Annotated in this window: 65 protein-coding genes (1 of these 65 running past the window's edge); 45 read left to right on the top strand and 20 right to left on the bottom strand. The window is 60.2% G+C overall.

Translation table 11 applies throughout. The annotated features are described in order from the left end of the window. From fusA to KUV46_00315, 3 genes are all read left to right on the top strand, one after another. Positions 1–1,977: the 3' portion of an elongation factor G gene (gene fusA / locus KUV46_00325; GenBank protein ID QYJ00858.1), read on the top strand. 168 nt of this gene lie to the left of the window's left edge; the window shows 1,977 of its 2,145 coding nt (coding positions 169–2,145); the start codon falls outside the window, past its left edge; its stop codon occupies positions 1,975–1,977. 90 nt (positions 1,978–2,067) lie between these two features. Further along, positions 2,068–3,258 carry an elongation factor Tu gene (gene tuf, locus KUV46_00320; GenBank protein ID QYJ00857.1) on the top strand — a complete coding sequence of 397 codons (1,191 nt, stop codon included), beginning with the start codon at positions 2,068–2,070 and terminating at the stop codon, positions 3,256–3,258. A 206-nt stretch (positions 3,259–3,464) separates the two neighbouring features. After that, on the top strand, positions 3,465–5,153 hold the full coding sequence (locus tag KUV46_00315) for an alpha/beta hydrolase (GenBank protein QYJ00856.1): 1,689 nt from the start codon (positions 3,465–3,467) through the stop codon (positions 5,151–5,153). Here the strand turns inward: KUV46_00315 and KUV46_00310 are convergent. Beyond that, entirely contained in the window at positions 5,140–5,526 is a 387-nt protein-coding gene (locus KUV46_00310) for a cytidine deaminase (protein QYJ00855.1), read from the bottom strand. The two genes, KUV46_00315 and KUV46_00310, sit on opposite strands and share 14 nt — an antisense overlap. 293 nt (positions 5,527–5,819) lie before the next feature. Here KUV46_00310 and rpsJ point away from each other — a divergent pair, with 293 nt between their 5' ends. The 28 genes from rpsJ (at position 5,820) to KUV46_00170 (ending at position 21,353) form a co-directional block, all read left to right on the top strand. Next, positions 5,820–6,140: a 30S ribosomal protein S10 gene (rpsJ, locus tag KUV46_00305; GenBank protein QYJ00854.1), complete on the top strand. Its 321-nt coding sequence runs from the start codon at positions 5,820–5,822 to the stop codon at positions 6,138–6,140. Position 6,141: 1 nt separating this feature from the next. Further along, entirely contained in the window at positions 6,142–6,939 is a 798-nt protein-coding gene (gene rplC / locus KUV46_00300; protein ID QYJ00853.1) for a 50S ribosomal protein L3, read from the top strand. Next, a complete protein-coding gene (gene rplD, locus KUV46_00295) occupies positions 6,939–7,583 on the top strand; it encodes a 50S ribosomal protein L4 (GenBank protein ID QYJ00852.1) in 645 nt (214 codons plus the stop codon). The genes rplC and rplD overlap by 1 nt, the downstream gene beginning before the upstream one ends. Positions 7,584–7,586: 3 nt before the next feature. Continuing rightward, a complete protein-coding gene (locus KUV46_00290) occupies positions 7,587–7,886 on the top strand; it encodes a 50S ribosomal protein L23 (protein ID QYJ00851.1) in 300 nt (99 codons plus the stop codon). Between the two features lie 9 nt (positions 7,887–7,895). Then, positions 7,896–8,726 carry a 50S ribosomal protein L2 gene (rplB, locus tag KUV46_00285; GenBank protein QYJ00850.1) on the top strand — a complete coding sequence of 277 codons (831 nt, stop codon included), beginning with the start codon at positions 7,896–7,898 and terminating at the stop codon, positions 8,724–8,726. A 14-nt stretch (positions 8,727–8,740) separates the two neighbouring features. Then, positions 8,741–9,019 (top strand): 30S ribosomal protein S19, encoded by a 279-nt coding sequence (rpsS, locus tag KUV46_00280; GenBank protein QYJ00849.1) that lies wholly within the window; start codon positions 8,741–8,743, stop codon positions 9,017–9,019. Positions 9,020–9,022: 3 nt separating this feature from the next. Next, complete coding sequence (gene rplV / locus KUV46_00275) at positions 9,023–9,412, top strand: 50S ribosomal protein L22 (protein ID QYJ00848.1); 390 nt, start codon at positions 9,023–9,025, stop codon at positions 9,410–9,412. Then, a complete protein-coding gene (gene rpsC / locus KUV46_00270; protein ID QYJ00847.1) occupies positions 9,412–10,146 on the top strand; it encodes a 30S ribosomal protein S3 in 735 nt (244 codons plus the stop codon). The genes rplV and rpsC overlap by 1 nt, the downstream gene beginning before the upstream one ends. A gap of 3 nt (positions 10,147–10,149) precedes the next feature. Further along, complete coding sequence (gene rplP / locus KUV46_00265) at positions 10,150–10,566, top strand: 50S ribosomal protein L16 (protein ID QYJ00846.1); 417 nt, start codon at positions 10,150–10,152, stop codon at positions 10,564–10,566. Between the two features lie 2 nt (positions 10,567–10,568). Continuing rightward, positions 10,569–10,772 (top strand): 50S ribosomal protein L29, encoded by a 204-nt coding sequence (rpmC, locus tag KUV46_00260; GenBank protein ID QYJ00845.1) that lies wholly within the window; start codon positions 10,569–10,571, stop codon positions 10,770–10,772. 10 nt (positions 10,773–10,782) lie between these two features. Beyond that, positions 10,783–11,028: a 30S ribosomal protein S17 gene (gene rpsQ, locus KUV46_00255; GenBank protein ID QYJ00844.1), complete on the top strand. Its 246-nt coding sequence runs from the start codon at positions 10,783–10,785 to the stop codon at positions 11,026–11,028. Beyond that, a complete protein-coding gene (gene rplN, locus KUV46_00250; GenBank protein QYJ00843.1) occupies positions 11,025–11,393 on the top strand; it encodes a 50S ribosomal protein L14 in 369 nt (122 codons plus the stop codon). The genes rpsQ and rplN overlap by 4 nt, the downstream gene beginning before the upstream one ends. A 2-nt stretch (positions 11,394–11,395) precedes the next feature. After that, entirely contained in the window at positions 11,396–11,713 is a 318-nt protein-coding gene (rplX, locus tag KUV46_00245; GenBank protein QYJ00842.1) for a 50S ribosomal protein L24, read from the top strand. Continuing rightward, the gene (gene rplE / locus KUV46_00240) at positions 11,706–12,260 is read left to right on the top strand and encodes a 50S ribosomal protein L5 (protein QYJ00841.1); all 555 of its coding nucleotides are present in this window, start codon (positions 11,706–11,708) and stop codon (positions 12,258–12,260) included. The genes rplX and rplE overlap by 8 nt, the downstream gene beginning before the upstream one ends. Before the next feature lie 19 nt (positions 12,261–12,279). Further along, the gene (rpsN, locus tag KUV46_00235) at positions 12,280–12,585 is read left to right on the top strand and encodes a 30S ribosomal protein S14 (GenBank protein QYJ00840.1); all 306 of its coding nucleotides are present in this window, start codon (positions 12,280–12,282) and stop codon (positions 12,583–12,585) included. Positions 12,586–12,601: 16 nt separating this feature from the next. Continuing rightward, positions 12,602–12,997, top strand: coding sequence for a 30S ribosomal protein S8 (gene rpsH, locus KUV46_00230; GenBank protein ID QYJ00839.1), 396 nt, complete (start codon positions 12,602–12,604; stop codon positions 12,995–12,997). Between the two features lie 17 nt (positions 12,998–13,014). Then, entirely contained in the window at positions 13,015–13,626 is a 612-nt protein-coding gene (gene rplF, locus KUV46_00225; protein QYJ00838.1) for a 50S ribosomal protein L6, read from the top strand. Positions 13,627–13,630: 4 nt separating this feature from the next. Next, entirely contained in the window at positions 13,631–13,993 is a 363-nt protein-coding gene (gene rplR / locus KUV46_00220; GenBank protein QYJ00837.1) for a 50S ribosomal protein L18, read from the top strand. Positions 13,994–14,002: 9 nt separating this feature from the next. Continuing rightward, entirely contained in the window at positions 14,003–14,590 is a 588-nt protein-coding gene (gene rpsE, locus KUV46_00215) for a 30S ribosomal protein S5 (protein QYJ00836.1), read from the top strand. A gap of 20 nt (positions 14,591–14,610) precedes the next feature. Beyond that, entirely contained in the window at positions 14,611–14,805 is a 195-nt protein-coding gene (gene rpmD / locus KUV46_00210) for a 50S ribosomal protein L30 (protein ID QYJ02321.1), read from the top strand. A 44-nt stretch (positions 14,806–14,849) separates the two neighbouring features. Further along, positions 14,850–15,329 (top strand): 50S ribosomal protein L15, encoded by a 480-nt coding sequence (gene rplO / locus KUV46_00205; GenBank protein QYJ00835.1) that lies wholly within the window; start codon positions 14,850–14,852, stop codon positions 15,327–15,329. Positions 15,330–15,415: 86 nt separating this feature from the next. After that, on the top strand, positions 15,416–16,789 hold the full coding sequence (gene secY, locus KUV46_00200) for a preprotein translocase subunit SecY (protein QYJ00834.1): 1,374 nt from the start codon (positions 15,416–15,418) through the stop codon (positions 16,787–16,789). After that, on the top strand, positions 16,786–17,355 hold the full coding sequence (locus KUV46_00195; GenBank protein QYJ00833.1) for an adenylate kinase: 570 nt from the start codon (positions 16,786–16,788) through the stop codon (positions 17,353–17,355). Before secY ends, KUV46_00195 begins: the two co-directional genes overlap by 4 nt. Positions 17,356–17,493: 138 nt before the next feature. After that, positions 17,494–17,862, top strand: coding sequence for a 30S ribosomal protein S13 (rpsM, locus tag KUV46_00190; protein ID QYJ00832.1), 369 nt, complete (start codon positions 17,494–17,496; stop codon positions 17,860–17,862). 12 nt (positions 17,863–17,874) lie between these two features. Then, positions 17,875–18,264 carry a 30S ribosomal protein S11 gene (gene rpsK, locus KUV46_00185; protein QYJ00831.1) on the top strand — a complete coding sequence of 130 codons (390 nt, stop codon included), beginning with the start codon at positions 17,875–17,877 and terminating at the stop codon, positions 18,262–18,264. Positions 18,265–18,326: 62 nt separating this feature from the next. After that, positions 18,327–19,346: a DNA-directed RNA polymerase subunit alpha gene (locus KUV46_00180; protein ID QYJ02320.1), complete on the top strand. Its 1,020-nt coding sequence runs from the start codon at positions 18,327–18,329 to the stop codon at positions 19,344–19,346. Between the two features lie 48 nt (positions 19,347–19,394). Beyond that, on the top strand, positions 19,395–19,811 hold the full coding sequence (rplQ, locus tag KUV46_00175) for a 50S ribosomal protein L17 (protein ID QYJ02319.1): 417 nt from the start codon (positions 19,395–19,397) through the stop codon (positions 19,809–19,811). Positions 19,812–19,931: 120 nt separating this feature from the next. After that, complete coding sequence (locus KUV46_00170; GenBank protein ID QYJ00830.1) at positions 19,932–21,353, top strand: hypothetical protein; 1,422 nt, start codon at positions 19,932–19,934, stop codon at positions 21,351–21,353. Here the strand turns inward: KUV46_00170 and KUV46_00165 are convergent. Beyond that, complete coding sequence (locus tag KUV46_00165; protein ID QYJ00829.1) at positions 21,350–22,558, bottom strand: acyl-CoA dehydrogenase family protein; 1,209 nt, start codon at positions 22,556–22,558, stop codon at positions 21,350–21,352. The genes KUV46_00170 and KUV46_00165 overlap by 4 nt on opposite strands. Positions 22,559–22,627: 69 nt before the next feature. Next, a complete protein-coding gene (locus KUV46_00160; protein ID QYJ00828.1) occupies positions 22,628–23,356 on the bottom strand; it encodes an alpha/beta hydrolase in 729 nt (242 codons plus the stop codon). Between KUV46_00160 and KUV46_00155 the strand changes: the two genes are divergently transcribed. The 5 genes from KUV46_00155 to KUV46_00135 all read left to right on the top strand — a co-directional run bounded on the left by KUV46_00155 (position 23,355) and on the right by KUV46_00135 (position 30,098). Continuing rightward, positions 23,355–23,528, top strand: a complete 174-nt coding sequence (locus KUV46_00155; GenBank protein QYJ00827.1) for a hypothetical protein — start codon at positions 23,355–23,357, stop codon at positions 23,526–23,528. The two genes, KUV46_00160 and KUV46_00155, sit on opposite strands and share 2 nt — an antisense overlap. A gap of 17 nt (positions 23,529–23,545) precedes the next feature. Further along, positions 23,546–26,722, top strand: a complete 3,177-nt coding sequence (locus tag KUV46_00150) for a TonB-dependent receptor (GenBank protein QYJ00826.1) — start codon at positions 23,546–23,548, stop codon at positions 26,720–26,722. 75 nt (positions 26,723–26,797) lie between these two features. After that, positions 26,798–28,630: a sulfotransferase gene (locus tag KUV46_00145; protein QYJ00825.1), complete on the top strand. Its 1,833-nt coding sequence runs from the start codon at positions 26,798–26,800 to the stop codon at positions 28,628–28,630. Between the two features lie 94 nt (positions 28,631–28,724). After that, on the top strand, positions 28,725–29,729 hold the full coding sequence (locus KUV46_00140; GenBank protein ID QYJ02318.1) for a nitronate monooxygenase family protein: 1,005 nt from the start codon (positions 28,725–28,727) through the stop codon (positions 29,727–29,729). A 24-nt stretch (positions 29,730–29,753) separates the two neighbouring features. Further along, positions 29,754–30,098: an MmcQ/YjbR family DNA-binding protein gene (locus KUV46_00135; GenBank protein ID QYJ00824.1), complete on the top strand. Its 345-nt coding sequence runs from the start codon at positions 29,754–29,756 to the stop codon at positions 30,096–30,098. Here KUV46_00135 and rnhA read toward each other — a convergent pair. The 13 genes from rnhA to KUV46_00070 form a co-directional block, all read right to left on the bottom strand. Then, entirely contained in the window at positions 30,087–30,539 is a 453-nt protein-coding gene (gene rnhA / locus KUV46_00130) for a ribonuclease HI (protein ID QYJ00823.1), read from the bottom strand. The genes KUV46_00135 and rnhA overlap by 12 nt on opposite strands. A gap of 49 nt (positions 30,540–30,588) precedes the next feature. Beyond that, a complete protein-coding gene (locus KUV46_00125; protein ID QYJ00822.1) occupies positions 30,589–31,173 on the bottom strand; it encodes a hypothetical protein in 585 nt (194 codons plus the stop codon). Then, positions 31,170–31,706, bottom strand: a complete 537-nt coding sequence (locus KUV46_00120; GenBank protein QYJ00821.1) for a hypothetical protein — start codon at positions 31,704–31,706, stop codon at positions 31,170–31,172. Before KUV46_00120 ends, KUV46_00125 begins: the two co-directional genes overlap by 4 nt. A 32-nt stretch (positions 31,707–31,738) precedes the next feature. After that, complete coding sequence (gene thrB, locus KUV46_00115) at positions 31,739–32,704, bottom strand: homoserine kinase (GenBank protein QYJ00820.1); 966 nt, start codon at positions 32,702–32,704, stop codon at positions 31,739–31,741. A gap of 9 nt (positions 32,705–32,713) precedes the next feature. Next, positions 32,714–34,198, bottom strand: a complete 1,485-nt coding sequence (locus tag KUV46_00110; protein QYJ00819.1) for an MFS transporter — start codon at positions 34,196–34,198, stop codon at positions 32,714–32,716. Positions 34,199–34,390: 192 nt separating this feature from the next. Then, positions 34,391–35,905 carry an MFS transporter gene (locus KUV46_00105; GenBank protein QYJ00818.1) on the bottom strand — a complete coding sequence of 505 codons (1,515 nt, stop codon included), beginning with the start codon at positions 35,903–35,905 and terminating at the stop codon, positions 34,391–34,393. A 132-nt stretch (positions 35,906–36,037) separates the two neighbouring features. Continuing rightward, entirely contained in the window at positions 36,038–36,985 is a 948-nt protein-coding gene (locus tag KUV46_00100; GenBank protein QYJ00817.1) for a cyclase family protein, read from the bottom strand. Between the two features lie 73 nt (positions 36,986–37,058). After that, positions 37,059–38,033, bottom strand: coding sequence for a glutathione S-transferase family protein (locus tag KUV46_00095; GenBank protein ID QYJ00816.1), 975 nt, complete (start codon positions 38,031–38,033; stop codon positions 37,059–37,061). An 88-nt stretch (positions 38,034–38,121) separates the two neighbouring features. Further along, entirely contained in the window at positions 38,122–38,592 is a 471-nt protein-coding gene (locus KUV46_00090; protein QYJ00815.1) for a hypothetical protein, read from the bottom strand. Between the two features lie 177 nt (positions 38,593–38,769). Continuing rightward, positions 38,770–39,981, bottom strand: coding sequence for an RtcB family protein (locus KUV46_00085; GenBank protein QYJ00814.1), 1,212 nt, complete (start codon positions 39,979–39,981; stop codon positions 38,770–38,772). Between the two features lie 372 nt (positions 39,982–40,353). Further along, complete coding sequence (locus tag KUV46_00080) at positions 40,354–42,372, bottom strand: DEAD/DEAH box helicase (protein ID QYJ00813.1); 2,019 nt, start codon at positions 42,370–42,372, stop codon at positions 40,354–40,356. A 155-nt stretch (positions 42,373–42,527) separates the two neighbouring features. Beyond that, positions 42,528–43,265: a DNA repair protein RadC gene (gene radC, locus KUV46_00075; GenBank protein ID QYJ00812.1), complete on the bottom strand. Its 738-nt coding sequence runs from the start codon at positions 43,263–43,265 to the stop codon at positions 42,528–42,530. Continuing rightward, the gene (locus KUV46_00070) at positions 43,262–43,711 is read right to left on the bottom strand and encodes a GIY-YIG nuclease family protein (GenBank protein ID QYJ00811.1); all 450 of its coding nucleotides are present in this window, start codon (positions 43,709–43,711) and stop codon (positions 43,262–43,264) included. The genes radC and KUV46_00070 overlap by 4 nt, the downstream gene beginning before the upstream one ends. Positions 43,712–43,825: 114 nt before the next feature. On the opposite strand from KUV46_00070, the gene KUV46_00065 reads away from it, so the two are divergent. Next, positions 43,826–44,479: a cupin domain-containing protein gene (locus KUV46_00065; GenBank protein QYJ00810.1), complete on the top strand. Its 654-nt coding sequence runs from the start codon at positions 43,826–43,828 to the stop codon at positions 44,477–44,479. A 4-nt stretch (positions 44,480–44,483) separates the two neighbouring features. On the opposite strand, the gene map is transcribed toward KUV46_00065, so the two are convergent. Together map and KUV46_00055 are read right to left on the bottom strand one after the other, a co-directional pair. Beyond that, the gene (gene map / locus KUV46_00060; protein ID QYJ02317.1) at positions 44,484–45,284 is read right to left on the bottom strand and encodes a type I methionyl aminopeptidase; all 801 of its coding nucleotides are present in this window, start codon (positions 45,282–45,284) and stop codon (positions 44,484–44,486) included. Between the two features lie 114 nt (positions 45,285–45,398). Beyond that, positions 45,399–45,611: a hypothetical protein gene (locus KUV46_00055; GenBank protein ID QYJ00809.1), complete on the bottom strand. Its 213-nt coding sequence runs from the start codon at positions 45,609–45,611 to the stop codon at positions 45,399–45,401. Positions 45,612–45,732: 121 nt separating this feature from the next. Here KUV46_00055 and KUV46_00050 point away from each other — a divergent pair, with 121 nt between their 5' ends. Continuing rightward, on the top strand, positions 45,733–46,584 hold the full coding sequence (locus KUV46_00050; GenBank protein QYJ00808.1) for a TauD/TfdA family dioxygenase: 852 nt from the start codon (positions 45,733–45,735) through the stop codon (positions 46,582–46,584). Between the two features lie 53 nt (positions 46,585–46,637). On the opposite strand, the gene KUV46_00045 is transcribed toward KUV46_00050, so the two are convergent. Continuing rightward, entirely contained in the window at positions 46,638–47,072 is a 435-nt protein-coding gene (locus tag KUV46_00045) for an OsmC family protein (protein ID QYJ00807.1), read from the bottom strand. A gap of 154 nt (positions 47,073–47,226) precedes the next feature. Between KUV46_00045 and KUV46_00040 the strand changes: the two genes are divergently transcribed. The 3 genes from KUV46_00040 to KUV46_00030 all read left to right on the top strand — a co-directional run bounded on the left by KUV46_00040 (position 47,227) and on the right by KUV46_00030 (position 49,923). Then, positions 47,227–48,594, top strand: coding sequence for a beta-lactamase family protein (locus tag KUV46_00040; GenBank protein QYJ00806.1), 1,368 nt, complete (start codon positions 47,227–47,229; stop codon positions 48,592–48,594). 73 nt (positions 48,595–48,667) lie between these two features. Beyond that, positions 48,668–49,435, top strand: coding sequence for a competence/damage-inducible protein A (locus KUV46_00035; GenBank protein QYJ00805.1), 768 nt, complete (start codon positions 48,668–48,670; stop codon positions 49,433–49,435). Then, positions 49,432–49,923 (top strand): hypothetical protein, encoded by a 492-nt coding sequence (locus KUV46_00030; protein ID QYJ00804.1) that lies wholly within the window; start codon positions 49,432–49,434, stop codon positions 49,921–49,923. Before KUV46_00035 ends, KUV46_00030 begins: the two co-directional genes overlap by 4 nt. Here KUV46_00030 and KUV46_00025 read toward each other — a convergent pair. After that, positions 49,910–51,592: an FAD-dependent oxidoreductase gene (locus KUV46_00025; GenBank protein ID QYJ00803.1), complete on the bottom strand. Its 1,683-nt coding sequence runs from the start codon at positions 51,590–51,592 to the stop codon at positions 49,910–49,912. The genes KUV46_00030 and KUV46_00025 overlap by 14 nt on opposite strands. Positions 51,593–51,673: 81 nt before the next feature. On the opposite strand from KUV46_00025, the gene KUV46_00020 reads away from it, so the two are divergent. From KUV46_00020 to KUV46_00005, 4 genes are all read left to right on the top strand, one after another. Then, a complete protein-coding gene (locus tag KUV46_00020; protein ID QYJ00802.1) occupies positions 51,674–52,450 on the top strand; it encodes an enoyl-CoA hydratase in 777 nt (258 codons plus the stop codon). Positions 52,451–52,538: 88 nt separating this feature from the next. Next, entirely contained in the window at positions 52,539–52,886 is a 348-nt protein-coding gene (locus tag KUV46_00015; protein QYJ00801.1) for a hypothetical protein, read from the top strand. A 36-nt stretch (positions 52,887–52,922) separates the two neighbouring features. Beyond that, positions 52,923–53,468, top strand: coding sequence for a hypothetical protein (locus tag KUV46_00010; GenBank protein QYJ00800.1), 546 nt, complete (start codon positions 52,923–52,925; stop codon positions 53,466–53,468). A gap of 96 nt (positions 53,469–53,564) precedes the next feature. Further along, positions 53,565–54,779: an acetyl-CoA C-acetyltransferase gene (locus KUV46_00005; GenBank protein ID QYJ00799.1), complete on the top strand. Its 1,215-nt coding sequence runs from the start codon at positions 53,565–53,567 to the stop codon at positions 54,777–54,779. Positions 54,780–54,842: the final 63 nt, after the last annotated feature.

Here is a 54,842-nt window from a genome sequence, read left to right as displayed (position 1 = left end):
CAGGAGCGCGGCATCACGATTACGTCTGCTGCGACCACGACCTTCTGGTTCCGTACCGAAGACGGCAAGAACCCGACTGGCATCTACGGCGATACCCCGGACGAGGCGAAATTCCGCTTCAACATCATCGACACCCCGGGCCACGTTGACTTCACCATCGAAGTCGAGCGTTCGCTGGCCGTGCTCGACGGCGCTGTCTGCGTTCTCGACGCAAACGCCGGTGTTGAGCCGCAGACCGAAACCGTCTGGCGTCAGGCTGACCGCTACAAGGTTCCGCGCATCGTGTTCGTCAACAAGATGGACAAGACCGGCGCAGACTTCTTCAACTGCGTTCACATGATCAAGGACCGCACCGGTGCACAGCCGGCTCCGATCCAGTTCCCGATTGGTGCGGAAAACGAGCTCGAGGGCATCGTTGACCTGATCACCATGCAGGAATGGGTCTGGGAAGGCGAAGACCTTGGTGCGTCATGGGTCGTCCGCGACATCCGCGACAGCCTGAAGGCGAAAGCTGAAGAGATGCGCGCCGAGCTCGTTGAGCTTGCTGTCGAGCAGGACGAAGCGGCGATGGAAGCCTATCTCGAAGGCACCGAGCCGACCGAGTCCGAGCTTCGCGTCCTTATCCGTAAGGGCACGCTGTCCATGGCTTTCGTGCCAGTTCTTGCCGGTTCTGCGTTCAAGAACAAAGGCGTCCAGCCAATGCTGAACGCTGTCATCGACTATCTTCCAGGTCCGCTCGACGTGCCAGCCTATATGGGCTTCAAGCCAGGCGACGAGGAAGAAGTTCGTAACATCGCGCGTCACGCAGACGACAATGAGCCGTTCTCCGGTCTTGCGTTCAAGATCATGAACGACCCGTTCGTTGGCTCGCTGACCTTCGTGCGCATCTATTCCGGCCAGCTCGCCAAGGGCGGCGCTGTTCTGAACTCCACGAAGGGCAGACAAGAGCGCGTCGGTCGTATGATGATGATGCACTCGAACAACCGCGAAGAGATCGAAGAAGCCTTTGCTGGCGACATCATCGCGCTGGCGGGTCTCAAGGAAACCACGACGGGCGACACGCTTTGCGACAAGTCCGACCCGGTTGTCCTCGAAACCATGACCTTCCCGGATCCGGTTATCGAGATCGCTGTTGAGCCGAAGTCGAAGGCTGACCAGGAAAAGATGTCCATCGGCCTGCAGCGTCTTGCTGCCGAAGACCCGTCTTTCCGCGTCGAGACCGATATCGAGTCCGGCCAGACCATCATGAAGGGCATGGGCGAGCTCCACCTCGACATCCTGGTCGACCGTCTGAAGCGCGAGTTCAAGGTTGAAGCGAACATCGGTCAGCCGCAGGTGGCTTACCGTGAAGCGCTCGGCCGCCCGACCGAAATCAACTACACGCACAAGAAGCAGTCCGGCGGTTCCGGTCAGTTCGCTGAAGTGAAGATCCAGTTCGAGCCACTCGAGCCAGGTTCAGGCTTCGTGTTCGAGAGCGCCATCGTTGGTGGTTCGGTGCCGAAGGAATACATTCCGGGCGTCGAGAAGGGCCTCAACCAGGCCAAGGAAAACGGTCTTCTGGCCGGCTATCCTGTCACCGACTTCAAGGCTGTTCTCGTCGACGGTAAGTTCCACGATGTAGACTCCTCGGTCCTCGCCTTCGAAATCGCCTCGCGCGCTGCTTTCCGTGAGCTGCGCACCAAGGCTGATCCGAAGCTGATGGAACCGATGATGAAGGTCGAGGTCGTGACGCCTGAAGATTATATGGGCGACATCATTGGCGACCTGAACTCCCGCCGCGGTCAGATCCAGGGATCCAACCCACGCGGTAACGTGGTCGCGATCAACGCATTCGTGCCGCTGGTGAATATGTTCGGTTACGTCGGCAACCTTCGCGGTATGTCGCAGGGCCGTGCCCAGTTCACCATGGTGTTCGACCACTATGCAGAAGTGCCAAAGGCCGAAGCCCAGAAGATCGTTCAGGATCTCGCAGGCTAAAAAGCTACCGTTCCGCGCAGCCCTCCCTTCAGGGGCGCTGCGCGGGGCTTTCACATAACTGACTGACGTTGGAAATGAAGGAGAGGCCCGATGGCCAAAGAGAAGTTTGCGCGGAACAAGCCGCACGTAAACATCGGCACGATCGGCCATGTTGACCATGGCAAGACGACGCTGACGGCAGCGATCACGATGACGCTTGCAGAAGTTTATGGCGGCGCAGCGAAGTCCTATGCGGACATCGACAACGCCCCGGAAGAAAAAGCACGCGGCATCACCATCAACACCGCGCACGTCGAGTATGAGACGGACGAGCGTCACTATGCTCACGTCGACTGCCCGGGCCACGCTGACTATGTGAAGAACATGATCACCGGTGCGGCTCAGATGGACGGCGCGATCCTGGTTGTGAACGCAGCTGACGGCCCGATGCCGCAGACCCGCGAGCACATCCTGCTTGCACGTCAGGTCGGCGTTCCTGCGCTGGTCGTGTTCCTCAACAAGGTTGACCAGGTCGACGACGAAGAGCTCCTCGAGCTCGTCGAGATGGAAGTCCGTGAACTTCTGTCGTCCTACGACTTCCCGGGCGACGACATTCCGATCGTTTCCGGTTCTGCACTCGCAGCTGTCGAAGGCCGCGACGAGAACATCGGCAAGGAGAAGATCCTCGAGCTGATGAAGGCTGTCGACGAGTACATCCCGACCCCGGACCGTCCGCTGGACAAGCCGTTCCTGATGCCGGTCGAGGACGTTTTCTCGATCTCTGGCCGTGGTACGGTTGTGACCGGCCGCGTCGAGACGGGCATCATCAAGGTTGGTGAAGAAGTCGAGATCGTCGGTATCCGCGATACGCAGAAGACGACCGTTACGGGCGTTGAGATGTTCCGCAAGCTGCTCGACCAGGGCCAGGCTGGCGACAATATCGGCGCACTGATCCGCGGTATCGACCGTGAGGGCGTTGAGCGTGGCCAGGTTCTCTGTAAGCCAGGTTCGATCACCCCGCACACCACGTTCGAGGCAGAAGCCTACATCCTGACCAAGGAAGAGGGTGGCCGTCACACGCCATTCTTCACCAACTACCGTCCACAGTTCTACTTCCGTACGACGGACGTGACGGGTGTTGTGAAGCTTCCAGCGGACAAGGAAATGGTCCTGCCGGGCGACAATGTGAAAATGGAAGTCGAGCTCATCGCGCCGATCGCCATGGACCAGGGTCTTCGCTTCGCAATCCGCGAAGGCGGCCGCACCGTCGGTGCTGGCGTCGTCTCAAGCGTCTCCAAGTAAGACCTTATCGAGCCATATGGCTTGAAGAATTGGAAAGGCCGCTCCCCTCGTGGAGCGGCCTTTTTTTAATGCCCGATGATGTCACGCCAATCCCGCTCTGGTCGCAGCCGACTTGGATTTTCGGCGCGGGAGCCTGCGCCTCCTTGCGGAAAACGTGCTGACCGGTCCATATGTGCACCATCCATTGCAGGTGGGACCTGAACGCAATGTCGTTGAAACAACGCTATTTCGATATGCTTGGTGCGGCCTACGAAGTGCCATCGTCGACTAGCCAGTTCGATGAGTTCCTGAGTGCGGCGATGGCGTACTTTTTCGATGACAACGAGTCGGGCCAGCTTGCGCCGGACGTGCCACGATTTGGCGGCGTCGACGACGCTTTGGATGCGCATGCCAGTCGCATAGCGACGCTCGTCGGAGCCGCGGCCGCCCGCGAAGACGCGCCCGGCGATATGTTTCACGCCATCCTCGAAATCTCGATGAAGACGCAAGAAGTCGTCGGTAACCGTGCGGCCGCACACCTGATGGGGCGTGAGTTTCCGTGTCACCTTGAAGAGCTTCCGCTAGACCGCGCCGCGCTTTTGGATATTCGCCGCTTCATGCAGCCGAAAGTGCCGGGCGCGCAGGATCGGATTATTCTCGCGAGTGTCGAAACAGGTGTCGAGCTTCGCGCGTGTCTTGCCCTCATCCAGCGTCCTGCCGATCATGAAGGCAGGGTGGTTGTGTCCCTCTCTTATATCGACTGGTCGGAAACGCTGATCGGGCGGCTGGGGGAGGCGTTCGGCCTGACCGCCAGTGAGACCGAGGTTCTCGAAGGCTATCTGGCGAATCTTAAGCCAAAGGATATCGCCGCCGAGCGAGAACGCGCATTGGAGACGGTAAAAGTCCAATCCAAGAGCATCTTGCGAAAGACCGGCTGCGCACGGATGAGCGATGTCGTTCAGCTCTGTGCGAGTATTGCCTTTCTGCTGCGGCAGTTGCCGTATGATGCGGCAGACGTGGCGGGTGAGGCCTGGGTCACGCCGCGCCGGGGGCTTTCAATGCTCGATGTCGGGAAGGGGCGGCAGGTCGCCTGGTACCGTGTGGGCACAGGCAGCCGGCCGGTCCTATTCATTCATGGCTACCTGCAGGGACCGTTCATTACGGCTGAATTTGAAAGGCAGTTAGCGGGCGCGGACATCTGTCTCATAGCGCCCTCAAGGCCGGGCTTTGGCTATTCGAGCCCCAGTGTCAGCCGAAAGGATTTCGACCAGACGGTGGTGGAGGACACGCTGGCTCTGATCGAATCGCTCGGTGTCGAGACCGTGCCCCTGTGTATTCACCAGGGGGGATCGTCCCATGGCTTTCGAATCGCCAAGTCACTGGGTGACCGTGTGAGGGGTATGCTGCTGATCGGCGGGGGCATTCCGATCGATGAGCTGAGAGACCTCTCGCATATGGACCGGCAGACGCGATTTGCGGCGATGGCGTCACGCCATGCGCCCTCGGTGATGAAAATGGTGATGTCGGTTGGCCTGCCAGTCTACCGGAAGAGGGGACCGAAGGCCTTTCTGGAGACCCAGTTTGCGAGCGCACCCAGGGATCTTGCGACTCTTGCCAATCCGCGGTTGCTGGAAGTGCAGGCGCAGGGCCTCTATCACGCGGTCGAGCAAGGCGGGGAAGCTTGGGTTCGCGACGGTGCCTCCGCCATGGCGGACTGGAGCCATGATCTTGATGCGGTCTCGGTGCCTCAGGTCTGGCTGAACGCAGGCGATGATCCGGTGATTTCCGCCGAGCAGGTCACGCAACATGTCCAAGGGCGGGCACGTGTGACATGCCGGACCCTGGATGGGCACGGCGCCAACATCCTTCACACGGCAGTCGATGATATCTTGGCCGAGCTCGTCAGGCTGGTTTGAGCAGGAATGCCGCTGGCAGGAGTTCTGCCATGGTCATGACTTTCTCGACGCCATTCGGGCCGGCCAGCGTGACTTTCACGTCTGGTCCTGCAAACTCCGACAGTTTCTGGCGGCAGCCGCCACATGGGGCGACGAGCGAATCGGATTCGGCGTAGACGAGGACTTCGAGAATCGTCTTGTCGCCGGCCGCGACCATTGACGTGATCGCGCCGCCTTCTGCGCAAATACCTTCGGGAAAGGCTGCGTTCTCGACGTTGCAGCCGACATGGATGCCGGAGGCTGACCGGATTGCGGCGCCAACCTTGAAATTCGAATAGGGCGCATGCGCATTCTCGCGTACCGCACGGGCTTTGTGGTAAAGGTCATCAGTCACGGGGCAGTGGTCCTTTGCAAACCTGTGGACAAGCCAGAAGTAGAACGTCGGCGAGGCCTGTCACTATTGCAATATCGCAGCTGACTGAAGTGGCCTCAGCGCGGCTGCAAAGATTCCGTCATGAACTGTTGACGGTTCACTGCAAATCCCATACACCGCGCCCTTCGAAGGGTCGGCAGTGCCAGTTTCAGGCAAACGCTTCCCACCGAAACGAAACAATTCGAGCCGATTGCGTCCGGGCGCTTCCAAGCGTGCGCCTTGGCGCAACATTCATGTTGACGGGATACCGTACGATGGAAAAACAGAATATCCGGATCCGGCTGAAAGCCTTCGATCACCGCGCCCTCGACATGTCGGCGAAAGAGATCGTGTCCACCGCCAAGCGCACCGGCGCTGATGTGCGTGGCCCGATCCCGCTGCCGACACGTATCGAGCGCTTCACGGTGAACCGCTCGCCGCACATCGACAAGAAGTCCCGCGACCAGTTCGAGATCCGCACGCACAAACGTATTCTCGACATTGTCGACCCAACCCCGCAGACCGTCGATGCTCTTATGAAGCTCGACCTCTCGGCTGGCGTTGGCATCGAGATCAAACTTGAGGGAGCGCGCTAAGATGGCACTTCCGGCGTCACGTACCGGGGTTGTTGCCCGTAAGCTGGGTATGACCCGTATCTTCAACGATCAGGGCCGTCACGTTCCCGTGACCGTTCTGTCGCTCGACGGCTGTCAGGTCGTCGGTCACCGCACCGATGCTGACCGTGAAGTCAGTGTCAATCGCGGCAAGAAGAAAGAAAAAGTCACCGTCACCCGTAATGATGGCTACAACGCTGTCGTGATGGGTGCAGGCGAGGCGAAAGCCAAGCGCACGACGAAAGCCCAGCGCGAAGCTTTCGCGAAGGCTGGCGTTGCACCAAAGCGCAAGCTTGTCGAATTCCGCGTGACCTCTAACGAGCTTCCTGAGCTCGGCGCAGAAGTGGTTGCTGATCACTTCGTTGCTGGTCAGCGCGTCGATATCGCAGGCATCACGCTCGGTAAGGGTTTCTCCGGTGCCATGAAGCGCTGGAACTTCGGTGGTCTTCGTGCCTCTCACGGTGTGTCCATCTCTCACCGTGCCCACGGTTCGACTGGCCAGTGCCAGGATCCGGGCAAGGTGTTCAAGGGCAAGAAGATGGCAGGTCACTACGGCACCGAGCGCGTGACCATCCAGAACCTCGAAATCATTCGCACGGACGCTGATCGCGGCCTGATCCTCGTGAAGGGCTCGATCCCGGGTCACGACGGTTCTTACGTCGAAGTTCGCGACGCGGTGAAGAAGGCGATCCACGAAGATGCGCCTGCTCAAGGTTCTTTCCGTGGCAAGGGCGCTGCAGCTCAGTCTGCTGAAGCTGACAATGCGGAGGCTGGTGAATAATGGAACTCGACGTCAAAAATCTCGACGGCAAGTCAGCTGGCAAGGCAAGTGTTGATGAGGCCATCTTCGGCCTGACCGATATCCGCGCCGACCTGCTGCACCGCACCGTCCGCTGGCAGCTGGCCAAGCGCCAGGCAGGCACGCACAAGACCCAGGAGCGTGGTGAAGTCTCGGTTACGACCAAGAAGTTCATCCGTCAGAAGGGTTCGGGCGGCGCACGTCACGGCTCGCGCAATGCGAACATCTTCGTTGGCGGCGCTGTTGCGCACGGCCCACGCGTTCGTAGCCACGCTCACGATCTTCCAAAGAAGGTCCGTAAGCTGGCGCTTGCACATGCGCTTTCTTCGAAAGTGAAAGACGGCTCTCTCATCGTTCTGGACGAAGCCAAGCTGTCCGAAGCGAAGACGAAAGAGCTTTCGGCAAAGTTCAAGGCGCTCGGCGTCGAGAACGCGCTGATCATCGGTGGCTCCGAAGTCGACCAGAACTTCGCGAAAGCGGCCCGCAACATCCCGAACATTGACGTTCTGCCGGTCGCCGGCCTCAACGTTTATGACGTGATGCGCCGCCGCCAGCTGGTTGTGACCAAGGATGCGCTCGAAGGTATCGGTGCGCGTTTCGAAACGAAGGCCAAGGAAGGGAAATAAGCCATGGCTGACGTGAAAGCACACCACTACGACGCGCTGCTCGCTCCGCACATCACGGAAAAAGCAACGCTGCTCGCTGAAGAAAACAAGATTGTCTTCCAGGTTCCTGTCACGGCCAACAAGGCCGAGATCAAGGACGCCGTGGAAAACCTGTTCAAGGTCGACGTGACCAAGGTCAACGTGATCGTCCAGAAGGGCAAGACCAAGCGTTTCCGCGGAAAGCTCGGTCAGCGTTCTGACACGAAGAAGGCGATCGTCACGCTGAAAGACGGCCAGTCCGTCGACATCACGACGGGACTGTAGGAGAGCGATATGGCACTCAAGACATTCAATCCAACGTCGCCCGGTCAGCGCCAGCTTGTCATCGTTGACAAGTCGGAGCTGTACAAGGGCCGTCCAGTCAAGTCGCTGACCGAAGGTCTGTCGAAGTCCGGTGGTCGTAACAACCGTGGCCGCGTTACCGTTCGCGGTATCGGCGGCGGCGCAAAGCGTCTCTACCGCAAGATCGACTTCAAGCGTCAGCGCTGGGACATCGAGGCGACGGTCGAGCGTCTGGAATACGATCCGAACCGGACCGCATTCATCGCGCTGATCCGTTACACCGATGGCGAACAGTCCTACATCATCGCGCCGCAGCGTCTGGCTGTTGGTGACAAGGTGATGACGTCCAAGACGGCTGACATCAAACCAGGCAACGTTCTTCCGCTGAAGAACATCCCGGTTGGTACCATTGTCCACAATGTCGAGATGAAGCCGCTCAAGGGCGCTCAGATCGCACGTTCGGCCGGTACCTATGTCCAGATCGTTGGCCGTGACGCAGGCTATGCCCAGATCAAGCTTTCCTCTGGCGAGCTTCGCATGGTTCCAGACAGCTGCCTCGCAGCGATCGGCGCCGTGTCCAACCCGGACAACATGAACACCGTCCTGTCGAAAGCCGGCCGCGCCCGTCACTTCGGCAAGCGTCCTAAGGTTCGCGGTGTTGCCATGAACCCGGTCGACCACCCGCACGGTGGTGGTGAGGGCAAGACCTCCGGTGGCCGTCACCCGGTGACCCCGTGGGGCAAGAAAACCCGCGGCCCGAAAACCCGCAAGACCAAGGCTTCGGATCGTCTGATCATCCGTCGCCGTAACGCGAAACGCTAGGGAGCGAGAGAGATATGCCACGTTCCGTATGGAAAGGTCCGTTTGTCGACGGCTATCTGCTCAAGAAGGCAGAGTCTGCACAAGCTTCAGAGCGCCGCGAAGTCATCAAGACCTGGTCGCGCCGCTCGACCATCATGCCGCAATTCGTGGGCCTGAACTTCCAGGTTCACAACGGCAACAAGTTCGTTCCCGTTCTCGTCACCGAGGAAATGGTGGGTCACAAGTTCGGCGAGTTCGCGCCGTCCCGAACCTATCATGGCCACGGCGCCGACAAGAAAGCCAAGAGGAAGTAAGCCATGGGTAAGGCAAAGAATCCTCCGAAACAGGCGTCTAACGAGTCGCGCGCAGTTCTGCGCATGTACCGTTCGAGCCCGCAGAAGCTGAACCTCCTGGCTCAGCAGATCCGCGGTCTTCCGGTGCAGAAGGCGATGGACCAGATGCAGTTCTCGCGTAAGCGCGCTGCCAAGGATGTCTACAAGGTCCTGTATTCGGCCATGTCGAACGCCGAGAACAATCACGGTCTCGACATCGATAGCCTCGTCGTCGCTGAAGCGCATGTCGGCAAGAACCTGGTCATGAAGCGCATCCGCGCTCGTGCCCGTGGCCGCGCCGCGCGCATCGTGAAACCTTTCTCGCAGCTCACCATCGTGCTGCGCGACACATCAGTTGAAGCGGAGGCCGCGTAATGGGTCAGAAGATCAATCCCGTCGGGTTTCGTCTGGGTGTCAACCGGACCTGGGACAGCCGCTGGTATGCCGACACGGCAGACTATGGCCGTCTGGTTCATGAAGACCTGAAAATCCGCAGCACCATCAAGCAGGAGCTCAAGCAGGCGGGTATTTCCCGCATCATCATCGAGCGCCCGCACAAGAAATGCATCGTCACGATCCATACGGCCCGTCCGGGTCTGGTGATCGGTAAGAAGGGTGCTGACATCGAAGTGCTTCGCAAGAAGCTGTCGAAGATGACTGAAGACGAGGTTCGCGTGAACCTGGTTGAGATCCGCAAGCCGGAAATCGACTCCACGCTCGTCGCAGAAGACATCGCTCGCCAGCTCGAGCGCCGCGGTTCTTTCCGCCGCGCAATGAAGCGCGCGATCCAGAACTCGATGCGTCTTGGCGCACTTGGTGTGCGTATCATGGTTTCCGGTCGTCTCGGCGGCGCAGAAATCGCGCGTACCGAGCAGTATGCAGAAGGCTCCGTGCCGCTGCACACGCTTCGCGCCGACATCGACTATGGCACCGCCGAAGCAGAGACGACCTACGGTATCATCGGTATCAAGGTCTGGATCTACAAAGGCGAGATCATGGAGCACGATCCGATGGCGCAAGACCGCAAGGCCGAAGATTCTGGCCAGGCGCGTGCGCGTTCGACCAATCAGCGCGGTCCGGCTTCGGGTCCGCAAGGCGCAGGAGCGTAAAACATGCTGCAGCCAAAACGTACGAAATACCGCAAGGCGTTCAAAGGCCGTATCAGCGGGACCGCGAAGGGTGGCTATAGCCTCAACTTCGGCTCGTTCGGCCTGAAAGCGCTTGAGCCTGAGCGGGTTACCGCCCGTCAGATCGAAGCGACCCGCCGTGCCGTGACGCGTGAAATGAAGCGTCAGGGTAAAGTGTGGATCCGCGTTTTCCCGGACACGCCTGTTTCGGCAAAGCCGATCGAGGTCCGTATGGGTAAGGGTAAGGGCTCGATTGACCGTTGGGTCGCCCGCGTTGCTCCTGGCCGTATCCTGTTCGAGATCGACGGTGTTCCAGACGAAGTGGCGATCCAGGCTCTGAAGCTCGGCGCCGCAAAGCTGCCGATCAAGACCAAGATCATCAAACGCATTGAAGGGATCTAGTCATGAAAACCGCTGATTTGCGTTCGAAGAGTGCCGACCAGCTACAAGCCCAGCTTGTTCAGCTGAAGAAGGAACAGTTCAACCTCCGCTTCCAGCAGGCAACCGGCCAGCTGGAGAAGACGGCCCGGGTGAAGGAAGTCCGCCGCGACATCGCGCGCGTGAAGACCCTTCTCGCCCAACAGGCCAAAGCGGAAGCAGAGGCGTAGGAGAAGAGACATGCCAAAGCGCGTAATGGAAGGCGTTGTGGTGTCCACGAAACAGGACAAGACGGCTGTGGTCCGCATCGACCGCACCTTTCTTCACCCTGTTCTGAAAAAGATCGTGCGCCGCTCGAAGAAGTATCACGCCCATGATGAGGGCAACGTCGCTGTCGAGGGCGAGCGCATCACGATCCGTGAATGCCCGCCGCGCTCGAAGCTGAAGACGTGGGAAGTTGTTGCAAGCGAAGGAGCTGACTCATGATTCAGATGCAGTCCAACCTTCGCGTGGCTGACAATTCCGGCGCACGCCGCGTCCAGTGCATCAAGGTGCTGGGTGGTGCAGGCCGCCGCTATGCGTCTGTCGGCGACATCATCGTGGTGTCGATCAAGGAAGCAATTCCGACCGGCCGCGTGAAGAAGGGTGACGTTCGCCGCGCTGTCGTGGTTCGCGTTGCCAAGGACATCAAGCGCCGTGACGGCTCTGTCATCCGTTTTGACACGAACGCCGCTGTGCTTGTGAACAATAATGGCGAACCAATCGGGACCCGTATCTTCGGCCCGGTTCCGCGCGAGCTTCGCGCCAAGAACCACATGAAGATCGTCTCGCTGGCTCCGGAGGTGCTGTAGTCATGGCTGCCAAAGTGAAAAAAGGTGATCGCGTCATCGTCACGGCAGGCCGTAACAAGGGTGCCAAGGGCGAAGTGCTCAAGGTAATCCCGGCCGAAGACCGTGTCGTTGTCCAGGGCGTGAACGTGGTGAAGCGTCACCAGCGCCCGTCGCAAATGGATCCGGGTGGCATCAAGACCTTCGAAGCGCCGATCCACATCTCCAACGTGGCGATTGTGGACCCGCGTGACGGCAAGGCTACCCGTGTTGGCTTCAAGACTGACGAGCATGGCCGCAAGACGCGCTATGCCAAGCGTTCAGGGGAATCGATCGATGTCTGAGAATTACGAACCCCGTCTCAAGACCAAGTACCGTGACCAGATTCGCGCCAAGCTTCAGGAGGAGTTCAAATACTCCAACGAGATGATGGTGCCGAAGCTCGACAAGGTCGTGATCAACATGGGTGTTGGCGAAGCTGTCGCTGACTCCAAGAAGATCAAGACCGCACTTGCCGAGCTCGAGAAGATCTCTGGCCAGAAGCCAGTGCCAACCAAGGCTCGTAAGTCGATTGCCGGCTTCAAGCTTCGTGAAGGCATGATCATCGGTGCAAAGGTCACGCTCCGCCGCGACCGTATGTACGAGTTCCTGGACCGTCTGACCAACATGGCCCTTCCACGTGTGAAGGACTTCCGTGGTCTCAACGGCAAGAGCTTCGATGGCCGTGGCAACTACGCCATGGGTCTCAAGGAACAGATCGTGTTCCCGGAGATCAACTATGACGACATCGAGGACATTCGCGGTATGGACATCATTGTCTGCACCACCGCCAAGACGAACGAAGAAGCCAAGGCGCTGCTCGCGCATTGCGGCTTCCCGTTCCGTAACTAGCGCTTGAGGACGAAACGATATGGCTAAGAAAAGCGCAATCGAGAAGAACGAGAAGCGTCGCAAGATGGTCGCCCAGTACGCGGCACGTCGTGCGAAGCTGAAAGCAATGGCGATGGATGAGGATCTGCCGCTGGAAGACCGCTTCAAGGCTCGCCTGAAGCTGGCTGAACTTCCGCGCAACTCCGCACCGAGCCGCGTTCGCAACCGTTGCCAGGTCACCGGCCGTCCGCGCGGTTATTATCGCAAGATGAAAATGTCCCGTATCGCGCTGCGTGAGCTTGGCTCACTCGGCATGGTCCCGGGCCTGGTCAAGTCAAGCTGGTAGGAAAGGAGGAACCAAGATGAATATTTCCGATCCCCTTGGCGATCTCCTGACCCGCATCCGCAATGCGCAGATGCGTGGCATGACGAAGGTTGTCTCTCCGTCTTCCAAGCTCCGTCTTCGCGTCCTCGACGTGCTGCAGAGCGAAGGTTACATCCGTGGCTATACGGAAGTGGAGAAAGACGGTCATCGCAATGTCGAGATCGAGCTTAAGTATTTCGATGGCGCGCCTGTCATCTCCGAGATCCGTCGGGTCTCGAAGCCTGGTCGCCGCGTCTATTCTTCGGTGAATGATCTGCCGCTGGTCCGCAACGGACTGGGCATCTCCATTCTCTCGACGTCGAAGGGTGTCATCTCTGACGCCGTCGCACGTAACGAGAATGTTGGTGGCGAGATCCTTTGCCGGGTCTTCTAGGACGAGGATGAACTGATATGTCCCGTATTGGAAAACTCCCCATTCCTGTTCCTAACGGCACGACCGTTACGGTGAATGGCAACAAGATCGAAGCCAAGGGCCCCAAGGGTAACCTGGCGTTCACGGTGTCCGAACTGGTCTCCGCTGAGCTGAAAGACGGCGAGCTGTCGATCATGCCGCGCGAAGACTATGTCACGGAAGCCAATGAGCGCATCAAGGCGAACGATGCCAAGGGCAAGAAGAAGATGACCTTTGCTGAGGCGCTGGACCCGAAGGTCCGCACCCAGTGGGGCACGGCGCGCGCAAACGCTGCGAACGTCGTCCACGGCGCTGCCGAGGGCTTCTCCAAGTCGCTTGAACTCGTCGGCGTTGGTTACCGCGCACAGATGCAGGGCAATGACCTGAAGCTGTCGCTTGGTTACTCGCACGACGTGATCTTCAAGGCACCTGACGGCATCAAGCTGGAAGCACCGAAACCGACCGAGATCATCGTGTCGGGTGCTGACAAGCAGGCCGTTGGTCAGGCTGCCGCCGAGATCCGCCAGTTCCGTAAGCCAGAGCCATTCAAGGGCAAGGGCGTGCGCTACGCAGGCGAATACGTCCGCCGCAAAGAAGGCAAGAAGAAGTAACGCCATGAAGACGACACGCGAAAAGACACTCCGCCGCGCCCAGCGCGTCCGTGCCAAGCTCCGCAAGGTTGCAGAAGGCAAGCCGCGTCTGTCGGTTGCCCGCTCGCACAAGAACATCTCTGCCCAGATCATCGATGATGAGAAGGGTCTGACGGTGGCAGCGGCTTCGACGCTCGAGAAAGACCTGCGTGAGCAGCTCAAGGCTACGAGCGACGTCGCAGCGGCACAGAAAATCGGTGAGCTCATCGCTGAGCGCGCCAAGCAGGCCGGTGTTGAAGACGTCGTCTTCGATCGCGGCGGCTATATGTTCCACGGCCGGGTGAAAGCCCTGGCAGATGCCGCCCGTGAGGGCGGCCTGAAGTTCTAGGAGGCCATTATGGCAGAAGAACGAGGACGCGGCCGCGGACGCGGGCGCAGAGACGACCGCCAGGAAGAGCAGAGCGAGCTCACCGACAAGCTCGTTGGCATCAACCGTGTCGCAAAGACGGTTAAGGGCGGTAAGAATTTCGGCTTCGCAGCCCTGGTTGTCGTAGGCGACCAGAAAGGCCGCGCAGGCTTCGGCAAGGGCAAGGCCCGCGAAGTGCCTGAAGCTATCCGTAAGGCAACCGAGGATGCAAAGCGCAACCTCGTTCGCATTCCGCTTCGTGAAGGCCGCACCCTGCACCATGACGGCAAAGGCCGCTGGGGCGCAGGCAAGGTGATCCTTCGTGCAGCCCCTCCAGGTACCGGCGTGATCGCTGGTGGCCCGATGCGCGCTGTCATGGAAGTTCTCGGCATCCAGGACGTGGTTGCCAAGTCGAACGGTTCGTCGAACCCATACAACATGGTTCGCGCGACCTTCCAGGCGCTCAAAGAGCAGGCAAGCCCGCGTTCGGTCGCATCGAAGCGTGGCCTGAAGGTTCAGGACATCGTTGGCCGCCGCACCGATGGTGCGTCTGAAGCCGGCGTTTCCGAAACCGCCTGATTTAGAGAAGGAATCTGATGATGGCCAAGAAACAAGCTGACACGATCAAGGTCCGCCAGACCGGTAGCCCGATCCGCCGCAAGCCAGAGCAGCGCGCAACGCTGATCGGCCTCGGCCTGAACAAGATCGGCCGCGAGCGCGAGCTCGCAAATACCCCGGCCGTTCAGGGCATGATCACCAAGGTGTCACATCTTATTGAAGTCGTAGAAGAGTAGGCGTATAGGGGCGACCCTTTCAAACGCCAGTCAGGAATAGAGCGATGAAACTCAACGAACTCTCTCCAAATGCGGGCTCCACCCACAGCCGCCATCGTGTTGGCCGCGGCGTCGGCTCCGGCAAGGGCAAGACTGGCGGACGTGGTGTCAAAGGTCAGAAGGCACGCTCCGGTGTTGCCCTCAATGGCTTTGAAGGCGGCCAGATGCCGATCTATATGCGTCTGCCAAAGCGCGGCTTCACGGCCCGCAGCTCCAAGACGCATGCCTGGATCAACCTCGGTCGTCTGACCAAGGCGATCGAAGCCGGCAAGCTGAAAGCCAATAACATTACCGAAGAGACGCTGGTTGCGTCCGGTGTTGTCCGCCGCACGAAGGACGGTGTCCGTCTTCTTGCAAAGGGTGATGCACCCAAGAATGCAAAGATCACGGTGACCGGCGCCAGCAAGGCCGCGATTGAAGCGGTGGAAAAAGCAGGTGGCTCCGTAACGGTAACCGGGGCTGCAGCTGCTGAAAAAGCTGAGTAAGACGGGTCTTTTTCGTCTATACACCTTCACAAACACGATCTCGCCGCCAATGTTGGCGGCGATTTCATTTCGGGTAGGAGGGTCCTTTGGCCACAGCCGCAGAGCAAATGGCGCGCAATATGAACTTCGGTACCTTTGCAAAGGCAAAGGACCTTCAGGCGCGTATCCTGTTCACGCTTTTCATCCTGGTCCTCTATCGCCTCGGCACGTACATTCCGGTGCCGGGCGTCGACCCTTCCCAGTTTGAGCAACTCTTCCAGAGGCAGTCGGGCGGCATGCTCGGCTCTCTCAACATGTTTGCGGGTGGTGCGGTTGAACGGATGAGTGTGTTTGCGCTCAACGTGATGCCTTACATTACCGCTTCCATCATCGTGCAGATGATGACATCGGCCATTCCTTCGCTTGAAAAGCTGAAGAAGGAAGGCGAGGCGGGCCGCAAGCAGATCAACCAGTATACCCGCTATCTGACGGTCGGCTTTGCGTTCTTCCAGGGCTTCGGCATTGCGATGGGCCTTTCCAGCGTCGCCTATGAAGGCATCGCCCAATGGTTCTTCATCCTGACCGCCGTATCGACCTTTGTCGGTGGCACCATGTTCCTGATGTGGATGGGTGAGCAAATCACGGCGCGCGGTATCGGTAACGGTATCTCGCTCATCATCTTCGCAGGCATCATCGCCGAGATGCCAAAGGCGATCTTCAACCTGTTCTCGGGCGGCCGCGAGCAGGGGATCAATGTCGTCTTCGTTCTCGGCATTCTTGTGCTCGTGATTGCGCTCGTCCTGTTCATCGTGTTCATCGAACGCTCGCAGCGCCGGATCCTGATCCAGTATCCAAAGCGCCAGCAGGGCAACAAGATGAGCCAGGGCCAGTCCTCGTTCATGCCTCTGAAGCTCAACACGTCGGGCGTGATTCCGCCGATCTTCGCGATCGCGATCCTGATGCTCCCGATGACGGCTGTTGGTCTCGTAGGCGGCAATACCGGTGTCGGGCCTGACGGCCAGATGGTTGCGGCAAGCGATCCGGGGATCCTTCAGTGGCTGGCGATCAACTTCTCGCCAGGCAGCTGGACCTACATCATCACCTATGGCGTGCTCGTCGCATTCTTCTGCTTCTTCTACACGTCTATCATGTTCAATCCGCAGGAGACGGCGGACAATCTGCGCAAGTATGGCGGCTTCGTTCCGGGGATTCGCCCAGGCAAGAACACGGCAGCCTACTTCGATTATGTGCTGACCCGCCTGACCACGATTGGTGCGATCTATCTCGTCTTCGTCTGTCTGCTTCCGGAAGTTCTTCGCCGATATATGCCGGAAATTCCTTTCTACATCGGTGGCACGTCGCTACTGATCGTTGTATCGGTGACGATGGATACAGTGACACAGATACAGTCGCACCTGATCGCGCACCAATATGAGGGGCTGATCAAGAAATCGCGGCTGGGAGGCAAACGCAGACGATGAATCTCATTCTTTTCGGACCACCCGCTGCGGGCAAGGGTACCCAGGCCAAGCGCCTCGTTGAGGAACATGGCTATGTACAACTTTCCACGGGCGACATGCTTCGCGCCGCACGCGCGTCGGGCTCAGAGCTCGGCAACCGGGTTGCAAAAATCATGGACGAGGGCGGGCTGGTTTCCGATGAGATCGTCATCGACCTGATCGATGATCAGCTGAATCAGAACAAGGGCGCTGCAGGCTTTATCTTTGACGGCTTTCCCCGCACGCTTGGCCAGGCCAAGGCTCTGGACCAGCTGCTTGAGTCGCGTGGCACCAAGCTCGACCGCGTGATCCGTCTCGTGGTCGACGAGGACCAGCTCATGGCCCGCGTGACCAAGCGGTTCGAAGAGCAGGGCCGCAAGGATGACAACCCGGCGACATTTGCCGCCAGGCTGGAGAAATACAATCAGGATACGGCCCCGCTTCTGCCATTCTATGCAGAGCGCGGAATCCTTCGCGAAGTCGATGGAATGGCCAGTATAGAGACGGTTACGGAAGGCGTTGAAAAGGCGCTGAAAGAGACCGCATAAAGCCGCAATTCCCCAGTTGACGCGGGGAATTGCACGTCTATAACGACGCACTTCGTTAAGAGGTCGGGTTCGCGCGCGCGGAGCGTTGTTTTTCGTTTCGCGCCGGACCCGCTTTCGGCAGTTCAGGAGAGAGGCCCAATGGCCCGTATTGCAGGCGTAAACATTCCGACGAATAAGCGTGTCGAAATCGCGCTTCGTTACATTCACGGCATCGGTCCGGCAAAGGCACGTGAGATCACCGACAAGATCGGTATCGAATCGCATCGCCGTGTCGCTGACCTGACCGACGCAGAAGTCATCCAGATTCGCGAGACGATCGATGCTGATTACCTCGTCGAAGGTGACCTGCGCCGTGAAGTTTCGATGAACATCAAGCGCCTGATGGATCTTGGCTGCTACCGTGGCCTGCGCCACCGCAAACGCCTTCCGGTCCGCGGCCAGCGCACCCATACCAACGCCCGCACCCGTAAGGGCCCGGCAAAGCCGATTGCCGGCAAGAAGAAATAGGACAGGACCGATATGGCTCGTGATACGACCCGCGTTCGCCGCCGCGCCCGTAAGAACATTTCTTCGGGCGTCGTGCATGTGAACTCCAGCTTCAACAACACGATGGTCACCATCAGCGACGCTCAGGGAAACACGATTTCCTGGTCTTCCGCTGGTGCGATGGGCTTCAAGGGTTCGCGTAAATCGACCCCTTATGCTGCTCAGGTTGCCGCTGAAGATGCTGCCAAGAAGGCGCAGGAGCACGGCCTCCAGACTGTTGAAGTCAACGTGCGTGGCCCGGGTTCCGGTCGTGAGAGCGCACTGCGCGCCCTTCAGGCTGCCGGTCTGACCATCACGTCTATCCGCGATACGACCCCAATTCCGCACAATGGCTGCCGCCCGCCGAAACGCCGCCGCGTCTAGGCCCTAGCGACTGTCCTGTAGCAAGACCAAGGAGGCCATGAATGGCCGATACTGCGACCAGTGTGAATGACCGTAACTGGAAAGAACTGATCCGCCCGAACCGCCCGAAGGTCGAGGCAGGCCGCGACCCGCGCCGCCACGCCAAACTGGTGATCGAGCCACTCGAGCGCGGCTTTGGCACGACGCTTGGTAACGCGCTTCGCCGCGTTCTTCTTTCTTCGCTTCAGGGCGCCGCGATTACGGGCGTCCAGATCGACGGTGTCGTTCATGAGTTCTCGTCCATTCCGGGCGTGCGCGAAGACGTCACGACGATCGTTTTGAACCTCAAGCAAATCGCCATCGACATGGTTTCGGATACGCCGAAGCGCATGATCCTGAAGGCTGATGGCAAGGGTGAAGTGAAAGCCGGTCAGATCGAAACGTCGGGTGACGTGAAGATCCTCAACCCGGATCTCGTCATTTGTACGCTTGATGATGGCGCTTCGGTCCGCATGGAATTTACGGTCGCGACCGGCAAGGGCTATGTGCCTGCCGATCAGAGCCGTCCAGAGGATGCCCCGATCGGCTTCATTCCGGTCGACGCGATCTATTCGCCAGTGCGCCGCGTTGGCTACCAGGTTGAAGACACCCGTGAGGGTACGGTTCTCGACTATGACAAACTCAGCCTGTCCGTCGAAACCGATGGTTCGATCACGCCAGAAGACGCCGTTGCCTATGCAGCGCGCATTCTGCAGGACCAGCTCCAGCTCTTCATTACCTTCGATGAGCCAGAGACCGAGAGCGCGTCTTCGAGCGAAGAAACCGACCTCGGTTTCAACCCGGTCCTTCTCAAAAAGGTCGACGAGCTCGAGCTGTCTGTGCGTTCGGCAAACTGTCTGAAGAACGACAACATTGTTTACATTGGCGACCTCATCCAGAAGTCGGAAGCCGAAATGCTTCGCACCCCGAACTTCGGCCGCAAGTCGCTGAACGAAATCAAGGAAGTCCTCGCTGGTATGGGGCTGCATCTCGGCATGGAAGTGCCAGATTGGCCACCAGAAGATATCGAGGCACTTGCCAAGAAATACGACGATCACCTCTAAACGTCCGCCCGGGAGGGCGCGCAGGAGACCAAGCAAATGGCCCACGCAATTGCACACCGCAAGCTGAACCGCACCAGCGCGCATCGTAAGGCGATGTTCGCGAACATGGCGGCTTCGCTGATCCAGCATGAGCAGATTGTGACGACGCTCCCGAAGGCAAAGGAGCTGAAGCCGATCATGGACAAGCTCGTGACGCTTGCCAAGAAAGGCGATCTTGCTTCGCGCCGCCGGGCAATCGCCCAGGTTCGCAGCAAGGATGCCGTGGCAAAGCTCTTCGAAGTTTTCGGTGAGCGCTACAAGGACCGTAATGGCGGTTACACCCGCGTGCTGAAAGCCGGCTTCCGCCATGGCGACAACGCACCGGTTGCTGTGATCGAGCTGGTCGACCGTGACGAGGAAGCCAAGGGCAAGGAAGACCGCGCCCGTCATGAGGCTGAACTCGAGGCGATGGAAGACTACGAATAGGTCTTTGTTGATCCTGCAGAATTCAAAGCCCCGCTGGTCTGACCGGCGGGGCTTTTTTGTTTGCGCCGCCTTATTGCATCTCGCTATCCTGCAACCTGAGGGTCAAGGGCAGGGAAAGCGATGACGGACAGACAGGCGACCGATGCCGATACGCTACGAAAGCGTGTCAGGCGCTATGCGGGCTTTTTCTTCGTTCTCGGCGCCTTCCAGCTCGGTTGGGGAATTGCGGCGTCGATCGTTCCCGGTATTGCCAGTTTCGATCTGATGCTGGGCCTCATCATGTCTGGCGCTTTTTTCACGACCGCGTCGGTCATGGCCTGGAATGGCTCCCGCTTTGCGGTGCTGGCTATGGGCGGCTGGCTGATCCTTGAGCTGGTCATGCTCTATCAGGCGGGATGGCAGGATAATATGGCCGGAATGGTACGCGGTGTGGCCTTTGCCGTCTTGGCGTTGATGCTGACTATCCATGCTTTCAGGCACTGGCCTGCTGCGCGCCGGTCTGAACGCGGCAGGGTCCGGGGCTGGGCATGGACGCGCTGGGTGGGCCTTCTGATTATCTGTCCCGTGCTCGCGCTCGGCATTCTGGGAGCCACCGGGTACGGTTCTGAAGAAGACGTGACGGGCTCGCTTGGTATTGTCGCTGGTGCCGACTTACCGGCTGAGCATCTTGCATGGATGCGCAGCCAGCAACTCCTGCACAAGGATGAGACCGTGCTGGTCTTCTATTCCAGCAGTGATGATATCGCCGCCGACGGAAACATCCTCACGGACAAGTATCTGGGATCCTGGTGGCAGGATGAAGACGGTGAGCTGGCCTCTGACTGGATCCGTCTAGGCGCCGTTTGCGACGTCAACAAGACCGGCGAGGAGTACGGCGTCGATATCTACGATGTAAGCCGGGCCGATGGCGCAGATGCGTTGGTCTTATGGCTACCGAGCGGGCAGGCGCTTTCCACGACCTTCATACAACGCCTCGACTATCTTCGGGCCCACCATACGAATGACGCCTTTGAGGACGCTTGCGAAACGGGCGAGCCGGTAGATTGGAAAGCCGTGTCTCGGGCAAATGGCATACCGGTCGGTGTGATCGAAGGAGACGAGATCGACGTAGCTCTACGCCAGTGGCTTCTGGGGCAGGACTTTTTGTTTCCGCAAGAAGAGGCAATCTGGCTGAGGTCGACCGCGCTCTATGATATTTCCGAAGGCGGTACATTGATGACCGATGCCTATTTCGGTGGGTGGGAAGCACCGCGCGGTGAGCTTCAGACAGCCTGGTTCGAGCATGGCGAGATATGCGAGATCGTGCTCGTCGAGGAGGATGAGGAAAGCGATGAGCTCGTTTACCGGGCAACTGGCCCGGATTCTGAGATCTGGGTTCAGTTTACGCTGCCCGCTTCGGATCCGGCTTCGGTCCGCCGTGTCGAAGAACTTCGAGCGCTGACCGAGAGCAATCGCACGACGGAGCATGCGGAGGCATGTGCCGCAGCCGCCGCGCAGAGCGAAGCCTCCGAGACCTCTCCTGGCGCCTCAGAAGAGACCTAGAGGCCGAGCTGGCCCTTGGAGAGGATGTTACGCTGGATCTCGTTAGAGCCAGCATAGATCGACCCGGCGCGGTCATTGAGATATTTTGACGACACGGTGACGAGGCTCTCTGGCCCCACCAGCCCCTGATTGGAGGGGGCATGGGTCACGACAGGCCCGCCGGTCTCGGTGTGCTCTGGCTGGAATGGCTGAACATGGATGCCTGCGAGGTCGAGGCCGATTTCGGTGAGGCGCTGGCTGAGTTCAGTGCCGCGAACCTTCATCATGGACGCCTTCAGGCCCGGCGTTCCGCCGCCTGCCAGTTCTGCCATCATCATCAGCTCGGCAGCCTCTAGCGTCGATGCATCGATTTCGGCCTGCGTGAGGTGCGCATCGAGGTCCGGTGTCATACGGTCCAGCGTGTGGGCGGTGCGGCGTAGCCCCGCGATTCGCTGCAACAGCCGAGGGCCATAGGAAGAGCCGCCGCGTTCGAACTCCAGCAGGTATTTGGCGACAGTCCAGCCCTTATTGATCTCGCCCACCACATTGGCCTTCGGCACGCGGACATTGTCGAAGAAGACGGCGTTCTGGATGTGCTCGCCCGACAGCATGATGATCGGGTCGACAGTGACCCCGGGTGCGTTCATGTCGATCAGAACGAAGGTAATACCGGTCTGAGGTTTGCCGGAAGCGTCCGTGCGTACGAGGCAGAACATCATGTTCGCTTCATGCGCATGCGTGGTCCAGATTTTCGAACCTGAGCAGATGAAGGCGTCGCCATCATCCTCAGCGCTCATTGTAAGGGCGGCAAGGTCAGAGCCGGCATGGGGTTCGGAATAGCCCTGACACCAGAAATCCTCGCCGGAGAGGATGCGGGGCAGGTAGTAGTCCTTTTGCTCTTTTGAGCCATGACCGATGAGCGCGGGGCCGCACATGCCAACGCCCATGGGCGAAAGCGGCGGCGCACCTGCGCGCGCCATTTCGACGTCAAAGATATAGTGCTGGGCGACGCTCCAGTCGCAGCCGCCATATTCGACCGGCCAGGACGGGGCAGCCCAGCCCTGTTCGACAAGGATCGCCTGCCATTTGAGCGCGGTTTCCTTGTCTGCATAGACGCTCGTCATGCGCGATGCGTAACGTCGCAGCTCTGGTGTCAGCTTGTCAGCAAGGAAGTCGCGGACCTCCTGTCGAAACGCTTCTTCTTCTCGGCTGAATGTAAGCTGCATCTGGGCCTCCGATCATGGACGAAACCCATCTTCGCAAGCCCGACCCGGCGTGCAAGCCGTGACCGCGCGTCAGCTTTTCCAGTGCGCGCTGAGGAGCGCAGCAAACTCTGGTGCCTTCTCGACGACCGACCAATGGCCTGTATCCGCGTTCCGGTGCAGCGGCGTGTTTGTTTCAGCGCAGAAGCGCTCTGCGGTCTCGACCGGGACGAACGGGTCGTCATCACCCCAGAAGACGAGGCCTCTAGTCGGCAGCTTGTCCAGATCGCCGGTCCACGCCACGGCGATATTCCTGGCGGAGCGGTATAGGCGCAGGATGGCCTTTCGCATGTGAGGCGACCAGTGGCGGGCCTCATGCTCTGCGAGGCCTTGTGGCAAGCCTGCCGAGGCAAGCGCGCCTGCAAGCCTGTCCTTGCCTGTCAGCGCCATGAAAAGCTCTCCCAGCAGTGGGGTTTGCCAGATGCGTGCCGTGCGATGCCAGCTATAGCCGCGCTCGGGCAGGGCGTTGGCGACGGCCCAGCTTCGAACGAGATCCGGGCGAAGCGATGCCGCGCGTACGACGAGCAGGGCGCCCCAGTCATGGCCGACAAGGTTTACCGGCTCACCAGCGGCCTCCATCTGAGAGATGAGCCAGCCAACATAGGCTTCCTTGGTACAGTCAAAGCCAGCCGGGGCGGGTGACGTGAAGCCCGGCAGGGCAGGGGCAGACAGGTTTTCATGGCCGCGGTCGGCGAGCGCGTCGATCAAGGGCTGCCACATCTGCGGCGTGTCAGGCACACCGTGAACGAGAATCGTCTTCATGGCCGCTCTCCCCCATATGGCGCTGCGCCTTCAACCATTAGCGCCGTATACCGCCGCCCACAATAAGGGCTGGAATGACCGTTTTGTAGGCAAAATGCCGTTTCGGCCCGCAAAGCTCTCAGTTTCATTGACGGAAATTAATATTGCCAAACAACTGGCGGCCATCTCGTGAGTGTGAGGAGTGAGAGTATGAGCCTTGTTCGTAAGAGAACAGAAGCCGGTTTCCAGCGCCTTCTACTGTCTGGAGTTGCCGCAACAACCGTTTTCGCGTTTGCCGGTCCGGTAGCTTTGGCGCAGGATGCCATCCAGGATGATGTCGAAACCATTCCAGAGGTGGAAGAAGCAGCCGCCATCCAGCAGACGGTGACCGTCACCGGATCGCGCATCCCGTCCGACCCCAATCTGATTTCGTCGGTTCCTGTCCAGTCGCTCGATGATGAGGCCATCAAGCTCTCTGGTGAGCTGAACCTCGCCGACATCGTGAATGATATCCCGGCCCTGGTTTCGTCGTTGACGGCTGAACAGTCCGATACGGGCGCAAACGCGCTGAACCTGCGCGGTCTTGGCCAGGAGCGGACACTGACCCTCGTCAATGGACGCCGCCACGTGGCTGGCTTCCGTGGTACGCAGGCTGTCGATGTAGGCACAATCCCGCGTTCGCTGGTTGAGCGCGTGGAAGTCACGACCGGTGGTGCATCGGCTGTCTATGGTGCAGACGCTGTGACGGGTGTCGTGAACTTCGTCCTCAAGGATGACTTCGAAGGCCTCCAGCTCGACCTTCGCGGCGGTGTGGCAGGCGAAGGCGATGCCGAGAATTTCACGTTCGACCTTCTTGCCGGCCAGAACTTCGACAATGGCAAGGGCAATATCGTTCTCGCCCTGACCTATGAAGACGATTCGTCCATCACCTATGGCGACCGCGACTGGTCGCGCGACAATGGCATCGCCAGTGTCGAGCCACGTGCGAACCCGGCGAGGCTGACGGACCCGAACGCCCCGCCGCGTGCCGTGATCAATAATCCAACCTTCTGGCTCACCTCGCAGGAAGGCTCGATCGCGCCGACTTTTGGCGGCCGTAACACGCTTTATGTCGACATCAACGGCAACGGCACGCCAGACTGTCAGGAGTCCGAGGGCGGCCGCGTTGGCTTCCTTGCAGGTTGCTGGTTGACAAATCCGGATGGCACTATTCGCGTGAACCAGGACGGTATCGTTCTCAACGGTCTTTGGGGCATTGGCGGCGATGGCGGCGCAATCAGCTTCAACCGCGATACGCTCTACCCGGCCACAGACAAGGTCGTTCTGAATCTTAACGCCAATTATGAGCTGGCGCCGACATTCTCTGTCTTCTTTGAAGGCAAGTATGTGAACGCAGAATCGACGACCTTTGCCGAGCAGGACAGCTTCTACGACACGCTGTTCATCCAGCCGGACAACCCGTTTATTCCATCTCAGCTGGACCCAGTCGTTGCCGTTACAGGTGGCCTCCTGCTTACGCAGGACCCGCTGGACTGGAGCGATGACAATCCATCGACCTATGAGCGTGAGACGCTTCGCTTTGTAGCGGGCTTCGAGTGGGAGCCTGCAGCAGGCCACCTGATCGAAGGCTCGATCAATCGCGGTGAGTTCAAGCGCACCGATGAATACACCGGCCTCTATCTCGACCGCGTGTTCGCGGCGATCGACGCTGTCGAGGACGGCAATGGCAACATTGTCTGTCGTTCAGATCTCGACCCGAACGCCTTTTACGAAATCGACTATTTCGCGGGCGGCAATGGCTATGCGGATGGCTTCTATTCGTCGAACGCCTACTATTCGTTCACGCCGGGCGACGGCTCATGTGCGCCGCTCAACCCGTTCGGCACCTATTCAACCAGCCAGGCTGCACGTGACTTCGTCACGTCAAACCTGCGGGATGAGCTGAAGCTTGAGCAGACGGTGGTCTCGCTCATCGCGACCGGTAACTTCGATGTCATGGACTATGTCCTCGACGGTCCGCTCGGCTATGCAGCCGGCCTTGAGTTCCGCAATGAGCGCAGCAGCAGCACGCTCGATCCGCTGACGCTCGGTATCCTGCCGCCAACGACGTCCTATACGCCGGGCGCTCAGGTCAGCCAGATCAGCCCATGGCTGTTCTCGTTCACCAGCATCGACAACACCCAGCAGTTCAATACGGGTGGTGGCTATGACGTCTACGACGCCTTCGCTGAAATTCGTCTGCCGATCTTTGAAGACCGGCCATTCGCAAAAGAGCTGACTCTGGACGGTGCTGTTCGGGTGGCGAGCTATTCGACACTTGGCGAAGCGACCACCTGGAAAGTGGGCGGTACATGGGCGCCGATCGAGGACATCAGCTTCCGCGGTACCGTCTCTGAAGCTGTGCGTGCGCCGAACATCTCCGAACTGTTCGATCCGCGTCTTCCGATCACCGTTTCGGCAACTGCTGACCCGTGTGACCCGGGCAATGTCGGTGCCGGCTCCAGCGTGCGTCAGGCCAACTGTGTGGCTGACCTCCTCGCAGCAGGCGTCCCACAAGGCCAGATCCTCGATGGGGCAGGCAACTATATCTGGGTGAATCCGCTGACGGGCCGCTTCTCTGGCGTGTCGGGCGGTAACCCTGATCTCGATGTGGAGACGGCCGAAACCTTCACGGTCGGTGCGGTGTTCCAGCCTCGCTTCCTGCCGGGCTTCTCGCTGACTGTCGACTATTGGGACGTATCGATTGAGGACGCGATTTCGGCTGTGGCCTCTGGCGACATCCTCGATGGCTGTCTGGACTCCACGAACTATCCCGGCCTCGACTTCTGTAACCTCTACACCCGCCGTGCGGACGGTGGCCTGAACGGTCTTGAAACCGGTCAGATCAATTTCGCCCAGGTCGAAGCAAGCGGTGTCGATTTCTCCGCCAACTACTCTTTCGATGTTGGCGAGAACACCTTCGGCGCAACGCTGGTTGGCTCCTATCAAGAGAAGCTGGACCGCTTCTTCAACCCACTCGACCCAGAAGATGTCGATCCAGAGATCGAGGAACTGTTCCTGCCTGAGCTTTCGGGCAATCTGAACCTGACCTGGGCACGCGGTCCGCTGGCCGTCGGCTTCCAGACCCAGTATCTCAGCCGTCAGGCAGTCGATGAGGTCGAAGACGTGCTTGGCCTCAATGGCAATCAGGCGCTCTACGGCAATGCTGGCTTCTTCGATGAGAGCTACATCTTCGACGTGAACGCGTCCTATGAGTTCAGCGAACAGTTCACCTTCTATGGCGGCGTGAACAATATCGCTGACAAGGATCCGTTCTCGACGCAGACGGCATGGCCGGTCGGGCCACGTGGCCGCTTCTTCTTCCTCGGCCTGACCTACACCCACTAGGGCTCAAGTCGGACCTGAAGATAAAAGTGGAATGCGGAGGCGAAAGCCTCCGCATTTCTTGTTATTCGAACTGCCATGCCTGAAACGACTAATGCACTTCTGGAAACTGTCGACCGGCTTGCCGGTGCCGGGCAGGGCGATGAAGCCATTGCCCAGCTGGAAGCCGCACTGAAGCGTGAGCCGCGGGCATTTGCGCTCTGGCTACGCCTTTCCAGACTCCGCTATGATGCTGGTGAGTATGTATCGGCCGTCGCTGCCATGCGCGAGGCAGAGCGTGTAGATCCGATGCCGGAAGGCTTTGTGCGCATCCAGCAGGCGATCCAGTCGCGCCGCTATGAAGACGCGCGCGCCATGGCAGAAGCTATGCTGGCCGAGGTGCCGGGGCATCCGCGTGCCGTATTCACGCTGGCCCACCTTGCACGTGCACGTGGTGACCATGAGGCAGCGGCAAGACATCTGGCGACCAGTTTCCAGCATGCGCCTGCAAACCCCGTCCTTCGAGAGCTGCACATTAGCGCGCTGGAGGATGCGGGCGATTATGCAGGGGCTATTGAGGCCGCGCGCGAACTCGCCCGACTCGACAACGGATTCCCGGCAGTCCACCGGCTCCTGACCGTCCTCCTGCGCTACGGTCAGAATGAGGAGGCGCTCGAACTCTGCACGCGCGCCGAAACGCTCGCTGGAGAAGATTCCCGAAAGCTGAGTGAAATCAAGCTGCTGCGCGGGCAGCTTCACAGGATACTTGGCGATAAGGCAGCGTCTGTTGAGGCGTTTCATGACAGCCTCCGCCTTCACCCCGGTCAGGCGGCGGCATGGTGGGGACTGGCCGACCTGAAGACCTACAAATTCACTGATGATGAGCGAGCCGCCATGCGAGATCTTCTCGCCTCGTCCAGCGTGAACCGCCAGCAAAAGGCGCAAGCGGCTTTTGCTTACGCGCGGGCGAGCGATACGCCCGGAGATCAGAAGCAAGCCATAGAGGCCTACGCCAAGGCAAATGCCCTGCAGCTCGCATTCGCACAGAATGAAGGCCGCGCTTTCGGGCTCGGCTTTGACCGCACGCAATTCTCGGACGCCATCGACCGCTTGAAGCAGGGCTTTGATACGGCCGCGCTGGAGACCCAAGCGAGCCACCCAGCGATTGGGCCCACCCCGATTTTCATTCTCGGCCTGCCGCGCTCCGGCTCGACCCTGCTTGAGCAGATCCTCGCGAGCCATTCCAAGGTCGAGGGGACGATGGAGCTACCCGTCTTGCCATCAATCAAGCGAAGGGCGCACAGGCTCTGCGCCAAGACGCTAGGCGGCGATTACCTGGACAAGGTAGGTGGCGTGTCAGCGGCGGACCTCGCCGCGTTTGGCCAGCAATACATCGACGACAGCGCAGTATTCCGTAGAGAGGGCGCCGCCTGCTTCACCGACAAACTGCCCCACAATTTCGAGCATGTCGGCCTGATCCATAAAATCCTGCCGCATGCGGTCATCATCGACATCCGGCGTAATCCGCTCGACTGCGGGCTCAGTCTCTACAAGCAATATTTCGCGGCCGGCGTCGGCTATAGCTACGACCTTCGCGACATTGGCGCCTACTATAATGGGTATCTCGCCTTGATGGACCATTGGGACGAGGTGCTGCCTGGGCGGGTGCATCGCGTCATCTATGAAGACCTGGTCGCCGAGCCGGAGCGGGTCATCACCCGCCTGCTGGAGGATATCGGTCTCGGCTTTGAGCCAGCCTGTCTCTCTTTCCATGAGAATGAGCGGGCCGTGCGCACCGCCAGCAGTGAACAGGTGAGACAGCCGCTCAACAGTGCCGGCATTGGCCAATGGCGGGCGGTGGAGCACCAGCTAACACCGCTGAAGGAAAGTCTAAGTTCGGAAACATTGGCCCGCTTTGGCGGGCTCCTCTGAAGATAATCGCGCTCACCAGCTTCTTTCCCCGTCGGCAGGCTTGCCGCGGTCGGTGCTTCTTTGGCAAGTTGCGCTCAACTGATTTTGCCGGAGGATAAATTCCATGAAGACAGCGATCACCGAAATGTTCGGCATCGAACATCCCATCATCCAGGGCGGGATGCACTATGTCGGTTTCGCCGAGATGGCTGCGGCCGTTTCCAATGCCGGCGGCCTCGGCATCATTACGGCGCTGACGCAGAAAACGCCTGCCGATCTCGCCAATGAGATCGCGCGCTGCAAGGACATGACCGACAAGCCGTTCGGCGTGAACCTCACCTTCCTGCCATCGGTGAACCCGCCGGACTATCCGGGCTACATCAAGGCCATCATCGAAGGCGGCGTGAAAGCGGTCGAGACGGCGGGCAACAACCCGGCGCAGGTCCTGCCGATCCTCAAGGATAATGGCATCAAGGTCATCCACAAATGCACCGCTGTTCGCCACGCGCTGAAGGCGCAGTCGATCGGCTGTGACGCTGTCTCTGTCGACGGTTTCGAGTGCGGCGGCCACCCCGGCGAAGACGATGTGCCGAACATGATCCTCCTGCCGCGGGCTGCCGATGAGCTGGAAATCCCGTTCGTCTCTTCCGGCGGTCAGGCTGACGGCCGCTCTCTGGTTGCTTCGCTCGCTATGGGCGCACAGGGCATGAATATGGGCACCCGCTTTATCGCGACGAAAGAAGCGCCTGTGCATGAGAATGTGAAGCAGGCCATCGTCGCTGCGACTGAACTCGATACCCGCCTTGTGATGCGCCCGCTGCGCAACACAGAGCGCGTGCTGAACAATGCTGGCGTTGAGCGCCTCCTCGAAAAGGAAAAGCGCCTCGGCTCCGACATCAAGTTCGAGGACATCATCGAGGAAGTCGCTGGCGTCTATCCAAAGATCATGAAGGAAGGCGAGATGGATGCCGGCGCATGGTCATGCGGCATGGTTGCGGGCCTGATCTACGACATCCCGACCTGTAAGGAGCTGATCGACCGGATCATGAAAGAGGCTCACGACATTATCGAGGATCGCCTGCGCGGCTTCCTCGGCACGAAGGCGTCGGCAAACGCCTGATGACTGACTGAAAGGGACAGGGCGATGACCGCAGAAGACCTGACGCGCATCGCCCTGTCTTTTCCTGAGGCGCTGGAAAAGCCTCATTTCGACTGGACGAGCTTCCGTGTCGACGTCCCCCGCGGCAAGATATTCTGCACGCTGCCCCCACACCATGAATTCGCAAACGTCTTCCTCAGTGTCGAGGAGCAGGCCATGCTGTGCGAGGCTGAGCCTGTCGTTTTCTTCAAGGTCCCGAACAAGTGGGGCGATAAGGGCGCAACCTCCATCCGGCTTGGCGAAGTCGATGAGGCGACGCTGTGTTCCGCGCTGACCATGTCCTGGCGCCATGCGGCGCCCGCCAAATTTCATGACCGTCTAGAGCGCTGAGGCGTCTTTCTTCTGGCGTGCTGCAAGGCGGGCCAGTTCGTCGGCGCGCTCATTACCTTCGTCGCCCGCGTGGCCTTTCACCCAGACCCATTCAATCTCATGAGGCTTGCAGGCGGTCTCAAGAGCCTGCCAGAGGTCCTTGTTCTTGACCGGTTTTTTTGAAGCCGTCTTCCAGCCATTGCGCTTCCAGCCATGGATCCACTTGGTCAGGCCATCTTTCACATAGGTCGAATCAGTGTGCAGGCGGACCTTTGACGGACGCTTCAGCGCGTTGAGGCCTTCAATCGCGGCCATGAGCTCCATCCGGTTATTGGTGGTCTCATATTCGCCGCCCATCAGCTCTTTCTCATGGTTGCCAGATTTGAGCAGAGCGCCCCAGCCGCCGGGGCCGGGATTGCCGCTACAGGCACCGTCTGTCCAGATTTCAACGAGCTTTGACATGGCGCTCTGGGTTGCGTGTTTCGCTGGCGCGGTCAATCCGCCAGCCGCGCTAGAATACATCCGCCGTCTTGTCGGCAAGCTGGCGCGCAGGGCGGACGATCATGATAAAAATCTGTCCGCAAATAATTCCAGCCAGTGCGCCGACTGCTCCGCCAGTGATCAACCCGCCAAACCAGGCGATGGCTGATATGTTGAGTGTGAAGAGACTGGATATGCCGCCAGCGAGCAACGCGCCCCAGATGGCGCCCCATCTCAGATAAGCCGCCGTCGCACCAATCCCTCGTCTCGGAAACCGGCCTATGGAGAAGGCGAGCACGAGCCATGTGACGGGCACGACGGCGTAGAAGACAAACCAGTTGAAGGCGCAGAACATGAGAGCGAGCATGGCGCCTGCGAAGAAACCGTCTCCCGTAGTCAGGCCGTAGGTTGTGGACCCGGTCACGTCTGTGGCGATGCTGATGGCGAAAAGAATGAGTCCTGCGATCAGCGCAACGAGGAGGCTCGCGGCGAACCCGCAGAGAAAGACACCGAGGAGGACGCGCTTGATCTTGGTCGGCGCGGGTGTTCCATAGTCGCGGGCCGCGGACCCGTGAGTGTGTGCTTCTGAAGGAAGGTCAGAGCCCGCGCTTTTCATTCTGCGTGCGCTTTGTCAGGTCGAGAGACCAGCCAGAACAGAATGGCCGCTATACCACCTGCCACCGCCCCGGGCACAACGACCACCACGAGCAAAGAGTAGATTTCCGAAAAAACCCAGGTCCACATTTCTGGGTCTTGGATATGGCCGAAGGCGAAGCCGGCGATAATTCCAGCCGCGGCGCCGGAGCTCGCATAATAAGCCAAGGCTGTTCGGCGCGTCGAAACCAGCCATACATGTACAGGAACGCCGACAAGTAACATTGCTGGTATGCCCACCAACGCCCCGAGGGTAACACCCACAACCGCTATAGAGCCAAGCGTTTCGAAGATTTCGAAAGGCGTAGCGGGCCGGTAAGTGACTGAGTCGCTCAGTAGCACGAAAAAAATCTCTTTAGGGAAGAAGATCATCCCGACGAGTTCCGCTGCGACCAAGCCGCCAAGCACGGGTGAAATCAGGACGGCGGCCACGAGACGCCCGCTGATCGCTCTGCGAACTCTGTCGAACGGTGAATTTCCAGACTTTTCAGCCATGCCTCACGACCCGAAGTTCATCGAATTCAGAATCAGCCGCCATAATCGGCGACTGATTTTGCCTGACGGTGAAAGGCGAGCCGGTCAGCATATTCCAGCGGGTTTTTGGGGCGGACCAGCGCGTCGGCTGGCGTATCGGTCCAGTCGACGAGGCGCGTCATGAAGAAACGCAGCGCTGCGCCCCGGCACAGAAGCGGCAGGACGGCGCGCTCGGCTTCTTCCAGCGGGCGGACGCTCTCATAGCCTGCGATCATCGCTGCGCCCTTGGAGTAGTTATACTCGCGTCCATCCTCGAACGCCCAAGAGTTGAGGCAGACGGCCAGATCGTAGGCGAGGGCATCCGTACACGCGAAATAGAAGTCGATCGCGCCGGAGAATTTGTCCTCCAGGAAGAAGGCATTGTCCGGGAAAAGGTCGGCATGGATCGTCCCGCGCGGCAGGTGCGGACTTTGCGGCCGAGCCTTCGCGGTTTCTGCCAGGTCATCCTCAATGAGCGCTGCGAGACCGGGCTGTAGCTCTTCAGCGGTCTCGCTGCGGCCTTCCCATAGAATCGGCCAGCTTGCAGGGCCGAGCGCGTTCTCGCGCACCTGATCGAAGTCAGCGAGGGCAGCATGCATGCGCGCAAGCGCCTCGCCCATGGACCGGCATTGCGCGGCATTGGGACGTTTCGGTGACAGGCCATCAAGGAAGGTAACGATAAGGGCAGGGCGCCCTTCAAGCGTTTGGAGCGGCTCGCCATCGCTGGCAGGCACGGGCGCCGGGCATGGGAAGCCGCGCGCGGCGAGGTGCTGCTTCAGGGCGACGAAATAGGGAAGGTCCTTGGGGTCTGCCCTTCGCTCAAACAGGGTCAGAATGAACCGGCCCTGATCTGTCTCGAGATAGTAGTTCGAGTTTTCCACCCCTTCCGCGATACCCTTGAAGCTTCTTGGGCGGCCAATGTCATAGCCGTCCAGGAAAGCCTCAAGCGCATCGTCGGAGACCTGGGTGTATACCGCCATATCGGTCGGTTAGAGTTCCTTCGGCATCATGTCACGCATCAGCGTGCGGCCAGCCAGAAGATAGTGAACCGCTGCCCACGCATAGAGCGAGCAAGCTGCGATAATGGCCCAGCGAAGACCTTCGCTATTGGCGCTGGCGCAAGTCGCTGCGGCGTCTGCCGCAAGCTCGCCAACGGCCTTACAGGTCTCGAGCGTCATGCCGAGATCGTTGCCCGACAGGAAGAGCGAGTTGAGGAAGGTGGACAGGCCACCAACAACTGGTGGGCCAAGACCATAGCCGAGCAGGTTCACGATGAAGAGCGTAACGGCAACCGAGGTTGCACGCATACGGCTATCCACGACGCCGCCAACGATGGCGTACATCGGGCCGAGATAGAAATAGTGGAGTGTGGCAGCGGCCATGAGCGGGGGCAGGGCGAGCCAGACCGTCGGCGCGAGATAACCGAGCGCATAGAGCGGTACCGAAGCGCCCATGCCAAGCGCAGGCATCCAGCAGAGCGCCCGTGGGTGACGGGTCGCCATCTGGTCCGCAAGGTAACCCGACAGGAAGACGCCGAGCGCTGCCATCAGGCCAATGATCACGCCGAACAGGATTGCAGCCGTTTCAAGGCTGAGGCCGTGCGTCCGGACAAGGAAGGACGTTGTGAACTGCGCAACGCCATAGCCAACGAAGGAAGCCACGGTGGCACCGGCCACGATGTGCCAGAAAGTCGGCTTGCCTGACAGGATCTTGAAGACGTCCTTCATGCTGGCTTTTTCCAGCTTCTGGACAGAAGCAGGGTCTGTATAGCCGCGCGGCGGTTCCTGAATGGTCAGTTTGACCACGAAGGCGAGAATGATGCCTGGAATACCGACAAGTATGAAAGCGACGCGCCAGCCTTCGACAGACTGCCAGTCGAGGAGGCCAAGCATCCAGTTCCAGCCCCAGGCTTGGAACAGCGCGGCGAGCGATGGGCCATCGAGATTGCCGACGATGAAGCCAGCAAAGACAGCTGCGAACATGCCGCCTAGCGGCACGCCGAGCGCGTAGATGGACACGGCGGTCGCGCGGCTTTTGGGCACGAAATAGTCTGCGATGAGCGATTGTGCGGGCGGGGTACAGCCTGCCTCACCAACACTGACGCCAACGCGGAACAGGAAGAGGACCAGGAAGGATGTTGCCACGCCGCAGAGCGCGGTCATCAGGCTCCAGACGAAGACAGCAATCGCGATGATCCAGACCCGGTGATAGCGCTCGGCAAAGCGGGCGATCGGAATACCAAGCATGGTGTAGAGGATCGCGAAAGCAGGGCCGCCGAGCAGACCCATCTGCCAGTCCTCAACGCCGAAGGAGGCCTTGATAGGCTCTGTCAGGATGTTGATGATCGAGCGGTCGATAAAGTTGAAAACGTAGACAAGCAGCAGGGATCCCAGAACAAAGGATCGGTATCCCTTTGTGCCAAAACCGGAATTAGGCACACCTACTGCGGTGGCCGTCTGGTCGACTGTCGACATTCTCTTCTCCCTCATCGCTGATCTCTGCGCCGCATCTTCTGGCGGGCAGGTCGGCATCAATCGCGAGCAGGATTGCAAAACGTGCGTCCGGATTCCAGAAGATTCCGACGAGTTTCTGAATAAATTTCACATGTGAAGCATTTTGCGGGCCGCCGGCGCTTAAGTCCGGCGGCCCGCAAAGGCATCTGATGATCAGGTATGCATGCCTGCAGCAGGTGCGACCGGATTATAGCGGTCGCGGCCAAAGTAGCGTGCAGCCATGAAGTAGCAGACTGCAGCAAGCGCCATGAAGCAGGCGGTCGCGGCCATCGAATAGCGTAGACCGTCGGCATAGGCCTGACAGAGGGCAGGACCGTTCTCTCCGAGCGAGGCAGGGTCCGTGCCGCAAAGACGCGGATTGAAATCGGCGGCTGCGTCAGCAAGGCCTGCCGCGGCGATCTGGCCCGACATGAAGAAGTCAGACATGGCACCCACGAAAAGAGGGCCAATACCGTTGCCGATCAGGCTGACAATGAGCAGCAGGACGGAGATCGTTGTTGCGCGCGACTTCGGGCTTACAATGCCGGTACCGACCGTGTATTGCGCGCCAAGATAGGCGTAGTGTGCAATCGCCGCGATGATCCAGAGGATGAAAGCGGTTGAAATGCTCGGCGAGAAGAATGCGCCGACATAGGCTGGCACGGAGATCAGAAGGCCAACCCCTGGGACCCAGGCGGCCGCGCTCGGGAAACGCCCTTCAAGCTTTTCGGAAATAAAGCCGCCGAGGAACGTCCCGCCTGCCGCAACGGCGGCCAGAGGGGCACCGTAGAGCACGGCAGCATCACGAACGCCGATGCCGTGCACACGCTGGAAGAATGGCGCCTGGAAGCTGATCAGGCCATAGCCGACAAAGGCAACGACCGCAGCGCCCATGGATAGCCACCAGAAGGTTGGCTTTGGCGAAAACTCGCGGAACGCGTCGAAGAAGCCGACCTTTTTCGTCGTATCGACCTCGGTTGGCGGGTCGGAGTAGCCGCGCGGTGGTTCCTTGATCGTGAAGAAGAGCAGGATCGCGATCAGCACGCCTGGAAGGCCGACAACGACGAAGGCGATGCGCCATCCCCCGACGGTCGACCAGTCAATACCGGAGAAAAGGCCACCAAGACCGAGAGAGCCGAGCCAGGCGCCAAAGTCTTCACCCTGGATGCCTGCAATCGTGCCGCCGAAAAGCTGGGCCAGCACGCCGCCGATGGTGACGCCCATGGAATAGATGCCCAGGGCACCGGCGCGGCTTTTGGGTGGGTAATAATCTGTGATGATCGAGTTGGCGGGCGGGGTACATCCAGCCTCACCAACAGCAACGCCGACGCGGAAAACAAGCAGCCAGATGAAGCCTGATGCAATCCCGCAAAGGGCCGTCATGACGGACCAGACGATAATACAAAGCGAGATGATCATCACTCGGTTTGCCCGGTCAGCCCACATGGCAATCGGGATACCCATAAGCGCGTAGAAGAGCGCGAATGGAGGACCAGACAGCAGCCCCCACTGCGTGTCAGAGAGATTGAATTCGTTGATGATCGGCTGCGCGACGACTGTGATCAGCGTCCGGTCGATAAAGTTCAACGTGTAGACCAGCATGAGGGAAATCAGGACGAATGACCTGTATCCCTTGGTGCCAAATCCGGTGATGTGCCCCTGACCAGCTGTTGCCGCTGTATCACTCATGACTGCCTCCCTTACCGTCTCTGCCCGGACGATTGCCCGTTCTTGTCGTGCAGTTCAGCCGCGCATGCAAGTCCGGTCCCGCCATGAATTAAACTCATGGCGGAATGAGACGGCATTGCAACGGCTCATAGCCTAGCGAATTGCGACGGGGTTGATCATGGCCTGGACGGTCCCGTTGAGGCGCGGAATACCAAGCGAGAAGAAGAACTCGGTCGCCCCATCTGCGGCCAGTTCACTTGTGACCATGTTCTCCAGGATATAGACGCCGCGCTTTGCCAGAAGCGTCTGGTGAACTTCGAACGGACGGGCCGGATTCTCAAATGGAATCGCTTCAAGCGCCGTGGAATCAGCGCCGATGGCGACCACGCCAAGATCGGCTAGATAATTCGCGCCTTCGACGCCAAGACCCGGATGGGTTGCCATCAGCTCCGTCGAATCGCCATGGGCTTCGAGGGCACCTGTATGGAACAGGACGACGTCGCCTTTTTCGATGGTCACGCCTGCGCGTTCAGCGGCCTGCTCGATTTCGGCGCGGTTGAACGCGGTGCCATCGGGGACAGGGCTTTCTCCGAAGACGGCAGTCATATCGAGAAGAATGCCGCGCGTGGCGATGGGCGGGATGTCCTGCGTGCCCATCTGCGTCAGGCCAGCTGGCGTGACGAACTCTGAAACGTGCACGCCATTATAGTAGCGGTGATCGATACCCATATGGCCGAGGCCGTCGATCTGGCTGCCGATACCGACAAAGGTCTGGACGAGGTCATCATTGCCGACGGCCTTGTTCTCACCAAGCGGCGTACCGGACCCATCAGACGGCTGCATGACATAGACATCATAGCGGCGCGGCGCATAGGCGGGCGTCTCGCGGCTGGTGATCTGGCCCAGCGCATACGTCTTGCCGGTCTGGATCAGCCTGGCGGCGGCCGCCGTCTTCTCTTTGCTGAGATTGGCGACAGCGCCAAGCCGGTCGTCTGCACCGTACTCGGATGGATACCAGTCCGCATCGGACTCAGTTTCCTGCGCGAATGATGGCGCAGCGGACAGGGCAAAGGCACCGAGTGCCAGACAGATCGATTTCATGAGAACCTCCCGGAGTTTTTGTATGTCCGGAAGTGTGGCGACTGCCCTTCGACCTGTCCAGCGCGACGCGGGGTCAGCCGCGCCCGTGCGGTTTCTCCCAGTCGATGTCTGGGCCGGCCGGAACGACGCGGGTCGGGTTCACCATGTCGTGGCTCTCATAATAGTGGCGCTGGGCGTGCATCGGGTTCACCGTCTCTGCGATACCCGGCCACTGATAGAGATCACGCGCATAGGGCCAGAGATTGGGGTAGTCGACGAGGCGCCTGATATTGCACTTGAAGTGCCCGTGATAGACGAGGTCGAATCGGTAGAGCGTCGTCCAGAGCCGCCAGTCTGCTTCGGTTGGGGTGTCGCCGGTCAGAAAGCGTGACTTGCCGAGCTTCTCGTCCAGCCAGTCCAGCGACTCAAACAGCGGAAAGACCGCCTCTTCATAGGCGTCTTGCGCGGTCGCAAACCCCGCCTTGTAAACACCATTGTTTACAGTGTGGTAGACGCGTTCATTGATGTTGTCGATTTCGGCCTTCTTGTCGTCCGGATAATAGTCGCCATCCGCCGCGCCGACGCCGTCAAAGGCTGAATTGAACATGCGGATGATGTCGGCCGACTCATTGCTGACGATCGTGTTCTGTTGCTTGTCCCAGAGCGTCGGGACTGTCACGCGCCCGGTATAGTGCGGGTCTGCCTTCAGGTAGATCTCATACATGAAGTCCGAGCCGAAGAGCTTGTCGCCGACAATCCCGTCCGGGTCGTCTTTGAAGGTCCAGCCATTCTCGCCCATGAACCAGTGCGTGTAGGAGACATCGATCATGTCCTCCAGGCCCTTGAGCTTGCGGAAGACCAGCGCGCGGTGCGCCCACGGACAGGCATAGGCGACATAGAGGTGATACCGGCCAGCTTCCGCCTTGAAGCCCGCCTTGCCATCTGGACCTGCGGAGCCATCAGGCGTGATCCAGTTGCGAAACTGGCTTTCATGGCGCTCAAAGCGTCCGCCTGTGCTATCAGTGTCGTACCATTTGTCTTGCCAGATGCCGTTATTCAGCAGGCCCATAAGTCGCTCCTGTCATCGATATGGCGCACTTTTTTGCGCGGTTTCGGACATGGAATTATGGGGCAGGGGCTGGATTTCCAGCGCCGCGTCAGGTGCTGGCGCTTTTCAGCGTGCGAATGTCGGCGTCGAGGCCAAATAGCCAGGCGCTAACCTGCCAGAGGATGGCGAAAACGGCGCTTCCGACCAGCACGTCCCATGGCCATGCGGCGCCGGCCTGTCCCCAACCAAGGATGACGGCAGCAGCGGCGATGAAAACATAGGACAGCGCAAGGACGCTCAGGAAGCGTGACAGCCAGTTGGAGCGAAATCGCATGACCGCGCCGCCCAGCCAGGCTGCACCGAGAGCGGCGACGTAGAGCATGTTCGCGTCATTCTCCGACCCGCCAATGATGCCGACCGCGCCATTCACGAGGACGAGCAGCACACTCGTGGCGATGAGCAGGAAAAGCCCGCCCCTGTAGGCGCGGCTGCGTTTTAGACGAAGCAAAAGAAAGACCGCGAGGGCCAGTGCGGCCAGAAGAAAGCCTGCTAAAACAAAGTCGAACAGCGTCCAGTTCATGAGCCGATCCCCGTTTATATCGTTCCGCCAGTCTGAACCAGTTTGCCATAAGTTGCCACGAAAAAGGCGGCGCCATCCAGATGGATAGCGCCGCCTTCATGGATGCGGGGCATGGCCCGGCGTTGGGGTGGTGTCCGGCGTGTTACCGGATGGCTGCAGACGTTCAGCGCTCACCACTTACCCCTTCACACAGACCACCTGGCGCAGGGTGTGTTCCACCTCCACCAGAGAGGACTGCGCAGCCATTACGGCGTCGATGTCCTTATAGGCCATCGGCGTTTCGTCCACGACGCCAGCATCCTTGCGGCACTCGACGCCTTCGGTGGCGGCCACGTGGTCATCCACGGTGAAACGCCGCTTGGCTTCGGTACGCGACATCGCCCGCCCAGCCCCGTGAGAGCAGGAGCAGAAGCTGTCCACATTCCCTTTCCCGCGCACGATGAAGGACTTTGCCCCCATCGATCCCGGGATGATGCCAAGCTCTCCAGCGCCTGCCCGCACGGCGCCCTTGCGGGTCACCCAGACATCGGCGCCGAAGTGGCGTTCCTTCTCCACATAATTGTGGTGGCAGTTCACCGCATGCTTGTCGGTCGTGAAGCTCTCGAAGGTTTCCCGCAGCGCCATAAGCACGCGGGCCATCATCACTTCACGGTTCAGGCGCGCATAATCCTGCGCCCAGCCCACAGCCTCGACATAGTCGTCGAACAGCGGCTCACCTTCCACAAAGAAGGCAAGGTCGCGGTCCGGCACATGATAGCCGAGCACACGGGTTTCGAGCGCGCGGCGGGCCTCTTCAATGAAGTAGGTCCCGATGCGGTTACCCGTCCCGCGTGAGCCGGAATGCAGCATTACCCACACGGTATCTGCTTCATCGAGGCAGAGCTCGATAAAGTGATTACCCCCGCCCAGCGTACCAAGCTGGGTGGTGTAGGTCTTCGACGCGATCTTGGCGTGGCGCTCACGGATCCGGTCGAACCGGTCCATGAGGTTGGACGCCTTGAGGCGCGATTCCACGGTGGCGGGCACGTATTTGTGGCTGCCACCGCGCCCGTTCCCTACTGGCACAGCGCGTTCGATCGCCCGGCGGATGCCCTTGAGGCTGTCAGGCAGATGCTCTGCGCGCAGGCTGGTGCGGATCGCCATCATGCCGCATCCGATATCCACCCCGACCGCAGCCGGGATGATGGCGCCCTTGGTCGGGATCACAGATCCCACAGTGGCGCCGCGCCCGAAATGCACGTCTGGCATGACGGCGAGGTGGAAATGGACAAAGGGAAGCCCTGCCACATTCTCCAGCTGCTCGCGCGCCTTGTCTTCGACTGGCACGCCCTTGACCCAGGCCTTGATCGCTCCGCCGCGTGCGGTTTCGATCACTTCAAAATCACTCATTGTACTGTGCTCGTCAGACGAGCCCTCCTTTTCTTAGAGAGCCCTCCACACGGCAGCCTGTCGGATCGAGAGAAAGAAAAACCCTCCAGGCTTAAGCGCGTGGAGGGTGCGTGTTATCCGGTTTCCCGGTGGGCTGACGGTCAGCCCCTCACTCAACATCCTCCATAGGCATACCTTCGCCGACCTGTGGCCAGGCGACGGGCAATGCTTTGAAATTGAATGGCCGATAGGTCATCGGGCACTCCATGGCGTTGAATGAGGCGCGGCAGATGTCAGCTCTCGTTCCCGGCGTCAATGTCGGGCACCTAAGAATTTTATCTGAGGACGCGCGCCTGTGTCCGGAAGGTCACAGGCGGCTGTCGGCCAATCTGGCTAGTCCTGCTTTGGCTTGCGGCGCTTTGGCGGCTTCTCGGCCGTCGGGTCAAAGCGGCGCGGCTTTGGTTTGCCAGGCTTTTTCGACTTTGGTCGTTCAGGCGCGCGATCTTCCAGTTGCGACGGTGGGACAGGCCGCGGCTTGCGGGCTGGTTTGCCTTCGCTACGCGGCTTGCCTTCAAAGCGAGGCTTTCCTTCGGCACGAGGCTTTCCAGCGAATTTGCCGGAGCGCTTATCAGAGCGCGGGCCGGATGGCGGGCCAGAGCGCTTCTTCGCCGGGCGGTCTGAATCGCGATCATCGCCGCGTTCCCGGCGGGCAGGGGCAGAGCCTTCCGCCCAGCCGGCCGGTTTCTCGCCCTCGCGCCAGGCAGAGATTGATTTCTCAAGCCGGCCATCAGGCCCGACACGTTCCAGGAAGCCCGGCGCGCTCTCAGCTTTCAGCTCGACGCGCGTATGTGCGTCCTCAATGCGGATTGCGCCGACATCAGTCCGGTGAAGGCCGCCAGCCTTGCAGAGCATTGGCAACAGCCAGCGCGGGTCTGCGCCGGATTTGCGGCCAACGGAAAGATTGATCCAGACGCTGTCTTCAAAATCGTTGCGTTCGGCGCGCGGTTCGCGGCGGTCTGTACGCTCACGTCGAGGTCCATCACCGCGAGGGCCGTCGCCGCGCGGCGGGCGCTCACGCTTGTCGGCGGGGCGGTACTCCGGCACGTCCATCAGCTCTTCAGGGGCAGAGCGCCGCGCGCGATGATGCGCGACGAAGGCAGCGGCGACCTGTTCGGCGCCGTGAATGTCGATCAGCATACGCGCCATCTCATGGTCGCTGGCACTTGCTGTTTCGGTCAGGGATGGGTGGTTGAGCAGGCGCTCATCATCGCGTTTGCGGATGTCGTCGGCGCCGGGGGCATCGGTCCAGCTCGCCTCGACGCGGGCATCCTGCAGCAGGCGCTCGATGCGGCGGCGGGCCTTGAACGGCACGATCAGGACGCTGACGCCCTTGCGGCCGGCGCGGCCCGTGCGCCCGGACCGGTGCAGCAGCGCTTCGCGGTTGGTCGGCAGGTCAGCATGGATGACGAGGTCGAGGTCTGGCAGGTCGAGGCCGCGTGCGGCGACATCGGTCGCGACGCAGACATTGGCCCGCCCATCGCGCAGGGCCTGCAGCGCATGCGTACGCTCGCTCTGGCTGAGCTCACCTGACAGGGCAACAACGCTCAGGCCGCGATTGTGAAAGCGCGCGAGGAGGTGGTTCACATTCGCGCGGGTCTTGCAGAAGACAAGCGCATTCTTGGCTTCATGGAAGCGCAGGACGTTGATGATCGCATTCTCAACGTCCGACGGCGCAATGGAATGCGCGCGGTAGTCGATATCGGCGTGCTGGTCCGTGTCGGAAATTGTGTTGATACGAACGGCATCGCGCTGGAACGTCTCAGCAAGGCGCGCGATCGGCTTCGACACGGTCGCTGAGAAGAGAAGCGTGCGGCGGTCTTCCGGCGCGGCGCTTAGAAGGGTCTCAAGCTCCTCGCGGAAGCCAAGATCCAGCATTTCGTCCGCTTCATCCATGGCGACGACGCGAATGTCGTCGAGCACAAGGCTGCCGCGATTGAGGTGATCGACCAGGCGGCCTGGCGTGCCCACGACAATGTGGGCGCCCTTCATCAGGTCAGAGCGCTCTTCGCGCGGATCCATACCGCCCACGCAGGAGACAACGCGTGCGCCTGCTTCGGCATACAGCCAGTCGAGTTCGCGGTGCACCTGCACAGCAAGCTCGCGCGTCGGCGCAACAACAAGCGCCAGCGGTGTGCCTGGACGTGGAAGCCGGTCAGCCCCCATCAGCAGGGAAGGGGCCATTGCAATGCCGAACGCGACCGTCTTGCCCGAACCCGTCTGCGCAGAAACCAGCAGGTCTGACGCGGCAATCTCAGGGTCGAGCATAGCAGATTGCACAGGGGTCAGCTGGTCATATCCACGCGCAGCAAGAGCTTGGCCCAGTGCAGGGACAATTGCGGATTGGTCGGTCATTTAGGGAGGCTTTCGGTCAATGTCGTCGGCCGCAACCAAATCGCGGCCCGGCCGCAGTCGAGTGTACCTTATGTGCACATCATGGGCCGAAGCGCGGCTCATAGCGGTTTTTGAGGCTGACAGCCATCCCTTCCAGCAGCAAAGATGCAAGCGCGCTAGATAAGGCCTTGGGCCTTGAAGCTGGTCACCCCGCCGCGCGCCGCGATGAGGTGGTCATGCACGGTGATTTCCAGTGCATCTAGCGCATCGATGATTGCACGGGTCATGTCGATATCGGCCCTTGAGGGTGTCGGGTCGCCAGATGGATGGTTGTGCACGAGGATCAGGCTGGACGCCTGAAGTTCCAGCGCCCGCCGCGCTATCTCGCGTGGATAGACCGGGGCGTGATCCACTGTTCCATGCCCCATGATCTCATCAGCGATGAGCTGGTTCTTGCGGTCGAGAAAGAGGACGCGAAACTGCTCGCGGCCCTCATGTTGAAGCTCGCGCTTTACATAGTCTGTGAGGGCCGACCAGCTCGAAATCACGGTGCGCGAAGCCAGCGTCTCTCGGGTTGCGCGCGCGCCAATCTCTGCAGTGGCCTTGAGATAGGCAGCAACAGTCTCGCCAACGCCAGCGACCTTGATGAGGTCAGCCGGGCGCGCAGAGAGAACCGCGCTCAGCGACCCGAAACGCGCCAGCAGCGCTTTCGATATGGGCTTGACGTCCCGGCGGGGAATGAAAGCGAAGAGCAGCGTCTCGAGAAGTTCATAATCCTCCAGCGCGATGGCGCCGCGCTCAATTAGCTTCGTGCGCAAGCGGTCACGATGGCCCTGCCAGTGCGGCTTCGCTGAGACGAAAGGTCGGGCCGGTGCCGTCAGTCCAAGTAGCGGGGCTTCCTCAACGGGTTTCATCTCGCCACCTTTGACATGTCACCCCAGCCGCCATGGGCCCCAGCTTTCGCTGGGGTGGCGGTTATGGGTTTGGGGTGAGCGTTGGATTGGCCGCCTTCCTGACGAAAGTCAGGACCCATGGCGGCTGGGTGATAATGCATCCGATAGTGACGCGCGCCCAAAGGGTGCCAGTCGTCAGCCAGATCCCGCCAGCCCGGATTGTCTTTCTCAATCAGGGAAATCTTCCATTCGCGGCGCCACCCCTTCATCTGCCGCTCACGTGTCAGCGCGGCGTCACTCGTCCCGAACGTGTCGTACCAGACAAGGCGCCTGCAGCCATATTTGCTCGCAAAGCCCCGTATGACGCCATTCCGATGTTCGTGCGCACGGCGTTCGATATCGTCGGTATGGCCGATATAGAGCGTGCCGTTCCGCTGGTTGGTGACGATGTACACGAAAAAAGCCATCTGCCCGTTCTTCCGGTTTGTTCTTATAATGTTCCGGTCGTGCCATCCCGTCAAGCTTGTCTGGTTTCGAAAGCCGGATAAAACCGAGCGCAATATAAAAAACAGGGGAGAGTTATGTTCAGGATCATTCTAGGGGGTGTCCTTACGCTTGGGGCCGCCATGTCCGCGGCAGCGCAGGACCATAGCGCGCATGCTCAGCATCAGGCGCATGGCGCGCATAGTGAGCATGAAGGGCACGCCGCCCATCACCAGCATCATCACACGGACAAGCTTGTGCTGGCGGAGACAGGCGAGGCGGTCGAGAACCCGTTCCACCCGGTGCGCCTGCTGCTGTCGTCTGAAGAAAGCATGGGTGAAGTCGCGATTTACGAGTTCATCTTGCCGCCGCAGAGCCCGGGCTCGCCGCCGCACACGCATTCGCGGGAAGACGAGTATTTCTACGTGCTTCAGGGCACGCTTGATATTCTCTCGGATGGCTCGGTGAAGCGCATATCGGAAGGCGATTTTGCGGCTCTGAAGCGCGGCAATGCGCACATGTTCTGGAACGGCTCTGACACCGAAACCCAGCTTCTGATGATGACGACCGGCGCGTCTTTCGAGCAGTTTCTTGAAAGCGTGAGCCCGCGCCTTGCGGAAGCCAGGCCAGCCTCACCTGAGGCGGCAGGCGCTGTCATAGGCCAGCTCGCCGCTGAACACGGCATCGAAATTTCGATGGAGATGATGCCGGCGGCGGCAGCGCCTTATTATGCGCCGCCTCCAGCTGAGTAGGAGGCTAGAGCTCTACCGTGTGAGGGGTGTGCCAGCCCTTTGGTGAGCTTGTGAAGATCTCGACGCCGTCTTCGGTGACGCCGACCGAGTGTTCGAACTGGGCAGAAAGTTGACGGTCGCGGGTCACGGCGGTCCAGCCATCGGGCAGGATTGCTGCGTCCTTGCGGCCGATATTGAGCATGGGCTCAATCGTGAAGAACATGCCGGGTTTCAGCTCCGGACCCGTTCCGGCGCGGGCTGAATGGACGACATTTGGCTCATCGTGGAAGAGCTGGCCGAGGCCGTGGCCGCAGAAATCCTCAACGACCGAAAGGCGGTTCTTGGCGGCGATCTTTGAGATGGCCGCGCCGATGTCACCAAAGCGGTTGCCGGGCTTCACCGCCGCGATGCCTGCCATCAGCGATTCATAGGTCACATCCATCAGGCGCTCGGCTTTGCGCTTCGGCGTGCCGGCCGCGTACATGCGCGAATGGTCGCCGTGCCAACCATCGACGATCACTGTAACATCGATATTGGCGATGTCGCCATCCTTGAGCGGGCGGTCGCCTGGAATGCCGTGACAAATGACGTGGTTGAGCGAGATGCATGAGGCATGGCGATAGCCGCGATAACCGATGGTGGCGGATTGCGCGCCGTGATCGTAGACAAACTCGCGAATTAGATCGTCCAGATGCGCCGTGGTAACACTGGGTTTCACCTCCGGCACCAGCATGTCGAGGCATTCGGCGACCAGCCTGCCAGCCTTGCGCATGCCTTCAAAGCCCGCCTCGTCATGGATGCGGATCTCGCCGTTGCGCACGGGCATGATCAGGTCGGCTTCGGACATGGGGTGGCCTCAGAACTGGTTAGGCCCGCAATATGGCAGCACTCGGCCCGAGTTTCCACCTCGGCAGGGCGCCAGACTGCAGCGCCGGCCTCGCTATTTGCGCGCGGCTTTCTCTGCCTGCTCGGCTTTCGCGGCAAGTTTGTCCTTGTCCTTCTCGAACTGTTCGGGGTTTTCGTATTCCTCGCGCGCGGCTTCTTCGCGGATTGCCCGGGCTTTTGGGGACTTCAGCCGTGAGCGAAGAACAGCCCAGACAAGAATGCCGAACAGGATGACGGCGCCGACGAAATATAGGACTTCAATACCCATGATCTGGCTCCAGTATTTGCTTTGAAAAACAATGCTGGCGGGGGCTCTCCGTTCCGATTGTTTCCTGATTTGCGGCTTTCAGCGTACACTGGCTTAAAGAAAAGAACCGGGAGGAAGCAGAATGAACATACATGTGGGGGCTGAGGCGTTTGCGCGCTTTGAGGCACGGCGACTGTCGCCTGCAATCGGCGCCGTGCTGCACGGTGTGGACCTGTCAGAGCCGATGGACGACGCGCTGGTGGCTGAGATCCGCAAGGCGCTGCTGCGCTACAAGGTGATCTTCTTCCGCGATCAGGACATCACGCGAGAGCAGCATATCGCCTTCGCCCGCAAGTTCGGTGAGCTCGAAATCCACCCTGCGACGCCGAAGGATCAGGAAAATCCCGAGGTTCTGCGGATCGTCCACAATGCCAGCAATAAGGGCCAGGAAAACTCCTGGCATTCGGATGTGACGTGGCGGACAGAGCCTTCGCTTGGCTCGGTGCTGCGGGCGATCGAGCTGCCGCAAGTGGGCGGCGACACGCTCTTTTCCGATATGGTGATGGCCTATGAGGGCCTTTCAGAAAAGATGAAGGAATTCTGCTGCGGGCTTACGGCGGTTCATGACATTGCCCGGGTCTTCGCAAAGCGTTTGGGTAAGGACCCCAAGGAGCTGCACGCCAAGTTTCCGCCGCAGGAGCATCCAGTGATCCGCACCCACCCGGAGACGGGTGAGCGTCTGATCTATGTGAACACAGCTTTCACAAGCCATATCAAGGACTTGTCGAAAGAAGAGAGCGACTGGCTTCTACAGCATCTCTACAGCCAGGCCGCCGTGCCAGAGTATCAGTGCCGCTTCCGCTGGGAGGTTGGCTCAATCGCTTTCTGGGATAACCGGGCCTGCCAGCATTATGCGGCGAGCGACTATTTCCCGGACGTGCGCGTCATGGAGCGCGTGACGATTGCGGGCGACCGGCCATACTTCGAGGCATAAGAAAACGGGGCCGCAAAGGGCCCCGTTTTCCGCTGTATTATCCCTGAAACGGATCAGGCGAGCTTGGCGTCGAGCGTCACCTTGATGGCGCCGAGGGCCTTGGACATTGGGCATTCTTCCTTGGCCTTGTTGGCAAGCTCCTGGAACTTCGCCCCATCGATCCCCGGCACTTTGCCGGTTAGGGTGAGGGCGGATGATTTTACCTCGAAGCCGCCATCAACCTCCTCGACCGTGATGACGGACTTCGCCTCGAGGTCTTCTGCAGGGGTGTCGTTCATGGCGAGGAATGCCGAGAGCTGCATGGCAAAGCAGCCTGCATGGGCCGCACCGAGCAGCTCTTCCGGGTTCGTGCCGGCCTTGCCGCTTTCGTCTTCGAAACGGGCCTTGAAGGAGTAGCCGTGGCTTGAGAGGGCGCCGCTCTGGGTGTCGATGGTGCCTTTGCCGTCCTTGAGGGGGCCTGACCAGTGGGCTGTGGCGTGACGTTTCATTCTGAAGTCCTTTCCTTTGGGGAAGCTGTTGATACCTCTCACCTTGAGCGGCGAGGTGGCGCGTCAAGGCAGAAACGTTGGGCCCATACAGAGGTTGCCTGCAGGCGGAAACTAGCGCTTGGTACAGTCGGAAAATCCTTGGGAGGAATTCGTCGTGAAGAACGAAATCATGGTGCAGTCACGGTGCATTGGCGGTGTACTGGCGGTGTTTCTGGCGGCGGCTTGCACAAATGCAGCTGACCCTGCTGAAAATTCAGCCGAAGTGTCGCCAGCAAGCGCAGATGCCGCCACCGAAACGCGCGCCGCTTTCAGCGAGGAAGGCCTTGCCGCGCTGGATGAGCTGCTCGCTGGCTATGTCGAGGCAGGGCAGGTGGCCGGCATTGAGGCGATGCTCGTCAAGGATGGTGAGATTGCCTATTCGGCGAGGCACGGGCTTCGCGACGTCGAAGACCAGACCCCGCTCGGCAAGGACACGATCTGGCGTATCTACTCGATGTCAAAGCCGGTGACCGGCGTCGCGCTGATGCAGCTCTATGAAGACGGCAAGTTCGACCTCGACGATCCGCTGAGCGACTATATCCCCGAGTTCGAGAATTTGCAGGTTCTGGCCGGTGAGAATGAGGATGGCACGCCCATCCTGGAGCCGCTTGAGCGTGAGCCGACAATTCGCGACGCAATGCGCCACACGGCAGGGTTCGCCTATGGCCTGTTCGGCGAGGATTATTCGAACCGCCAGTTCCGGGAACAGCGGATCCTGAGTTCGCCCGGGCTTGATGTGCTCGTCGACCGGGTTGCCGAAGTGCCTCTCCTGTTCCAGCCGGGCGAGCAATGGTCTTACGGCGTCGGCGTTGATATCCAGGGTTATCTCATCGAGCAGTTCTCTGGCATGAACCTTGGCGAGTATCTCGACGCCAATATCTTCACCCCGCTCGGGATGGACGACACTGGCTTCTACGTGCCGGACGCAGACTATGACCGCTTCGCCGACCTCATGGTCTGGTCCCCTGAAGCGGGCCGGTTCGTGCCGGTGCCTGAGACGCGCGAGAGCACGGCGGCGGTGCCCTATCTCTACCGGCAGGACACAGTGCCATTTGAATCCGGTGGCCACGGTCTGGTGGCGACCATCAGCGACTATGCCCGGTTCAGCCAGATGATGCTGAATGAGGGGAGCCTCGATGGCGCAGAGATAATCTCGCCGGAGACGGTTGAGCTGATGACGAGCGACCAGTTGCCCGAAGGTCTGGGCATCAGCTTCAATGGTACGGCGCGGGCCACCATGACGGCAGAGCCGCACAAGTTCGGTCTGGACTGGGGCATTATTTCGGACCCGGAAGCCATGGCGAGCCCGGCCGGGGCTGGCACCTATTACTGGGGCGGGGCAGCCGGGACATGGTTCTGGATCGATCCGGTGAACGATCTGTACTTCATCGCCATGATCCAGCGTTTCGGCAATAATCCGGACATGCCGTTCGAGCCGCGCGCCCAGTCAATGGCGCTGGTCTATGAGGCTTTGCAGGAATAATGAGACAATTCAGCTGCTTCCCTTTTCGCTGCGAAGCGGTGAGGGGAGGGCGTAGCGTTTGCAGGACATATCCATGACAGCACCAACCGCCGCCATCTGCCTTATCGGGGACGAGCTTCTCTCAGGGCGCACGCGGGACATCAATGTCCAGCAGATTGCAGGCTATCTGCGGCCGCTCGGCATTCCGGTCGAGGAAGTACGGATCGTGCCGGACGTGCAGGCGCGCATCGTCGAGGCGGTCAACGCTTTGCGCGAGCGATACTCCTATGTTTTCACGACCGGCGGGATAGGGCCGACCCATGACGACATTACCGCAGACGCCATCGCAGCCGCCTTCGGTGTCGGGATCGACAAGCATCCAGAAGTGATGGCGATGCTGCAGGCACGCTATGACGAGATCGGCACCGAGTTCACAGAAGCCCGCCAGCGCATGGCCCGGATACCTGATGGTGCCAGCCTGATCGAGAATCCGGTATCGGGTGCGCCCGGCTTCCAGACCGGCAATGTCTTCACACTGGCAGGCGTGCCTTCGATCGTTCAGGGCATGCTGCAGGATATCGGACACAGGCTGGAACATGGCAGGGTGGTGCATGCGAGGACCGTCCGCGTGCCGGGTCTTCGTGAAGGCGATATCGCCGAAGCCCTCAGTGAGCTCGACAAGTCATACGAAGAAGTGAGTTTCGGCTCCTATCCATGGTTCAGGTCTGTGAGCGACCATGGCGTGTCACTGATCGCCCGCTCGGCAGATGAGGATGCCCTGACGACAGCGGCGCAAAAACTTGTCGAACTGGCCGCCTCCGTTGGCGGCGAGAGCGAAGTCATCGAAGGGGAAGCAAGTTGACCCGGCCCTATCTTGCCAAGACGCCCATGATCATCCTGTCCGGTCTGGCGATGGTCGCCATCGGGTTCTGCTTCAGCCTTGTGGGGCCAGCCGTGGACGGGAAGCTTCTCGACATGATCTGGACCGGGCCAGCCGCCGAGGCACGGCTGGCGGAGATGGATAGCGGTGCCCGCACAGCGCATTTCTGGGCGACGCTTGTCATCGATACCGCCTATCCGCTCGCCTATGGCGCATTCCTCGCCGGGCTGGCAGCGCGCTTCGCGCCAATGCGGTTTGCAAGGCTCGCCATGCTGCCAGCATTCCTGATCGTCATTCTGGATCTCGCTGAAAACACGGTACAGATGATCGCGCTTCAGGGGGCGGGCAATTATCTCTGGCTGAAGACGTATCTGACGCCAGCGAAATTTGGCATGTTCGGTGTCGCGGCCTTGCTGGCAGGCGTGCTCGGCCTTTTGGCGTTGGCGCGCTTCGCTCTCAGGAACCGCTAGGCGTTATCTCTGCGAGCGCCTTGTGAATGTCGCTGACAACGACGGAGCCTTCGCCCACGCTGGAGGCGACGCGCTTGACTGACCCGATCCGCACATCGCCGACGGCGTAGACGCGTGGCCATGAGGTTTCATAGCGGGTCGGCATCCGGTCGAGGGTCCAGCCTGCGCGCACGAGATCCAGATTGGAGAGGTCCGGGCCGGTTTTCACGAACCCCTTCTCATCGCAGCTCATATGCTGGGGCAGCCAGTCGGTAAAAGGCTGGGCGCCGATGAAGAGGAAGACGAAACCGATATCATGCTCGCTCACCTCTCTGGTGGTGCGGTGGCGAAGGCTGAGCCGGGTCAGGCGATCATTGAGCTGATCTTCGCTGCCAGTGCCGTGCAGCGTGTCGATTTCAGTCTCTGGATGAAGGTGGATGTTCGGCGTCTCTTCGAGGCGGCGCACGAGATATTCCGACATGGTGTCGCGAATGTTCGGGCGCCTGAACAGGACGTGGACGTTGCGGGCCGTCTGGCTGAGGAAGACCGCGCCCTGACCAGCTGAATTGCCCGCGCCGACGAGACAGACATCCTGGCCGCCGCACAGCTGCGCCTCCATGGGCGTTGCGCCATAATAGATGCCGCGCCCTTCGAACCGTTCCAGATTCTCGATCGGCAGGCGGCTATACTGAGCGCCGGTGGCAATGACCACGGCGCGGGCCTTGAGGCGGCGGCCGTCCTTCAGCGAGATGCAATAATTGTCGCCGTCGCGTGCAAGATCGACCGCGCTGGCAGGTGATGCGATACGGGCGCCGAATTTCTGCGCCTGAATGGAAGCGCGCGAAGCAAGCTCACGGCCTGAAACACCCATGGGGAAGCCGAGATAGTTCTCGATCTTTGACGATGTGCCCGCCTGACCACCGGGGCCGTCACTGTCCAGCGTGACCACGGTGAGGCCTTCCGAAGCGGCATAGACCGATGCGGCAAGCCCGGCGGGGCCTGCGCCCACCACAACAACATCGGTGCAGCTATTGTCGGGTACGAGATCGAGGCCGAAGGCTTCGGACAATTCGCCGACATCGGGGCGCGACATGATACGAGAACGCCCACGGATCACGACGGGCAGGTCAGCGGCTGCAATCTCTCTCGCTTCCATGATGCGCTTTGCAAGCGGGTCCTTGTCCGGGTCGAGCCAGCGATGGGCGATCATGTGCTTGGAGAGGGTGTCACGGGCGACGAACACGTCGCGGTCATGCGCGTCGCCTATCACGATGACGGCGCCGTGGGAGGCATTGTGCGAGAAGATCCGCCGCGCTGTCAGCGTGCGCACGAAAATGTCGGAGAAATGCGAGTTCTCAACCAGCAGGCGCTGGAAATTGTCGTGCGAGATATGAAGCACCTCGCCGGCCTCTCCCATCTCGACGCGCGAGAGCGAGGCCTGACCCGTCAGGATGGAGATGTCGCCAGCAAACTGGCCGCGCTCCATCCAGCCAAGACGTTTTTCGCCTTCTGGCGTTTCAACAAGGATGCTGGTGTGGCCCGACAGCGTGATGAGGCAATCGACATTCGCGTCGCCTTCATCAATTAGCGGATCACCCACCGCATGGGCGCGAACGTCGCCGAAGGGCTTCAGCGCCTCAAGCTCTTCGTCCGAAAAGGTGAAGTTCACATCTGCAGGGGGCTTACCCATGGTCTGGCCTTGGCGTTTCCGGATGGTCCAGTTTAAGTCTCTAGCGACGAAGCAGAACAAAGACCATGGAGAGGAAGCCAGATGTCCGAGAATATCGTGCGCGTGGAAAGAGACGGCCCAGTTGCAATCGTGACGCTGAACCGGCCGGATGCGCTGAACGCGCTGAGCCGGGCCCTGCGTGCCGAACTCGTGAAAGTGTTCACCGAGCTGGCGAAGGACGACACGGTTCGCGCCGCGGTGCTGACGGGCGAGGGCCGTGCCTTCACCGCTGGCGTCGACCTCAAGGAAGCCGGGCAGACCGGCTTTGCGCTCGGCGCCGATGGTGGCGACATTGATCTTTCGAAGGGGCTTGCCGCTTTCCCGTGGCCGATCATCGGCGCGATCAACGGCTTCGCGATCACCGGCGGCTTTGAGCTTGCCCTGATGTGCGACGTGCTGCTGGCATCGGAGAATGCGAAGTTCGCTGACACGCATGCGCGCGTCGGTATCGTGCCAGGCTGGGGCCTTAGCCAGAAGCTGCCGCGCATGATTGGTATGAGCCGCGCCAAGGAGCTGTCCTTCACCGGCAACTTCCTCGATGCGGAGACCGCCGAGCGCTGGGGCCTCGTCAACCGGGTCTACAAGGCCGATGCGCTGATGCCTGCGGCGATCAAGATGGCGCACGAGATGGCAAGCTGCGACGCCGTGCTGCTACGCAAGTACAAGGCGCTGATCGATGATGGCTTCGCGACCACATTCGGCGATGCGATGAAGATGGAAGTCAAACGCTCTGCCGAGCATGCACAGTCCGTCACGGCTGATAGCGTCGAGCAGGCGCGCAAGGCAGTAACTGAACGCGGGCGCGGGCAGAACGGATAAGCGCTTAAGGCCAAATTTGCTGGCTTTGTCTTGGAAAGTGCTGCAAATGCTCCAGTTCCTGCGTGAAGGTTCTATTTCGGAGTTAAAGATGCTCGCTCGTATTCTTGTTCTTGCCTCACTTCCGCTTGCCCTTTCGCTGACGGCGGCAGGACAGATCGCGACCAGCAATGAGAAGGGCGCGACGGGCGCGTATTCGAACGATATCGACTCGTCCTTCACATCCGAGAGCCGCTATGGCCCACGCAGCGCGCTGGATGACCTTCGCGCCGATGTCGACCGCGACCGTGAGGCCGAAGAGCGCCTGCGCCAGCGTCAGCAGCTCATGCGTGAGACCGAAAGCGCAGAGGAATCCGGCACGCTGATTGATACCGGTTTGCCGGATCCGATCACTGAAGAAGACCTCGCTGACAGCGAAGTCGAGCGGGTCGAAGACTAGCGGGAACCGAAGCTGCGGGCATGCCGTTGATCCGGCATGTCTGTCCCGCGTTCCCGCTTCTCCAAAATCACGCTGGCGCTTGTTGCCGGTTTTACTCTCACCGCTCCGGTCCTGGCCCAGAACGCGCAGACCTATGTCGCCAATGGCCGCTATGCCAGCGACTATGAGGTCGCCAGCTGGCCTGACAGTGACCGGGCGCGCCAGACCGATTATCTCGAACAGCAATATATGGCCTCTGACGAACTGCTCGGTGGGCCTGTTGCCAAGCCCGGTGAGCCGCGCTTTGGCAGGGCAGCGGTCGCCGAAGTCGGCAAGATTCGTCCTGAGCTGCGCCTCGCGAGTGCTGGCAGCGATCGGGGCGGCGGCGCCGCTGCGCCTGCGCAACCCAGCATTCCGGCAGCAGGCATGCGGGTCGAAAGCATGTACGGCGAGGATATCGGTTCTGTTGCCATGGTGCAGTCCGAAGAGGGCAAGGTCGATGCTATCTGGGTGCGCATCACGACCGGGTCAGCGACAGATCTGGTCCAGCTGAAGCGCACGCGGTTTGACGTCGAAGGCGGACGGATCGTCATCTCCAACTAGAGCGGTGCGGCTTCGCCGCGCATTTCTCCACGGTATGGGTTGCACGCGGGGCCGAGATTGGCTGTATGGCGTGGATCAGTTTCGGGAGGAAATACCATGCGTGATGTCGTCATCTGTTCACCGCTTCGCCTGCCTGTCGGCGGCTTTGGCGGCAGCCTGAAATCAGAGCAGGCGCATGACCTGGCTTCCTTCCTCGTCCGCGAGTTGATGAGCCGCAATGACGTGCCGGCAGAAGCAGTCGATGATTGTGTGTTCGCGCAGTGCTATCCGTCCATGGAAGCGCCGGCGCTTGGCCGCGTCGTTGCGCTGGACGCTGGCCTCACCACGGGGACCGGCGGTATCCAGATCGACCGCCGTTGTGGCTCAGGCCTGCAGGGCGTCATCTATGCGATCATGCAGATTGCGACGGGGGCAAGCGATGTGATGATCGCTGGCGGCGCCGAGAGCATGTCGAACGCGCCGTTCTTCTCCACCCATATGCGCTGGCAGATCAAGGGCGATGGCCTGATGCTCCATGACGGCCTGACGCGCGGGCGCTACACCGCTGGCGGCAAGTTCTACCCGGTCGAAGGCGGCATGATCGAGACGGCAGAGAATCTGCGCCGTGACTATGGCATCACCCGCGAGGCGCAGGATGAGTTTGCCTATAACTCCCACATGAAGGCGGCTGCGGCGCAGAAGTCTGGCAAGTTCGACCAGGAGATCGTTCCGTTCACCGTGAAGGGTCGCAAGGGCGACACCGTTGTCGACAAGGACGAACATATTCGCGCCGACTCCTCACTCGAGAAGCTGTCCACGCTGCGCGCACTGCGCGGCAAGGTCGATCCGGACGCAACCGTCACGGCAGGCAATGCGTCGGGCCAGAATGATGGCGCGGCGGCCTGTATCGTCTGTACCCGTGAAGCCGCGGAGAAGTATGGCCTGAAGCCACTGGCGCGTCTCACCTCCTGGTCTGTCGCGGGCGTTGGTCCAGAAGTCATGGGCATCGGCCCTGTGCCTTCGACCCAGAAGGCGCTGGACCGGGCTGGCCTCAAGCTTTCCGACCTCGACGTGATCGAGCTCAACGAAGCGTTCGCATCGCAGGTGCTGGCCTGCACCAAGGCGCTTGGTTTTGAGAAAGAGGACTATGAGCGCCTCAACCCGAACGGGTCCGGGATCTCGCTTGGTCACCCGGTTGGCGCAACAGGCGTGCGTATTCTTACGACGATGCTCTACGAGATGGAGCGCCGCGAAGCGCGCTATGGTCTGGAGACGATGTGCATTGGCGGCGGGCAGGGCCTGGCTGCGATTTTCGAGCGCGTGACAGACTAAAGGGTCGCTAGCAGGCAAGCGCGCTTGCCTGTCGCAACCATTGCAAACTAGACAAGTCTGGTG

Origin of the sequence: Thalassovita mediterranea (assembly GCA_019448215.1) — a bacterium.
Classification (GTDB): domain Bacteria; phylum Pseudomonadota; class Alphaproteobacteria; order Caulobacterales; family Hyphomonadaceae; genus Henriciella.
This window is presented reverse-complemented; position numbering and strand designations above follow the sequence as displayed.

Excerpts from the sequence above, each read along its gene's own strand:
- tuf (QYJ00857.1), top strand. The coding sequence starts at position 2,068 with ATGGCCAAAGAGAAGTTTGCGCGGAACAAGCCGCACGTAAACATCGGC.
- KUV46_00315 (QYJ00856.1), top strand. The coding sequence starts at position 3,465 with ATGTCGTTGAAACAACGCTATTTCGATATGCTTGGTGCGGCCTACGAA.
- rpsJ (QYJ00854.1), top strand. The coding sequence starts at position 5,820 with ATGGAAAAACAGAATATCCGGATCCGGCTGAAAGCCTTCGATCACCGC.
- rplC (QYJ00853.1), top strand. The coding sequence starts at position 6,142 with ATGGCACTTCCGGCGTCACGTACCGGGGTTGTTGCCCGTAAGCTGGGT.
- rplD (QYJ00852.1), top strand. The coding sequence starts at position 6,939 with ATGGAACTCGACGTCAAAAATCTCGACGGCAAGTCAGCTGGCAAGGCA.
- KUV46_00290 (QYJ00851.1), top strand. The coding sequence starts at position 7,587 with ATGGCTGACGTGAAAGCACACCACTACGACGCGCTGCTCGCTCCGCAC.
- rplB (QYJ00850.1), top strand. The coding sequence starts at position 7,896 with ATGGCACTCAAGACATTCAATCCAACGTCGCCCGGTCAGCGCCAGCTT.
- rpsS (QYJ00849.1), top strand. The coding sequence starts at position 8,741 with ATGCCACGTTCCGTATGGAAAGGTCCGTTTGTCGACGGCTATCTGCTC.
- rplV (QYJ00848.1), top strand. The coding sequence starts at position 9,023 with ATGGGTAAGGCAAAGAATCCTCCGAAACAGGCGTCTAACGAGTCGCGC.
- rpsC (QYJ00847.1), top strand. The coding sequence starts at position 9,412 with ATGGGTCAGAAGATCAATCCCGTCGGGTTTCGTCTGGGTGTCAACCGG.
- rplP (QYJ00846.1), top strand. The coding sequence starts at position 10,150 with ATGCTGCAGCCAAAACGTACGAAATACCGCAAGGCGTTCAAAGGCCGT.
- rpmC (QYJ00845.1), top strand. The coding sequence starts at position 10,569 with ATGAAAACCGCTGATTTGCGTTCGAAGAGTGCCGACCAGCTACAAGCC.
- rpsQ (QYJ00844.1), top strand. The coding sequence starts at position 10,783 with ATGCCAAAGCGCGTAATGGAAGGCGTTGTGGTGTCCACGAAACAGGAC.
- rplN (QYJ00843.1), top strand. The coding sequence starts at position 11,025 with ATGATTCAGATGCAGTCCAACCTTCGCGTGGCTGACAATTCCGGCGCA.
- rplX (QYJ00842.1), top strand. The coding sequence starts at position 11,396 with ATGGCTGCCAAAGTGAAAAAAGGTGATCGCGTCATCGTCACGGCAGGC.
- rplE (QYJ00841.1), top strand. The coding sequence starts at position 11,706 with ATGTCTGAGAATTACGAACCCCGTCTCAAGACCAAGTACCGTGACCAG.
- rpsN (QYJ00840.1), top strand. The coding sequence starts at position 12,280 with ATGGCTAAGAAAAGCGCAATCGAGAAGAACGAGAAGCGTCGCAAGATG.
- rpsH (QYJ00839.1), top strand. The coding sequence starts at position 12,602 with ATGAATATTTCCGATCCCCTTGGCGATCTCCTGACCCGCATCCGCAAT.
- rplF (QYJ00838.1), top strand. The coding sequence starts at position 13,015 with ATGTCCCGTATTGGAAAACTCCCCATTCCTGTTCCTAACGGCACGACC.
- rplR (QYJ00837.1), top strand. The coding sequence starts at position 13,631 with ATGAAGACGACACGCGAAAAGACACTCCGCCGCGCCCAGCGCGTCCGT.
- rpsE (QYJ00836.1), top strand. The coding sequence starts at position 14,003 with ATGGCAGAAGAACGAGGACGCGGCCGCGGACGCGGGCGCAGAGACGAC.
- rpmD (QYJ02321.1), top strand. The coding sequence starts at position 14,611 with ATGGCCAAGAAACAAGCTGACACGATCAAGGTCCGCCAGACCGGTAGC.
- rplO (QYJ00835.1), top strand. The coding sequence starts at position 14,850 with ATGAAACTCAACGAACTCTCTCCAAATGCGGGCTCCACCCACAGCCGC.
- KUV46_00195 (QYJ00833.1), top strand. The coding sequence starts at position 16,786 with ATGAATCTCATTCTTTTCGGACCACCCGCTGCGGGCAAGGGTACCCAG.
- rpsM (QYJ00832.1), top strand. The coding sequence starts at position 17,494 with ATGGCCCGTATTGCAGGCGTAAACATTCCGACGAATAAGCGTGTCGAA.
- rpsK (QYJ00831.1), top strand. The coding sequence starts at position 17,875 with ATGGCTCGTGATACGACCCGCGTTCGCCGCCGCGCCCGTAAGAACATT.
- KUV46_00170 (QYJ00830.1), top strand. The coding sequence starts at position 19,932 with ATGACGGACAGACAGGCGACCGATGCCGATACGCTACGAAAGCGTGTC.
- KUV46_00165 (QYJ00829.1), bottom strand. The coding sequence starts at position 22,558 with ATGCAGCTTACATTCAGCCGAGAAGAAGAAGCGTTTCGACAGGAGGTC.
- KUV46_00155 (QYJ00827.1), top strand. The coding sequence starts at position 23,355 with ATGGCCGCTCTCCCCCATATGGCGCTGCGCCTTCAACCATTAGCGCCG.
- KUV46_00160 (QYJ00828.1), bottom strand. The coding sequence starts at position 23,356 with ATGAAGACGATTCTCGTTCACGGTGTGCCTGACACGCCGCAGATGTGG.
- KUV46_00150 (QYJ00826.1), top strand. The coding sequence starts at position 23,546 with ATGAGCCTTGTTCGTAAGAGAACAGAAGCCGGTTTCCAGCGCCTTCTA.
- KUV46_00145 (QYJ00825.1), top strand. The coding sequence starts at position 26,798 with ATGCCTGAAACGACTAATGCACTTCTGGAAACTGTCGACCGGCTTGCC.
- KUV46_00135 (QYJ00824.1), top strand. The coding sequence starts at position 29,754 with ATGACCGCAGAAGACCTGACGCGCATCGCCCTGTCTTTTCCTGAGGCG.
- rnhA (QYJ00823.1), bottom strand. The coding sequence starts at position 30,539 with ATGTCAAAGCTCGTTGAAATCTGGACAGACGGTGCCTGTAGCGGCAAT.
- KUV46_00125 (QYJ00822.1), bottom strand. The coding sequence starts at position 31,173 with ATGAAAAGCGCGGGCTCTGACCTTCCTTCAGAAGCACACACTCACGGG.
- KUV46_00120 (QYJ00821.1), bottom strand. The coding sequence starts at position 31,706 with ATGGCTGAAAAGTCTGGAAATTCACCGTTCGACAGAGTTCGCAGAGCG.
- thrB (QYJ00820.1), bottom strand. The coding sequence starts at position 32,704 with ATGGCGGTATACACCCAGGTCTCCGACGATGCGCTTGAGGCTTTCCTG.
- KUV46_00110 (QYJ00819.1), bottom strand. The coding sequence starts at position 34,198 with ATGTCGACAGTCGACCAGACGGCCACCGCAGTAGGTGTGCCTAATTCC.
- KUV46_00105 (QYJ00818.1), bottom strand. The coding sequence starts at position 35,905 with ATGAGTGATACAGCGGCAACAGCTGGTCAGGGGCACATCACCGGATTT.
- KUV46_00100 (QYJ00817.1), bottom strand. The coding sequence starts at position 36,985 with ATGAAATCGATCTGTCTGGCACTCGGTGCCTTTGCCCTGTCCGCTGCG.
- KUV46_00095 (QYJ00816.1), bottom strand. The coding sequence starts at position 38,033 with ATGGGCCTGCTGAATAACGGCATCTGGCAAGACAAATGGTACGACACT.
- KUV46_00090 (QYJ00815.1), bottom strand. The coding sequence starts at position 38,592 with ATGAACTGGACGCTGTTCGACTTTGTTTTAGCAGGCTTTCTTCTGGCC.
- KUV46_00085 (QYJ00814.1), bottom strand. The coding sequence starts at position 39,981 with ATGAGTGATTTTGAAGTGATCGAAACCGCACGCGGCGGAGCGATCAAG.
- KUV46_00080 (QYJ00813.1), bottom strand. The coding sequence starts at position 42,372 with ATGACCGACCAATCCGCAATTGTCCCTGCACTGGGCCAAGCTCTTGCT.
- radC (QYJ00812.1), bottom strand. The coding sequence starts at position 43,265 with ATGAAACCCGTTGAGGAAGCCCCGCTACTTGGACTGACGGCACCGGCC.
- KUV46_00070 (QYJ00811.1), bottom strand. The coding sequence starts at position 43,711 with ATGGCTTTTTTCGTGTACATCGTCACCAACCAGCGGAACGGCACGCTC.
- KUV46_00065 (QYJ00810.1), top strand. The coding sequence starts at position 43,826 with ATGTTCAGGATCATTCTAGGGGGTGTCCTTACGCTTGGGGCCGCCATG.
- map (QYJ02317.1), bottom strand. The coding sequence starts at position 45,284 with ATGCCCGTGCGCAACGGCGAGATCCGCATCCATGACGAGGCGGGCTTT.
- KUV46_00055 (QYJ00809.1), bottom strand. The coding sequence starts at position 45,611 with ATGGGTATTGAAGTCCTATATTTCGTCGGCGCCGTCATCCTGTTCGGC.
- KUV46_00050 (QYJ00808.1), top strand. The coding sequence starts at position 45,733 with ATGAACATACATGTGGGGGCTGAGGCGTTTGCGCGCTTTGAGGCACGG.
- KUV46_00045 (QYJ00807.1), bottom strand. The coding sequence starts at position 47,072 with ATGAAACGTCACGCCACAGCCCACTGGTCAGGCCCCCTCAAGGACGGC.
- KUV46_00035 (QYJ00805.1), top strand. The coding sequence starts at position 48,668 with ATGACAGCACCAACCGCCGCCATCTGCCTTATCGGGGACGAGCTTCTC.
- KUV46_00025 (QYJ00803.1), bottom strand. The coding sequence starts at position 51,592 with ATGGGTAAGCCCCCTGCAGATGTGAACTTCACCTTTTCGGACGAAGAG.
- KUV46_00020 (QYJ00802.1), top strand. The coding sequence starts at position 51,674 with ATGTCCGAGAATATCGTGCGCGTGGAAAGAGACGGCCCAGTTGCAATC.
- KUV46_00015 (QYJ00801.1), top strand. The coding sequence starts at position 52,539 with ATGCTCGCTCGTATTCTTGTTCTTGCCTCACTTCCGCTTGCCCTTTCG.
- KUV46_00010 (QYJ00800.1), top strand. The coding sequence starts at position 52,923 with ATGTCTGTCCCGCGTTCCCGCTTCTCCAAAATCACGCTGGCGCTTGTT.
- KUV46_00005 (QYJ00799.1), top strand. The coding sequence starts at position 53,565 with ATGCGTGATGTCGTCATCTGTTCACCGCTTCGCCTGCCTGTCGGCGGC.